Here is a 57671-nt window from a genome sequence, read left to right on the forward strand (position 1 = left end):
CAGAGCGCGTTAAGCGCCAGCGCTGCCCAGGTTGCCCAGTTGGAAAAACAGCTAAACGACACCCGCCCCACCGCCCCATTCGCAGGCGTACTTGACCGGGTACAGGTGGAACTAGGCGACTTGCTGCAGCCTGGCGAAGAGTGGGGTCGCTTAATTGATGACCGCCGTTTAATCGGTACCGCCTGGGTCTCTCAACAGCAAGTAGGCGAGCTAAGTGTTGGCCTACCGGTCTCAGCACGGCTGCTCAACGGTCGTTCGTTAAGCGGTGAAATAACGCATATCAGCAGCCGCGCAGAAGTATCCACTCGAACGTTTTATATCGAAGCCACCCTGGATAATCCTGACAGACAGCGTTTAGCAGGCGGAAGCGCAGAATTCACCATTACCCTGCCACCGCGCCAGGTACACACGCTTTCCCCCGCGCTTTTTAGCCTGAACGAACAGGGCCAGCTCGCCGTTAAGCATGTCGTCGATGACAATCAGGTGGCTCAAACTGCCATTGAACTGGTGAGTGCCGATATTGAGCGCGCGTATGTCACCGGCTTACCCGACCCGCTTACATTAATCACGCTGGGCGCAGGGTTGGTTGCACCAGGCGACGCCGTCACCCCCGTCCGTGCCAGCCGCCAGGAAGGTGGTTATGCGCCAGCTCATTAATGCCGCGCTCACCCACACGCGTACCACGCTGCTACTGCTGGCCGGGTTACTGCTAGCTGGCATCGCCGCCTGGCTAACTATTCCTAAAGAAGCTAACCCCGACGTTACGATCCCGATTATTTACGTTTCGCTTTCACTAGAGGGGGTTAGTCCCGAAGATGGCGAACGGCTTTTAGTTCGCCCCATGGAGCAGGAGCTGAGGGGGATTGAAGGGCTACGCAAATTCACCGCACAGTCCAGCGAAGGCCATGCGGCGGTGACGCTTGAGTTTGATCCTGGCTTTGATCCTGATACGGCCCTTTCTGACGTGCGCGAACGCGTGGACATTGCCCGCAGCAGCCTGCCCACTGAAGCTGAAGAGCCGCGGGTCATGGAAGTGAACGTCTCGGAATTTCCGGTGCTGACTATTGGCCTTTCCGGCCAGCTGGATACCCGGGAACGTATGATGATTGCCCGACGCCTGAAAGAGGAGATTGAGGGCATCGCCAATGTGTTGGAGGTCGATATTGCCGGTGAGCGGGAAGACCTGCTGGAGATCGTCGTCGATCCGTTGGTGCTAGAAAGCTACGGCATTGATTTTGATACGCTGTTTAATCAGGTATCGCGTAACAACCGGTTAGTAGCGGCGGGCAGCCTAGACACCGGCGCCGGACGTTTAGCGCTGAAGGTACCGGGCATTATCGAATCCCTTGAGGATGTGATGCAGATGCCGGTGAAAGTTGAGGGCGACCAAGTGGTCACCTTCGGTGACGTGGCCTGGATTCATCCCACCTATAAAGAGCCCCAAGGCTTTGCCCGTATTGATGGCGAACCTGCCGTGGTGTTGGAAATCTCCAAGCGGGCCGGTGCCAATATTATCGCCACGATCGAGGCTGTGCGAGAGCGCTTTGCCCAGGCAGGCGACTTACTCCCCGAACAGTTAAACGTTACCACCATTTTAGATGAGTCCGTCACGGTGCAGAACATGCTCTCCGAGCTGTTAAATAACGTGCTTACCGCCGTGGTACTGGTGCTGATTGTAGTCGTCGCGGTGATGGGCTGGCGCATGGCGCTGCTGGTGGGCTTGACCATACCCGGCGCCTTTTTAACCGGCATACTGCTGGTATGGGCGTTTGGCTTTACGCTCAATATCGTGGTGCTGTTCGCGTTGATCTTAGTCGCCGGCATGCTGGTGGATGGCGCCATTGTGGTCAGTGAGCTGGCCGACCGTCACTTAAATGACGGCCAATCGCCCCATCAAGCGTGGCTGAATGCAGCGTCACGCATGAGCTGGCCGGTGATTGCCTCCACAGCCACAACGCTGGCAGTGTTTGTGCCGCTGCTGTTTTGGCCAGGAATGGTGGGGCAGTTTATGAAGTACCTGCCCGCTACGGTCATTTTATGCTTGCTGGCCTCCCTGGCCATGGCGCTGATATTTCTCCCCACACTTGGGCGGCTGGTGACCCGCCCTGCCAAATCAGTTTCTGATGAGCCCTCATCTAGCGGAGAAGCCGCCAACAGAGCAAGCTCCACCCCCGAAAGCACCGCCCTTGGGCGCCACTACCGCAGCCTGTTAGCACGGCTGTTGCAACACCCTAGCTGGGTGTTACTGTTCGCCCTATTGCTGATTGCCCTGCTCTACACCGGCTATGCTCGCTTTAATCACGGGGTGGATTTCTTTCCTAACGTTGAGCCCGACAGCGCCCAGGTATTGGTGCGCGCGCGGGGAGACTTTTCAGCCCTGGAAACCGATGCCATCCTCCAGCGCGTTGAACACCGCCTCGGCGACATGAGCGAAGTGGAAGCCCTCTATGCTCGCTCGTTTGCAGTACCTGACCAACAAATGGGCAACGACGTGGTGGGCGTACTGCAGTTTCAGTTTGTGGACTGGTACCAGCGCCGCCCTGCGCAGGCAATTTTAGATGATATGGCCGAACGCACGCGTGATATCCCTGGCATTACCCTGGAGTTCCAGGAGCAGGAGATGGGCCCTGGCGGCGGCAAACCCATTGTGCTGGAAATAAGCGCTACCGACCCAGCCATTGCCGATGCGGGGGTTAATCAAATCGTTAGTCTTATGCGTGAGCTGGGCGGCTTTACTGACATTCAAGACAACCGCAGCCTACCGGGGGTGGAGTGGCAGGTTAATGTGAACCGTGAGGCAGCCGCTCGCATGGGCACCGACATTACCACCATCGGCAGCGCGGTTCAGCTGCTGACCACGGGTCTTCAGGTAGCCAGCTACCGCCCGCCTACGGTGAGCGATGAAGTGGATATTCGCGTGCGCCTGCCCGAATCCTGGCGATCGCTCGACCATCTTGAGCGTTTAACCATCAACACCCAGCGCGGCCAAGTGCCTATTTCCCACTTTGTAACGCTCACCCCCGCACCCAAAGTTGGCACACTGAACCGCATTGACGGCCGGAGAGCCATCACCCTTGAGGCGGATTTAGCCCCAGGCTACCTAGCGGACGAGCGCCTGCGGGCACTGCTGAGCGCAGGCGAAGGCCAACTGCCCGAAGGCTTGATGGTGAACGTGGCAGGCGAGCAAGAAGACCAGCAAGAAGCCATGCAGTTTTTGATTAGCGCCTTTTTAATTGCCATTGGCCTTATGGCGCTGATCTTAGTCACCCAGTTCAATAGCTATTACCAAGCGGCACTGGTGCTCTCAGCGATTGTCTTCTCAACCGCTGGCGTTCTGATGGGTTTACTGATTACCGGTCAAGCCTTTGGCATAGTCATGGTAGGCATGGGCGTTATTGCCCTGGCGGGCATTGTGGTGAACAACAACATCGTATTGATTGATACTTACAATGAGCTGCGCGGTAATGGCATGCCCCCTGCAGAAGCAGCGCTAGAAGCAGGCTGTTTACGCCTGCGACCAGTGTTGCTAACCGCGATTACCACGGTGCTGGGGCTGATGCCCATGGTGCTGGGCATCAACGTGAATCTGTTTGCGCCAGCACTGGGCTTTAACGCCCCTTCCGCCCAGTGGTGGACCCAGATGTCCAGCGCCATCGCCGGCGGTTTGACCTTCGCCACCGGGCTTACGCTGCTACTCACGCCCTGCATGCTGGTGATTGGCGGAAAATTCCGGCGTTAGCCGACAAGCGGCGTACTTGAACTCCGGTATTTTGCCGTAGGGGTCCAGCGCTGGGTTAGTCAGCAGATTGGCGGCGGCCTCCGCGTAGGCAAACGGCACAAACACCATGCCATCGGGGATTTTGTCATCCACCCGCGCCGACAGTGTGATCGTTCCTCTTCGCGTAGTGATGGTGAGCTTCTCGCCCGGCACGACGCCTAAACGGTGCAGCTCCCCCGGCGATAGGCTGGCCACCGCTTCTGGCTCTAGTGCGTCGAGCACCTGGGCGCGCCGCGTCATAGAGCCTGTATGCCAATGCTCTAGCTGGCGGCCAGTGGTCAGCACCGTGGGGTAGTCAGCATCTACCGGCTCATCCGGTGGCAGCGGGCGCGTGGGGGAGAATTTGGCCAACCCACCCGCGCGGGGAAAGGCATGGCTGAATACCACATCCTGGCCTGGGGCATCCTCCGCTGGGCAGGGGTAGGTCACGGAGTTTTCCCGCGCTAAACGCTCCCAACTAATGTGGTTGAGCGAGTGCATGCCCTGCTGCATTTCGGCAAACACTTCTTGGGGGTGCTGATAGCGCCAGCCGAGCCCACAGCGGTTGGCCATTTCTTGAATAATCCACCAGTCAGGCTTGGCCTGCCCAGGCAGCGGTAAGGCAGCACGCCCAAGCTGAACTTGGCGGTTAGTGTTGGTCACGGTGCCGTCTTTCTCGGGCCACGCGGAAGCAGGCAAAATCACATCGGCGAACTGGGCGGTTTCCGTCACAAACAGGTCCTGAACCACTAAGTGCTCAAGCTTGCCCAGCGCGGCACGGGCGTGGGTGAGATCAGGATCAGACATCGCCGGATTTTCACCCAAAATGTACATACCGCGCACGTCGCCTGTGTGGATCGCATTCATCACTTCCACCACCGTCAGCCCTGGCTCATCGCTTAACGGCGTACTCCATAGCTCTTCAAACGCGGCGCGCAGTTGGCTATCGCCTACCGGCTGGTAATCCGGCAGCACCATGGGAATCAGCCCCGCATCCGAGGCTCCCTGCACGTTATTCTGGCCGCGCAGGGGGTGCAGGCCTGTGCCAGGGCGGCCGGTATGGCCACAGGCCAGCGCTAATGAAATCAGGCAGCGGGCGTTATCAGTGCCGTGGGTATGCTGGGAAATACCCATACCCCAGAAAATCATCGCTTTCTCAGCCTTGGCATAGCGCCGCGCCACCTCACGAATGGTATCGGGGGCGACGCCGCAAAGCGGGCTCATGGCTTCTGGCGTGCTGTGAGCCGCGCTCTGTTTGAGCGCTTCAAAGCCTTCGGTGTGGGCATCGATGTAGGCTTGGTTATACAGGTCTTCAGCAATAATCACGTGAAGCAGCGCGTTGAATAGCGAAACGTCTGCTCCCGGTGTAAAGCGCACGCTCATACTGGCGTAAGCATCCAACGCCTGACCGCGCGGGTCGAGAATAATGATCTCGGTGCCCTGCTTGGCTGCCTGCTTGAAGAACGTCGCCGCCACGGGGTGATTCACCGCCGGGTTGCAGCCTGTAAGAATCACCACATCGGCTTCTAGCGCCTGCATAAACGAAGCGGTCACCGCGCCAGAACCCAAACACTCCATTAGCGCCGCGACGGAGCTGGCGTGGCAAAGCCGCGTGCAGTGGTCCACGTTATTGCTGCCAAAGCCGGTGCGCACCAGCTTCTGGAACAGCCACGCCTCTTCGTTCGAGCATTTGGCGCTACCAAAGCCCGCCAGCGCTTTGGGGCCTTGGGCCTGTTTAATCGCCATCAGGCCGCCCGCCGCGATCTCCAGCGCCTCGTCCCAGCTTGCCTCACGGAAATGGCTGAAGGGGTTGGCAGGGTCAAAACGAGCGTCGAGCGTCTTGGGAATACCGGGCAGGCGTACCAGCGGCGTGCTCAGCCGTGCAGGATGGCTGACGTAATCAAATCCAAAGCGCCCTTTAACACACAGGCGGTTCTGGTTTGCCGGGCCGTTTCGCCCTTCCACGTGGGCCAGAGTATCGTTGTTAATGTGGTAAGTGAGCTGGCAGCCCACCCCACAGTAGGGGCATACAGAATCCACCTGCCGCTGGCTTTGAGAATCGCCCTGGCCTTCTGCATTCACCACGGTGGCGGGCATTAACGCCCCCGTAGGGCAGGCCTGGACACACTCGCCGCAGCCGACACAGGTGCTATCCCCCATGGGGTCAGCAAAATCAAATACCACGGTAGCAGCAGCGCCCCGCTGCGCGAGGCCAATCACATCGTTGCTCTGCACCTCGCGGCAGGCGCGCACGCACAGGTTGCAGGTAATGCAGGCATCCAGATTAACGTGCATCGCTGGGTGGCTGGTGTCCGGCTGGCGAATCGTGGGCGCTGCTGCCGCATGGCTAACAGGTACTTCACGCCGTGGCGGTAGCCACGCTTTTACCACCGCTTCATCTACCGCCAACTGCTCGGCGATTGCCCAGAAGTGGCTGGAGCGGTCAGGGCTTTGGCCGCGGCTAGGCTGGTCGGCCATCAGCAGTTCCAGCACGGTTTCACGGGCCTGCACAGCACGGGTTGAGCTTGCGCTGCGCACGACCATGCCGGGCTTGGCCTCACGGATGCAGCTTGCCGCCAGCACACGCTCACCTTCGATTTCCACCATACAGGCGCGGCAGTTGCCATCCGCGCGGTAGCCGGGGGCGTCTTTGAAACAGAGATGGGGAATGGTCTCCCCGGCGCGTTTGGCTACCTGCCAAAGGGTTTCGCCGGGGTAAGCGGTCACCTCTTGGTGATCTAGAGAGAGGGTGAATGAACGCGTCATAACGCTCCCCCTTCAGCGGCATCGCTGACAATAATCTGCTGCTGGGCAAGCGCCGGGCGAAAATCCTTGAGCAGCCCTAGAACCGGGTTGGGTGCCGCCTGCCCCAGCCCGCAAATCGACGCATCCTGCATCACCTGCGCCAGCCGGGTCAGCGCCTGTACATTCCAGGTGGGTTGCTCTATTAGAGTGAGCATTTTCTCAGTGCCCACCCGGCAAGGCGTACACTGCCCGCAGGATTCATCGGCAAAAAAGGCCAGCAAATTGGTGGCCACCGCCTGAAGGCTATCGTGATCAGAGAGCACCACAATCGCCGCTGACCCAATAAAGCAGCCGTGGGCCTGTAGCGTATCAAAGTCCAACGGCACATCCGCTTTACTGGCAGGTAGAATCCCTCCCGACGCGCCGCCGGGAAGATAGGCCGCTAGTGTGTGCCCCGCCGCCATACCACCGCAATACTCATCTATCAGCTCGCGCAGGGTGATACCGGCCGGTGCCACATGCACACCGGGATTTTGTACACGCCCAGATACCGAAAAGCTGCGTAGGCCGTGCCTGCCGTTGCGCCCCTGCTGGGCGAACCATGCGCCGCCTTTTTGCCAAATGGGCACGATCCAGTACACCGTTTCCACGTTATTCACCAGCGTTGGGCGGCCAAACAGCCCTTGCTGAGCCACATAGGGCGGGCGATGACGCGGCTTACCGGGCTTGCCCTCAAGAGACTCAATCAGCGCCGACTCTTCACCACAAATATAGGCCCCCGCCCCTCGGCGCATCACGATAAATCCAGGGGAGACGATTCCCACGGCCTCCAGCTCTGCGATGGCCTCGTGGAGCACCCGGTGCAGGCCCGGGTATTCATCGCGCAGATAGATATAAAGCGCCTTGGCTTCGATGGCCCAGGCACTGACTAGCGCGCCTTCCAGAAACTGGTGCGGGGCACGCTCTAAGTAGTAGCGATCTTTAAAGGTGCCGGGTTCACCTTCGTCAGCGTTGATGACGCAGTAGCGTGGCCCGGCCTCTTGGCGCACCGCTTGCCACTTTTTAAAGGTAGGAAAACCGGCCCCACCCAGCCCCCGAAGCCCTGAGGTTTCGAGTGCCTGCAGCAAGGCTTCTACACTGACCTCACCACCGCGTGCACTGGCCAACAGCCGGTAGCCCCCTGCCTGCTGATACGCGGCCAATCGCTGCCAAATAATCGCTTCAGGATGAAAGTGCCCGGTATCCACCACCGCCTCGACCCCATTGGCCGTGGCGTATAACACATGGTGGTGGCCCACTTCTGCCACGGGCGCCGTGTCGCAACGGCCCATGCAGGGGGCACGCACTACGCGCACACTCTCAGGGTCTACCCTAGCGGCAAGTGCTTCGTGTAACGCCTGGGCGCCTGCCAATTGGCAAGAGAGCGAATCACATACCCGAATAGTGGTATCCGGTGGCGGCACTTGATGATCGTGTACCACATCAAAATGGGCATAGAAGGTGGCGGTTTCATAAACGGCGGCCATGGGCAGGTTCATATACGCCGCCAGCGCACGCAGCTCGACCATCGATAAGTGGCCATGGGCCTCTTGAATAACGTGCAGATGCTCTATGAGGTGATCACGCTGTTTCAATCGTTCATTAAGGCGTTCATCACCTAATAAGCCACGCAGTGCTACCAGCGCGACAGGGGCCACATCGCGCCCTTTCGGGTAACCACGACGGCGGCGATGCGGAGAGTGAGAATGAGAATGAGACGTCATGGCACGCTATCCAAAGGCTATTTAAAAAGACCATCCGCAAAAATTGCTAGCCCATCAAAGGATTACTATCCAAGTCGCATAATGCAGCTAGGTTTTACACGAAAATGTATAAACCGACATTTTTCATCACAGCTGTCTGCAACATGCAGGCACCTGACGGGTCGTAGTAGTACTCAACAGCGTTTTAAAAGCATAGAGCTTAACCCACGTTAGTGAAACCACGGCACTACACTGATGCAATTCGCCGCGCTGCCGAACGGCTCTCTCACGGGAATGTGACTGGCAACGTTCGTAGGTAATCTCTATTATCTGCCATCTTTTTAATAGGATAAGTTAGGAGCGTGACATGGATAAACGAGCACCCTGGATAATCACGCTCTTATTAGTAACCGCACTAAACGCTACACAGGCGTTTGGCGAAAATTCTTTCAAAATCATTACTTCATTTAGTGTAATTGAAGACTTGGTTCAGCGGGTGGCGGGCAGCGATATCACTATTACCAACCTTATTCCGCCGGAGGAAGATGTTCACCGCTGGGAGCTGACGCCCCCCAATGTGCTAGCCATTGAAGAAGCAGACATTATTTTTTACAACGGTTTTGGCTTAGAGCCATGGATGCGCCATGTAGAAGCGATGGCCCACGACAGCCTAACCCTAACCGCCATTGCCGAAAACGCTGACTTCGCCCCGCTGCCTATTTCAGTAGGGCAGTTTAAAGGGAGCACAGACCCCCATATGTGGATGGATCCCAAAGGGGCAGCTGCTTACATCGACGTGATTGCACACACTCTAAGCGAGCACTACCCCGAAAAAACCGATGCATTCAACACCCGGGCCAAAGAAGCGCATGAGGCGCTAGCACAGCTAGACCAGCAGCTGTTAGAGCGCTTGCAAGGCATACCCCAAACCAATCGCCAACTGGTAACCAGTGAGGCGGGCATGCATTATTTTGCGCGTGCTTATGAGTTTGAGTACGACGCTATTTGGGGAGTCAATCATGAAACATTCGGCAGCGCTCAGGCGATGGCGGCCATAAGTCTACGTTTGGCAGAAAAACGCCCTCAGGCGCTGTTTTATGAAAGCACGGTGCCGTGTATCCATATGGACGCCCTTGCCCGAGAGGTGAACGTAAGCCTTGAAGGCCCGCTTTATGTGGACACGCTGGGGGCAAGCGACAGCCCTGCCTACAACTACCCTGCCATGCTGCGCCATAACGTGGAACAGCTCCACGAAGGTTTAGGCGGAGCGCGATCAGAGTAGCCATCACCCCTCTTCATAGTGAACACGTAACAGCGAGCGCGCGGATTATTCGGTTAGCGCCAGCAACGAGCCAATTAATAGATCGGGCTGGCTCCGTTCTATTGGCTCACCATGGTTATAGCCGTATGGCAACGCCACCGTGGTGAAGCCCGCGGCTTTTCCTGCGGCTATGTCGTGGCGGGAGTCTCCCACCATCACGCTGGCTGAAGGCGGAATATCTAACGTTTGAGCAGCGTGTAGTAACGGTAGCGGGCTAGGCTTTTTCTCGGCCAACGAGTCGCCGCCCAAGCAGAGAGTGAACAGTGGTAGCAGTTCAAAGTGACTTAAGATTGGCGTAATAAAACGCTCAGGCTTGTTAGTAATTAACACCAGCTTATAGCCTTGCTGGTGCAAGGCATTTAGCGTTGGCTGCACGCCTGGATACAGCTGCGTAAGCGCATTGGGTGCAGCGCTATAGTGACGCATAAACGCGTCATACGCAGTGGCCTGTAAGACTTGCGCCGGGGCCTGCTCAATCGCCCAGGTTAGCGCTCGCTCTACCAGCATCGGCGCGCCATTACCCACCCAGTCGCGCACGAGTTCTTCACTAGGGGCCGTCAGACCTACCTCGGTCAGCGCGCTTTGTACGGCTACCGTCAAATCCGGCACTGAGTCAATCAACGTGCCATCTAAATCAAAGGCGATTAACCGTTTATCCTGCAAAATGGTGTGCACGCTGCTGCTCTCCTGTTAGGCCTAATGAGGTGCTACTGACTGACCTCTATTCTCATTACTTTTATTATCTTACCCGTTTAGTACGTCGTCAGGCAGGCTAGAAGGTTCTATGCTGTGGCTATAGTTGGCAAGGAGAGCAGAATGGCTATACCACGAATTGTGATCGTTGGTGGTGGTGCAGGCGGGTTAGCCCTCGCCACACGCCTGGGTAAAACACTCGGTAAAAAACAGCGCGCGGAGATTATCCTGCTAGACCGCAACGCGACCCATGTATGGAAACCACTGCTGCATGAGCTGGCAACCGGCGCGCTTAACTCCAGTATGGATGAAGTCGATTACCGCGGGCACTCGAGTGCCCACCACTACCGCTATCAGCGCGGCTCGCTGGAAGGCGTCGATCGCGAGAAAAAAGTCATTCAACTTTCCCCCATTTTGGATGAGGATGGCGATGAAGTACTGCCCGCCCGTGAGCTTACCTACGATTATCTTGTGTTAGCGCTCGGCAGTGTTTCAAACGATTTTGGCACTGAAGGTGTTGCAGAGCACTGCCACTTTATAGATTCGCCTCAGCAAGCTAAGGCGTTTCAGCACCACATGATTAACACCTTTTTACGCTATACCGACCCAACACTGCGCCAGCATACTCAACTCACTATTGGCATTGTGGGAGGCGGCGCTACCGGCGTAGAGCTTTCTGCAGAACTTTTGGATGCCTCACGCCTGCTTAATGCCTATGGCGTTACCGCGCTGGATCACCAGAACATCAGCGTGCACTTGATTGAAGCCGCTCCGCGTTTATTGCCCGCCCTTTCTGAGCGCATTGGTCATACCGTTCAGCAAGAGTTAAAGAGCATGGGTGTACAGGTGCATGTCGACACGGCGATTCAGCAGGCACAGGCATATCAGTTAATCACTGGCGATGGGCATGTCATCGAAACCGATTTAAACGTATGGGCAGCGGGGATTAAAGCACCGCCCTTTTTGGCTGAGCTCGGCCTAACCAGCAACAAGAAAAACCAGATTAACGTACACCAAACGCTGCAGAGCGTTGATGACCCGCATATTTTTGCCATGGGCGATTGCGCCAGCTGCCCTCAAGGGAAGGACAGCACCGTTCCCCCTCGCGCCCAGGCCGCCCACCAGCAAGCCAAGCTGCTGGCTAAAAATTTAGTGAATGCGCTGGAAGGCAAGCCCTTAAAAGACTTCGTATACCGCGACCATGGCTCGCTGGTATCGCTGGCTCGCTACGACGCCGTGGGCAACTTAATGCGCAGTTCTGCCTCGAGGGGGCTGTTTTTAGAGGGCTGGCTGGCACGCCAAGCCTATGCGTCGCTCTACCGCATGCACCAGCTCTCTATTCATGGCGCACCTAAAACGGGGCTGGCCTGGCTAGTGGATAAATTAAACCGCTACCTGAAACCACGCATGAAGCTGCATTAAAGCGCGGCCTTAGCCCGGAACCTTCGCCAGTTCATTACGCAGTTGCTGAATAACGCTGTTGTAACCGTGGGGGTCATTTGCTTGATGAGCACTAAAAATCGCTGAGCCAGCCACAAACGTGTCAGCACCGGCGGCGGCGATGTCGGCAATGTTATCCACTTTTACGCCGCCATCGATTTCTAAACGAATCGGGCGGCCAGACGCATCAATACGCGCCCGCGCTTCACGCAGCTTATCCAGAGTACCAGGAATAAACGACTGCCCTCCGAAGCCTGGGTTGACGCTCATCAGCAGCACCATATCGATTTTGTCCATCACGTAATCAAGATACGAAAGCGGCGTCGCCGGATTAAACACCAGTCCCGCTTTGCAGCCACTATCGCGAATCAGCTGTAGCGAGCGATCCACATGCTCAGAGGCTTCTGGATGGAAAGTTATATAGCTCGCTCCAGCCTCACTGAAATCGCCAATCATACGGTCCACTGGTTTCACCATGAGATGCACATCTATAGGTGCCGTCACACCATGCTGACGAAGCGCTTTGCATACCATCGGCCCAATCGTCAGATTCGGTACATAGTGATTATCCATGACATCGAAATGGACAATATCAGCCCCAGAGGCCAACACGTTATCGACCTCTTCACCGAGTCGCGCGAAATTAGCGGAAAGAATCGAAGGGGCAATTAGGAAGTTCTGCTCTGCGCTCATAGTTAGTGCATTCCTAGGTTAACAGGGTAAACGGAAGGCGCACATCTTATCAGAGCGGCCCACGAAGCCCCATCTTGCTGAGCGTCACGCTAAGCGAATGCACACACTCATATGCTTAAAAAGAATATAAAACACAATTGTAATTCCACAATCACAGGTATAACCTTAGTGCCATCGCGACATGATCGCCACTGAATCTAAGGAGCCTTCTATGCCTTCACCTACTTTTTCACGCCCTCTTTTCCGCCGCAGCCTACTCTCAATTGCACTGGGCGCGACGGTGGCTAGCGCCGCTATATCCGGCACCGCAGCTGCCCAAGAGCGCGAGCTACTGAACTCTTCCTACGATATCGCTCGTGAGCTTTTCAGCGCTGTCAATCCGGAGTTTCAAGCCTGGTGGCAAGAAGAGCACGGCGAAGAGATCGCCATTAGCCAATCCCACGGCGGTTCCTCTGCTCAGGCCCGGGCCATCATGCAGGGGCTACGTGCCGACGTGGTAACGTTTAACCAGGTCACTGATGTTCAGGTACTGGCCGATGCAGGCTTAGTGGCTGAAGACTGGCAGGACGCGTTCGACAACAATGCATCCCCCTACTATTCCACTACTGCATTTTTGGTGCGTAAAGATAATCCCAAAGGTATCGAAAGCTGGGATGATCTCGCCCAGGAAGACGTTCAAATTGTTTTCCCCAACCCTAAAACATCAGGCAACGGGCGCTATACCTACCTAGCCGCCTGGGGCTTTGCCGAGAACGAATTCGACGGTGATGAAGAGCAGATCCAAGACTTCATGCGCACCTTTCTGCGCAACGTCGCCGTATTCGACACGGGCGGTCGCGGTGCCACCACTAGCTTTATCGAGCGTGGCATCGGCGATGTGCTGATCAGCTTTGAGTCGGAAGTGAACAACATCCGCAGCGAATATGGCAGCGATGATTACGAAGTCATCGTGCCGCCCGTGAGCATCCTGGCCGAATTCCCAGTCGCCGTAGTTGGGCCTAACGCAGAGCGCAACGGCAATAGCGACTTGGCTCAAGCGTATCTTGAGTACTTGTACAGTGAAGATGCCCAGCGCCAGTTGGCAGGCTTTAACTACCGGGTTCACAACGAAACAGTCGTTGCCGAATTTGCCGATCAATTCCCCGACACCGAGCTGTTTGAAGTTGAAAATGTGTTTGGCAGCTGGGAAGAAGCAATGGAGACCCATTTCGAAGGCGGTGCTCTGCTTGATCAACTCCAACGTCGTTAACGGTAACCCATGAGCCAGCTAGCAATATGGCGATCCGGCAGCGCACGCGTGCTGCCGGGCTTTGGCCTATCGATGGGAATCAGCGTCTTATTCATTTCGCTGGTACTCCTTCTTCCGATCACCGGGCTGTTTGGACAGCTGGCAGGACTTAGCCTAGCCGAGTACTTCGCGATTATTACCGAGGGCCGTGTGGTGGCCAGCTACATGGTCACCATCGGCGCAGCGGCTGTCGCTGCGTTGGTTAATGCCGCGTTTGGCTTATTGCTTGCTTGGGTACTGGTTCGCTACGAATTTCCCGGCAAGCGTCTTTTAGATGCTTTAATGGACCTACCCTTTGCACTCCCCACGGCGGTGGCAGGTATTACGCTCGCTACGCTGTATGCAGGTAATGGCTGGATGGGCAGCTTACTGGAGCCGCTCGGTTTCCAAGTGGCCTACACCTGGGTTGGCATTGCGCTGGCCATGGCATTTACCAGCATTCCCTTTGTGGTACGCACCGTGCAGCCGGTGCTGGAAGACCTGCCTGCAGAAGTTGATGAAGCCGCGATGTCGCTGGGTGCCACCGACGGCGTTGCGTTTCGCCGGGTGATTATGCCGCATCTGTGGCCGGCACTGGTTACCGGCACTGGGCTAGCCTTTGTGCGCTCACTGGGTGAGTTTGGGGCGATTATTTTTATCGCTGGCAATATGCCCTACGAAACAGAAATTACTGCGCTGATGATCTTCGTCAAACTGCAGGAGTATGACTACGCAGGCGCCTCGGCAATCGCCTCCGTCGTGCTCTTTGTGTCACTGGCCCTTCTGCTGGCCATCAATATTTGGCAAGGCCGCTTTGTGCGCCGCTTGCACGGAGGAACAGGCTAATGCGCAGGATTGGTGATGCACCCGCCGTGCGGCGTACACTGATTGGCGCCGCACTGCTGTTGTCAGCGCTATTTTTGCTGCTGCCACTGGTGGCCATTTTCGCCCAAGCGTTTTCTCAAGGCGTGATGGTCTTTTGGGCCAACGTCAGCAATACCTTCACGCTGCACGCCATCGGCCTTACGCTCGTCATCGCACTGATGACCATTCCAATTTGTCTGGTATTTGGCATCGCGCTAGCGTGGCTAGTGACCCGCTTTAGCTTTCCAGGTCGGCGCATTCTGCAAACGCTAATTGATATTCCGTTTGCCGTTTCCCCTGTTGTAGCCGGGCTTATTTATCTGTTGCTCTATGGCCGCAATGGCTGGATTGGCAGCTGGCTAGACACGCACGATATTCAACTGATGTTCGCTTGGCCCGGCATTTTAATGGTGACTATTTTCGTCACCTGCCCCTTCGTGGCACGCGAGTTGATTCCGCTGATGCAGGCCCAAGGCTCGCGAGAAGAGGAAGCTGCCGTAACGCTGGGTGCTGGCGGTTGGACGACCTTTCGACGTGTCACACTACCGAACATTCGCTGGGCGCTGCTTTACGGGATTATCCTCACCAACGCACGCGCTGTCGGTGAATTTGGCGCCGTTTCGGTGGTCGCAGGCGCTATTCGTGGCAAGACAAATACCTTACCACTGCACCTTGAACAGCTTTACCAGGATTACAACGCGGTAGGCGCATTTTCTAGCGCTGCGCTGCTGGCCCTTATTGCCCTGTTAACCCTTGCGGCCAAGGCAGGCCTGGAATGGCGCGCATCGCGCCAGGAGGCACTTTTATGAGCATTCGCCTACAGAACATCGCCAAGCACTTTGCTAATACCCAGGCGCTTGAACCGATTAACCTGGATATTAACGAAGGAGAGTTAGTCGGTCTACTTGGCCCATCTGGCTCAGGAAAAACCACCCTACTGCGAATTATTGCGGGCCTAGAGAGCGCCGACCGTTCCCCACAGCCGGGTAAAATTCTGTTTGGCGACCGCGATGTCACAAACGTTCACGTGCGTGATCGCCGTATTGGCTTTGTGTTTCAACACTACGCGCTATTTCGTCATATGAGCGTCTACGACAACGTAGCGTTTGGCCTCACCGTGATGCCTAAAAAGCGCCGCCCCTCCAACGGCGAAATTCGCGCACGGGTGTTTAGGCTGCTGGAAATGGTGCAGCTGCAGCATTTAGCGAACCGTTTGCCTGCCCAGCTCTCTGGCGGCCAGCAGCAGCGCGTGTCGCTGGCCCGTGCGCTCGCCGTAGAGCCTGATGTACTGCTGTTAGATGAGCCGTTTGGCGCTTTGGATGCCAAAGTGCGCCAAGACCTGCGCCGCTGGTTACGCCGCCTGCACGAAGAACTTAACTTTACCAGCGTGTTTGTTACCCACGATCAAGAAGAAGCGTTAGAGCTCTCTGACCGTGTCGTTGTGATGAGTAACGGGCGTATCGAACAAATAGACACGCCTGAAACGCTCTATCGTTCACCCAAGAATCGCTTTGTATTTGAATTTCTTGGCGACGTTAATCACTTAGAGGGGAAGGTACGCCAAGGGGTGCTCACCTGCGGCGATGCTCATCTCAATGTTGACTTGCCTGACGGTGATGAAGAACTCTTGCTACGCCCGCATGAAGTACGCCTTGCCCTGCAGCCAAGTGCTGAAAGCCATCTGCCGGTGACTATTACGGCTATCTCACCGGTAGGTGCCGAAGTCCGTGTCGAATTAGAAGCCGACTGGCTGGCTAAACCATGGCTTGCAACGGTTCGCCATGCGGATTTTGAGCAGCTTCAGATGCGCCGAGGGCAACGTCTGTTTGCTCACCCCCGCCAGTGGCACCGATTTAAAGAGGATACGCCCGCCCCTGAGAAGCACACGCGGGCGGCGTAAGCCGCAGCGCTTGGGCTAAGCTTTGCTTTTAAAAATACGTCAACGTATTATCGGCTCAGCTTTTTTGCATGCTGTTACGTTACGCTCTAGAGAGCGATAATCTTTCACCACGGTGACTGCGGAGAAACCTATGCGTCGGCGCCATTTTTTATGCTTATCTGGGGCACTGCTGGCCAGTGTTTTATTAGCAGGCTGTGCAAGCCCTCAATACCTCCAGCTGAGCCCCGAACGCAGTGCGAGCGTGCCGCAAACGGGCTCCGGTCAGCAGGTCACCGTCATTGCATCAGACGCGCGAAGCAGTGAAGTCATCGGGACGCGCTCTGGCGGTACGATGTCCACCGCGCAAATTACCGTCAATAGCCACGAGCTAATTCCACGCTTGCAGGCAGAAGCCGAGCGCGCTGTGCGTGATATGGGGTTCAACCCTACCCGCGAAGCTGCACAGGGGCGACCAACGTTGAAGCTTGAACTTGCCAGCCTTCATTATGGACGTGGCGATAGCGGCCAACCACTGGTGGACGAAGCACGCATCGAAGGGGTGTTTCGGGCAATTGCTGAAAACAAAGGCACAACTTATACAGGCACCTACACCTCACGGCGCACCCAGGGCTATGCCATTAAGCCCGGCGAAGACACGAATACACGTATGTTGAATGACCTGTTAAGCGACGGTTTGAACCGCGCGTTCAGCGACCCAGAGCTGGGCCGCCTGCTTGCTCGTTAACGTTACGGTTCGCTCGCATAGCGTAAGCGCAGGGTATAGCTAGTTAAAACGCTAAACGGCGCGGACACATTAAACGTGTGGGCCGCGCCTTTTTAATGCCCATACGCTTTCACTGCGTCCTCGATCGTCGGCTTCCCCATGTGCTAATAGTTCGACCTGAAAATTAGGTATGAACAAACGCTCAATTTCACTCCCCGGCACGCTAAACGGCGGCCCAGCCTCATGATCCCCGTGTGACAAGCTGACAAGCAACCCTTGGGCACCCGGCGGCACTAACTGGGCTAAATGAAACGCGTAGCGCTCGCGAGTAGCGGGGGGCAGTGCAATCAATGAAGCGCGGTCGTAAAACGCGCCCACTTCGGCAGCCTGCTGAATGTGCAGATGAAAAAAGTCGCCGCACCATAACTCAACGCTGCCCTGGCGAGACACATCAAAGCCTGCCTGGGTATAGCGGGAGACACCGGCACTTCGCTGGGCAAAAAACTGTTCAATAGCTTCCGGCGCCAGCTCAATGCCCAGCACCGGATGCCCTTGATCTGCCAACCAGCGCATATCCAGGCTTTTGCCGCAAAGCGGCACCAGCACCTTAGTGCCCTGCGTTACGCCTAGCGTCGTCCAATAGCGCACTAACGCCGGATGCGTCTCGGATAGGTGGAAGCCGATACGCCCCTCTTGCCAGCGCTGACGCCATGGGTTCTCCATCTCGATTACCTCGCTTAAAACCAGCGGTCGCGCTTTTTACGACGACGTGGCAGGTGAGGAACAATCAACCCCACAAGCAGTCCAGCGCCCGCCACACCACCACCATACATGAAGTAGCGCATTAGCAAGTCTTCTTCCTGGGTGTCCAAGCGCGCCTGAAGCGCCCGGACCCGCTGACGAGACTGATCGGCTTCACTATCCAATTCGTGGTTGCGAGCTTCTAACTCGGCAATACGCTGCTCGCGCACTTCCAGGGTTTCCCGCATGGAGCTAACGCGCTGCTCCCACGTTGCATTGATCCCATCCAACTCTTGCGTCAGTTCACTTACTTGGCCTTCAAGCACCGGTAACTGTTCACGGGCACTGGGGGTTTGCTGTAATTCGCTGCTTAACACCCACACCGTATCACCGCTGTTACTGCGTACGCGGGTGTAGTCACCGCTGGTTTCGAGCATGTCGACTTGCTCACCCGCGTTCAGTGTCCCCACGATGCGGTAACCATCGGTAGGCCCGCTGCGCACATAGGTGCTTAACTCATCGCTCACCCAGGCTTGGCTCTCTGATTGTGCGAGCGCCGCAGTTCCGCTAACGCTTAACAACATACCTACGGCAGCGGCGTAACAACTCAAACGAAATTTGTCTACTGGCATGACGTCATGTCCTGATCATAAAAACGAGCGTTGGCCGACAAAGCCACCCGCACGTATCGCTAAGCTTTGCGCTTGTCTTAGGCGCTTACCCTTCTCCGCGGGGAGGCAGCGGAAAGGGACGAGGAAACTCCGCAACACGGGCATCGCTTTTAACTGCCTTTAAGGGCCCCTCTCGCTCCACTTCATCAATGCGCACAATGGCATTGAGGGGCAGATAACTACGCTTTACGCCTTCAAAGGTGCGCTGTAGCTTTTCCGCTCCTGGATCAACGACTACCCGCGATGCATCGTCAAAGACAAACTCCTCGACTTCAATAAAGCCCCAGAGTTCGCTTTGAAAGATTTCTCTTACGTATAAATCCCAAATTTCACCCTGCTGGTGAACCACTACACGATAAATCGGCTTGGCCGCCATCTTGGCCTATTCCTCTTGCCACTTGAAGGTAACGTTACCGTGCCTAGCCTACCATACTCCAGGGTTGCCCCTTTAGCAGACATCATCGAAAACGACGCTTTCCTTATTTGAAAGCTGCACAGGCCACTAATTAGCCGGTGGCAGCGCCTATCGTGTATGGTGAGTTGGTGGTAAGGCAGTTTTTCCACCCACCCCAGGAGTTACCATCTATGCAAAAGAATCCCAATAAGGGTTACATCGCTCTATTAGGTTGGAGCCTCAATGCGATCGAAGCCGCAGAGACGTTTGACCGACGCTACATAGTGGTGGCACCCGATTGGGCAGAAGAGTATTGCCAAAAACATGATATTCCCTACGTGCCGTGGAATTTTGAGCGCCTCAACGACCGTTCAATGGAAATTGCCGAAACGCTGCAAGAGAAAGGCGTCGATGTGGCTATCCCACTTTACGAAGAAACGGTTGAGTGGGCCGGAGCGATTAACTCCCTGCTACTAGACAATCCGCGCATTTACGGTCAGTCGCTGTTACTGCGTGATAAAGCATTGATGAAGCGTCGCGCCCAACTAGGCGGTATTCGCGTGGGTATTTTTGAAGAAGCCCATGATAAAGAGGACGTTGTTCGCTTTCTTAAACGGGTGAACCAGACCCTGCTTAAGCTAGACGGGGATCCCAACGATCCCATCCATCTCAAAGCATTTGATAAAGCAGGCTGTCTCGGTCACCGCGTTATCCGCACACCGGATGAAGTCGACTCTATTCCCGATGAAGAGTTTCCAGTATTAATGGAATCCCACCTGGACGGCTGGGAGTTTGCCGTCGAAGCCTGGATTCACGATGGCAAAATCGTCTTCCTGAATATTTCCGAGTACGTCAAGCTGGGCTATTCGGTGTTTGTGCCTGCTTCACCAGAGCTGGAAAAATATCGAGAGAAAATTGTCGCTCAAATTGAAAAGCTGATTAAAGCATTTGATATCGAATTTGGTCTTATTCATCCCGAATACTTCGTTACCAGCGACGGTGAGATGTACTTTGGTGAGGTTGCCTACCGTCCCCCAGGCTTTAAGGTCTTTGAACTACTGGAGCGTGTTTACGGCTTTAATGCCTATCAAGCCTCCATGCTGGTGTTTGACCCGAAAACCATCCGTGAAGAAGTTGCTGCGTTCTTCCCAAAAGAGGTCGAAGATGCAAACGGCTTCGCGGGCTGCTTCGGCGTTTATCCCCGCCGTCGTGTTGTCAGCCGCTTAGAGATTCCCGCAGAGACCGAGGATCATCCCTATTTTGAGTCTCATGAGCTGAGCACCCCAGTGGAAGAGACCGTCACTAAACGCACCGCGTTTGGTACCCACTGGGGCTTGATCTACTTTAAAGGTGAGGACGCGCATACTATCCGCGATCTTTTAAAACGCCAAGAGGATCTCGACTTCTATGTATAATCCCCGCTACGGCAAGGGTAAGGAGTCTATGTGACGAACCACCAAGAGGTCTCTTCACCTGAAGATGCCAAGCTCAACGAACTATTGAGCAACTTTGATGATGCGGTGCGCCTGCTTTCGCAGGCGCCTGAGTTCTCCAAAGTAGCAAAACTACCTCGCGTGTTGGATACCGCGCGGCGAGTCTTAATGCTAGATGGCGGCTGTGCCGCCCTTGAGGCACGCGCGGCGGATTTTGAATCCGCCGGCGTATTTGAAGGCTCTGATTGGGCAACCCCCCAATATTTAATCCCTACGCTAACCACCTTTGCACTGAAGAGTGCCGATGCGAATGTCGTCGTCATTGAAACATTAAGCGAACTGCGGCTACTGGCTGTTGCGAAGGGTGGTTATCTGCATTCGCTGGTCTCCCAGGAGCATGCTCATCACTATTTAACCCAAGTGATGGCTATTAACCTGTGGCTGCTGTTTAACGCGCCAAGCGAAGCCGAACGTGAAACCCAAGGCCGGTTAGCCAATATTCCGCGTCAGCTCTTTCAGCACCTGGCTAATCGCATTGGCTATGAACATGTCATTGATCAACTGATTGACGAAATCTGGCGAATCCTCAAGCAGCGTCCGATCCAGGTCGATGCCATTAAGCAAATGATTACCCAGATCGCCCTGTGCCAAGTGAATCCAGACATTGATTTAGGGTCGAGCGGCCAAGGGGCTGACAGGCTGGTTAGCTCACTTTACGGGCCGACCCAGGCCTGTCGTGAAGACCCAGGCGTTGCGCTTTATCGTGAACGCCTGGAGCGGATGGACAGCGCTGCATTGCAAGCGGAATCCACCGGTTTTGCCCGCGCCATGCACGATACGGGGTTAGTATCGCCCTACCATGCCGTATTGATGCGCTACCTGCTGGAAGAGGGCGATCACCTACTCTCTGAGGCACTAGGGCTATCTGCTACCGGCCGCGACTGCCTGTTGTGCTACCGTGAGCTGGTGCACGCACTCATTCGTAGCGGCGTTTACCCGGCTACCGCCCAGGCCGTTTATGGCTTAGCACTGCTGCTGGAGCGTGGAATTCTTTATCAACCTCCCGTGGCTCCGGCCATGTGGCGCCAGCTCAACCTACAGCTTTCTGAGTGGGCTGAGTCACGGCTCACCATTGCTTATGGTGATTATGCTTCACCACGGGCGCGCTTGATTGAAGGCGTGCTCTGTATGTTGGGGTTACCGCTCGGCGTTGGCCAGGGTAACAACCCCACTTGCCAGTCGGCTCGGGCACTCTCCATGTGGGCCTATAACGACCCCGACTACCTGCTGCAAATGGTGACCTGGGCGGCGCGTGACGATGAAATTATTATGCATTTCGAAGGACAACCTATCTCATCCATGGAAAGCGCGCTGGGCGTTGCCTCTGAGCTACCCATGGACCTGGATCCGGTCTCACTGATTGTCGTCCCCCATCTAGACCGTATTTATGCCGAAATGGGCAGGCGCTGTATTGGCCGTGAAGGCGACCCCCACCGCTGGGTAAACCCTGAATTTCACGGCTGGTGGTCAGGCCGCGGATTTAGCATCAATGTCGACGTTGCCACCGGCCAGCTCTGCAGCGTGGATGATTTCGTGCGCCACTTCTACGCCAGCTATCACCCGTACTACAACGGTAATCAACCGCTTATACACCCGCAGCCGGCCGGTATCGCAGTGACCGACAGCGCCGCCCGCTTCATTGGTTGGCACGCCATCACGATTTTGCGTGCGTCACTCGACCCAAATGACGTAATGCGCATCTACTTCTATAACCCTAATAACGATAGCGGGCAAAACTGGGGTGATGAGGTCAAAGTCAGCACTGCTGGTAACGGTGAACGGTTTGGCGAAGCCTCACTGCCGTTCGACCAGTTCACTTCTCGACTGTATATTTACCACTATGACCCACTAGAGCGGGGCGAACCTGCCAAAGTTACGGAGGAGGAGCTTGAAAGCGTTAAAGGCTATCTTCACCGTAGCTGGGGAGCTACCCGATTGCCGCCTACCGAGCTTCAGGCAGACCAAGGCCCCAACACACCGCCAGAAGGGCCTTAATAGCTGCTGTTAACAATCTCATAGACACCATGATTCGACTCGATCAACTTTTGGTCAGCCAAGGGCTGGCTAATTCACGCACCCGCGCCCAGCGTCTGATACGCAACGGCCGCGTTCGGCTTGCCGATGGCCGCACGCTTAATAAGCCTTCAGAAAAGTGGCCAATCGACACGCCACTCAACGTGGAAGATGATCCGGAGGAGCGCTATGCCTCCCGCGCCGGACTGAAGTTAGAGGGCGTTTTGCAAGCGCTCAACATGCGCCTAGAAGGGCGAGGCGTATTAGATATTGGCCAATCGACCGGCGGGTTCACCGACTGCGCCCTGCAGTTTGGCGCGCGCCACGTCGTTGGCGTCGAAGTAGGTCACGACCAGCTCGCTAACCATTTACGAAACGACCCGCGAGTGGCTTGCCTGGAAGGACTCAACGCCCGCGAAATGAGCCGCGCTTCGGCGCTATTGAGCGCGCTTGCTGAATGGCCGATTGATCTGGCGGTGATGGATGTCTCGTTTATCTCCCAGACACTCATTCTGCCCGAGATTGCAGCGCTGCTACCCACCGATGGGCAGCTACTTTCGCTGGTCAAACCGCAGTTTGAACTGGAGCCAAACGCCCTCGACAAACGCGGCGTGGTGCGCGACCCTCGCCGCTTCGCTGAGGTAGAACAGAAAATCCGCACCGCCTGCCAGCAGTACGGGCTCGTTATTAGCCACTGGCAGGAGAGCCCGATTACCGGCGGTGACGGCAATCGGGAGTTTCTGCTGTTCGCCAGTAAGCGCTAGGCCTGCGCATTCGGCGTTGCGTTAGGGATCAGCTGAGGTTAGCGGGCGGCAAACGTTTGGCCGACTGCACTTTGACGGACTCGCCTTCGTCAGGGTGCAGCCATACATCCATTTGCTCGAATGCGACGCGCACTCCGGCTTCACGGAACAGTTCATCCACGCGGCAGTTCACTTCGTCGGCGGCAAACAGCCGGTCCACCAAGTCATTAACAAAGATACGCAGCTCAAAGTTCAGGCTGTGCTGCCCATAGCTTAGACAAAACACTTGAGGCTCCGGGTCGCTTAACACCCGTTCGTTCTCGTCCGCTGCTTGGCGCAGCAACTGATGCACCAACGGCAAGTCAGAACCGTGGGAGACACCATAAGTGAGCACCACTCGGGTCACGTTATCCGAAAGCGACCAGTTAATCAGCTGGTCGGTGACAAAGGTTTTATTAGGAATAATAATCTCTTTGCGATCAAAGTCAGTGACCGTAGTAGCTCGGATGCGTATCCGGCTAACAGTGCCATGCAGGTTGCCTATCGTAATCGTGTCGCCAATCCGAATGGGCCGCTCAAACAGAATAATCAGGCCAGAAATAAAGTTGGCAAAGATCTCCTGCAGACCAAAGCCCAGACCCACACTCAGCGCCGCCACCAACCACTGTAGCTTATCCCAAGACACCCCCAGCGCGGCTAACGCCATCACAACGCCCGTCCCGACGATGGTGTAAGAGAGCAATGAGCTAATCGCATAGGCGCTCCCCTGCTTAAGCGCTAACCGCGAAAGCACCATCACTTCTAACAAGCCCGGTAAATTACTGGCCATAATAAAGGTGAGCGCAACAATCAGCAGTGCGGTGAAAAAATCCGAGATGGAGAGGGTGTCGCCAACGAGATCTCCCTCTTCGGCATTCCACAGCGCTACATGGTCCAAGTACCCCAATACCGTCAGCAGATCCGCCCACACCAAATAGAGCAGCGCACTGAAGCCAATTAACAAGATAAGTTTCGAGAGGCGCAGCGATTGGGTATTGATCTTCTCCATATCCAGCGGCGGCTCTTCAACGACCTCTAACCCACCTTCAGCGCCTTCTTGCACCATGGCGCGGCGCCGGGCCAATGCGCGGCGATAAGCCAGCCTGCGCGCCGCCACTGCGAGGCTACGCACCACGGTAGCTTCAACCACTACCCATAGCCCTAAAAGGTAGAGCGTAATCGCAAAGCGCCCTACCAAGCGCAGCGCGGTGTACTCATACCCCCAGGCCACTAAGCCCAGCAACACGAGTGGCACCGAAGCCATCGCTAGCCCCAGTATCAACCGGAAGAGCCTTACGCCAAAAAAGGGCACATGGGAGAAGATGAGCTGTCCTAGCCACCAGCTCATGGCAAGCAGCCCCATAGAGAATAACCCCATGGCCACCGGGCGCAGCGCCAGGGGGGTCTCCATCTGTCCCGACATGGCGGCAATCGCCACTACAGGGGTCAGCGCGACGCCTAACCCGCCAAGTAATTGACGTAGCCGTGCGTTATAGCCAGGCGACCAAGTAAAGTGGCGCTCGGCCACACCGTCAGCCACCAGCAAGCGGCGTCCCAGCGCTATCACCCCCCAGCTCAAACTCAGCTGTAAAAGCGCAGGTGCTAAGCTGTAAGCCAACGCGCCCTCTGCGGACTTAAGCCCAACGCCCATGCCCGCCAATGCCAGTGGCCCAGGGCTAGCTAGCAGCACATTGAGCAACACAGCTTTCGGCGTATGCAGCTGGGTGTCGCTTTTTAAGCGTCCAATCTGCGAGTGGATCAATGCCAAGCGAGTTTTAATGCGTCGCCGCAGACCAACCAATAAAAGGCTTACCAAAAGCAGCGGAGCGCCGCTTAGCAGGTGCCACGAAAGCCCCTGCCAGCGATTCGGCAAAATAGCGCGCCACTCACCCTCTCTCCATTCGGTGCCCAGATTGCTCGGCAATTGGCGTAGCCAGTTAACGTCTAACGGGCGGCTATTTGCCACCCAGAACAGCTGCTCGTCAATGGTGGCGCGTAAGCTACGCGTGGTCATAAATAGCTGCTGCTGGTTGAGCTGCAACTCAATGGCGGAACTGAGCAAGCTGCCGTAAGCCTGCTCAAGTTGTTCAACCAGCTCACGGCGAGATTGATAAAGCCGCGTAAGCGAGTCAACCAAGCTCGGCGTGACGTCGACTCCCGCCTCTTGCAGCCGTTGGCTGGCTAGGCGCTCGCCTTGGCGCAGCTGATCACGCTGGCGAATCAAATCAAACTGCTTTAAGCGCAGATCTGCAATTTCGTCCTGTAAATCGCGCCGAGGGGCGATAGCCGGCAACGACTGGCGCTGCTCGCGTAGAATGCGTGACAGCAGTTGACTACCGCGAATCGCGTCTAGCTGCTCATTAAGGCTACGCTGCAGCTGACGCACTTGATCAAGCTGACGCTGAGTCTCAATGTTTTCCCGCACAATGCCGTTCGCACGATCGGTGGCGCGCAGTAGCTCAAGACTCAGCGTTTGGTTGATCTGCTGAGCATTGAGCACGACGGGATGACCTTCCGCGATGAGCGGATCATCTCGGGCGGCATCGGCAATCGCCTGCTCAGACTGCAAACGGCGCTGGCGATCGATGACGCCTTGTAGCAAGTTCAGCTGTTGCTCTTGGTGCTCTATTTGTAGCGACAATAAGTCACGGCGCTGCTGGGCCAACTCGCGTAACCGGCTATTAGCGCTTAACTCCCGCTGATTTAAGTTAACCTCTCGCTCTGCCTGGGCCCGTTCAAGGCGTAGCTGAATCAGCTTTGCATCGTTTTGAGCGGAGAGCTGCCGTCCTTCAAGCAACGCTTCGCGTTCGTCGTACTCTCGTCGCAGGGTCTCGGCACGCTGCAGCGCATCGGAAATCGACTGTTGGGCACGCTCTGGCAGCGTTTGTGCGGCCAGCAGCTGGGAATTGACCTCGGCTAGCTGGCTCTCCAACTGCTGCAGTTCCACTACAGCTTCTGCTTGCTGAGTCTCCAACGCCTCCAGCGGCATATCGCTGAGGTTATCTACCGAGAGCTGAAGGCTCTCCTCTTCTGCTTCGTTTAACTCGCGCTCTAAACGAAGTAGCAGTTCAGGCGCTTGTGCAATACGCTGGTCGAGTGCATTCAGCCGCTCGTCGACAGCCATCAAACGGTCGTAGGCCTGGAGTGCGGCCTCCAGAGACTCTTTTTCGCGCAGCTGCTCTGGAGTTAGCTCACTTTCTTGATTGACGAGTTCTGCCAATCGCTCAGAAAGTTGCGACTGGGACGGTACCCCACTGGGGATATTCGCGTGTACGGCGGCAGCCCCGATACACATCGTAAAGACGACTGCCCAAACAATTTTTACGATCACCTCTACAGCGAATTTCACCACGCTTATCAGCCTCACCGACACTAAAAACCCGTGACTACGGGAAACAGCGCCATTGTCAGGCGTTCTTATCCCTAGCGCAATCTAGAGTAGTTGACTTACACCCGCAGCCTGTATAGAAACAAGCCTGATAACCGTTCCTTTTCTATTTGCGAGCCACGTTGATGGTCATCCGAAAACTGTTATGTACCGGCTTTATGGCACTCTTAGGCGCACAAGCATTCACCAATAGTGCGCTGGCGGAAACCCGTGAGGATGTTGAAGCGCGTATTCGCGCGTTAAATACTGAGCTTTATCAGCTCCGCCAACAGCTGCAGCAACTTGATGCTCCCGAAGAGGCGGACATGGGGCTACCGGTGGAACGGCTACCTGAAGAGGTAGCACTTGAGGATCTTAGCACTCGCCGTCAATTGGAGCAGGAATCCTCCCGCAACCCTTTCTCCATTACGACTCACCGAACAAATTACTTATTCCCGGTAAGCTACAACACGAATCAAAATGCCGAAAATTTTCGCAATGTCACCGAAGATAGCTCCCCAGATAGCGCAGAGGTAAAGTTTCAGTTCAGCGCTAAATTTAACTTAGTTCAGGATCTTTTCGGCGATGTTGGCGATATTTATTTTGGCTACACTCAGCGTAGCTGGTGGCAAGCGTACAATACCGATGCCTCCTCCCCTTTCCGGGAGACCAACTATGAACCTGAACTCTTTATTGATTTTGACAATGCCTGGAGCGCCTTAGGCTGGGTAAATACGCGCAACCGGCTTGCTTTTAATCACCAATCGAACGGCCGCTCAGCTCCACTCTCCCGCAGCTGGAACAGGGTTTATATGGAAAACACCTTTCAGCGCGGTGACTGGGCACTAACATTAGCACCGTATTGGCGCGTTCCTGAATCCGACAGCAGCGACGACAATCCTGATATTCAGCGGTTTCTAGGCTATGGCGATATCCGATTGGCGAAACGGCTGAATAATAACCATGAAATAGAAGGCTTGGTGCGGGGCAACCCAAGTGCTGGCAACTACGGCACGCAGGTTGATTACAGCTGGCCCGCGTTTAACGGCGTACGTGCCCATGTGCAGTACTACTACGGCTACGGAGAAAGCATGATTGACTACAACCATCGTGTACATCGCCTAAGCCTCGGTTTCAGTCTTAACCCTCTGTTCAGCGCCACCGGGCTAAACCGTTAAGCCAACAAGTTTGTCTATACGGCGACGACTGCTATGCTGAAGTCGTCACTCATTTACTCGTCAAAGGAAGACATCATGGCAAAACGTAATACAGATACCTCCGCACGCGCTGACCAGCTGAAAGAAGATCTGCGCCATCTCAGCGAAACCGTCGAAGAGCTGATGAATGCAACCTCCAAAGACGCCAGCGGAGAAATGCGTGACTTGCGTGAGCGCGCCGAACGACGTTTGAAGGATACCCGAGCTCGCCTGGAAGCACGCGGCGAACGCCTTTACGAAGATACCCGTGAAACGCTTTCCGAGCAGGTTGACTGCTGCGACCGTTACGTTCGTGAAAACCCCTGGACAAGCATTGGCATCGGCGCCGCCGCTGGCCTTGTTGTTGGTATGCTGCTCGGACGTCGCTAATGGCTTTGGGTCCCACCCAACGCGTCTTTTCTGCCGCCAAACGCCTGCTGAAAACACTGGTTGCGAACAGTGAAACTCGCCTGCGTTTGGCGGTTCTAGAGTTAGAAGAGGAGCGCGCTCGTTTACTGGTTTTATTGCTACTGGCGGGTGCTAGCCTGCTGCTGCTGCTGCTAGGGGTTGCCACGCTGACAGCGCTGGTAGTTGTGCTTTTTTGGGATACGTACCGGCTTACCGCGATTAGCGTAAGCGCCGGGGTATTAATTGCGCTAAGCCTTCTGCTGGCCGCCATTGCGCTACGCCAAGCTAAACGTCACACGCTGCTTAAAGAGACGTTAAAGCAGCTCGCCGCCGACCGCGCCTTGCTGGAGGTGAATGAGGATGACGCGTCACAACAGCGCCGTTAAGCCACCTAGCCGAGCAGCGCGTAAAGCTGCATTGCTGGCTGAACTAGAGCAACAGCGCATCGATATTTTAGTGGATAGCGACACGCTGAAACGGGCTTCATCACCGCTAGACAGCAACTGGCGAAGCCTCAAACTGCCGCTCTATGCCATTGGCGGTATTGTTGCGCTACGCATAGCACGCCATCCTGGCGGTGCCATGGCCGTTGGCCGAAAAGCGCTTGCAGGCTACATGCTGTTTCGGAAATTGAAGCTTCTGGCGAAAGTAGCGTCTTAATCGCCTGATGTAAGGTGTTATCTATAGTGCCCATTAAAACGCCGTTGCGGCTAATCGCAACGGCGTTTTTAATGCGCGTTAATAACGGTTAGCACGCCTGGCCACAGGCCACGCCGCTGGCCCACGCCCACTGAAAGTTATAGCCACCGAGCTGCCCCGTGACATCCAGCACTTCTCCAATGAAGCGCAGCTGTGGCAAGTCTTTTACCTCGAAGGTCTTCGATGAAATAGCGTCAGTACTCACTCCCCCCATGGTCACTTCTGCTGTACGCCAACCTTCCGTGCCCGCCGGTTTTAGCTGCCACTGGTTGAGCCGCTGGGCCCAGGAATCGAGCGCATCGTTGCTGAACTGCGCCAACGGGCTAGTCACGTGCGCATCGGGGTACCATTCCAGCAGCGCCTGGGCAAAGCGCTTGGGGAAACGCTCGCCCAGCCAGGTCGAGAGCAGCCGCTTGGGAGTTTCCTGGCGCGCATGACGCAACGCGCCAGCTGCGTCTTCGCCCGGCAAGAGATCGATGGAGATGGCGCTGCCCGGCTCCCAAACGCTGGAAATCTGCAGCATGGAAGGCCCCGATAGCCCCCGATGGGTAAACAGCATTGGCTCGACAAAGCGCTTCTCTTTGCAGCTCACCGCTGTAGGCACGCTCACCCCAGAAAGCCCGGCGGCCCGCTCTTTCCAGCTATCGCTCAGAGTAAACGGCACCAAGCCTGGGCGGGTAGGCAGCACCTCTAAGCCAAACTGGCGGGCAATATCGTAACCAAACCCTGTGGCCCCCATGGTGGGAATGGAAAGCCCTCCGGTCGCCACGACCACCACACCTGCATCAATTGTGCCCAGGGACGTGGTTAACCGCATCCCCTCACCCTGCCGCTCCAGCCGCGAAATGGATGTGCTCAGCGCCACTTCTGCCCCCGCCCATTCACACTCGGTGAGTAGAACGCGTACGATCTCTTTGGCGGAATCTGCGCAAAAGAGCTGTCCAGGGGCTTTCTCCACATACTCAACGCCGTGGGTCTCCACCAGCGATACAAAATGTTCTGGGCGGTAACGTTTTAATGCAGAAATGCAAAAATAAGGATTTTCAGAGTAAAAGTGTCCAGGCGCTGTATCAAGATTGGTAAAGTTACAGCGGCCTCCCCCAGACATTAGGATTTTCTTACCTGCTTTGTTTGCATGGTCGACCACTAGGACGCGTCGCCCGGCATAGCCAGCCTGTGCCGCGCACATTAAACCAGCGGCACCCGCGCCAATGACCACGACGTCGTAGACCATAACTGAGGCTCCCAAGATGAAAAGTTGGGCATTTTAACAGGTAAGCAGCGCCAAACTACTGTACATTTTAAAAACTCATGTACAAGAGATGCATAAGATAATCACCCACTTACTCAACACCGCTGTGTACGAAACACGGCGACGCCTATTTAATAACACAGAGATACCTATGATTGCTGTAAAACGCCCTGTTTGGTGCTTCTTGTTACTGCTTGGATGGGCCGCGGCAGCCAGTGCCCAATCCCAGCCGCCGGTGATCGGTTATGAGGTCACGTCGCAGACCTGGTCCGACCCACTAGAAGCACTAGGTACGCTAAGCGCCGATGAGAGCGTGACGCTCTCCGCCACGGTGACCGACACCATCGCCGAGATCAACTTCGAGGATGGTGAACAGGTCGAGCGTGGCCGTTTACTGATCCGCCTTGAAGATGCCGAAGAGCAGGCGCTGCTGAGAGCCGCCCAGGCGATTACCGATGAGCGCCGCAATGCCTCGGGCCGCGCCTCGCAATTACAGCAGCGCAACCTAGCGGCAAGAGCCGACGTTGAAGATACGCAATCCCGGCTGCGTCAAGCACAGGCGGATGCCCAAGCGCTGGAAGCGCGGCTTGAAAATTACCGTTTACATGCCCCGTTTAGCGGCCGGGTGGGCTTTCGTAACGTGAGTATAGGTACGCTTGTCACCCCAGGCATGGAGCTAGTCACACTCGACAAGCTCGATATCATGAAGCTCGACTTCACCGTGCCCGACGTGTTTTTAGGCCGCCTGTCTGCCGGACTCAGCCTAAGCGCCACCACGGCGGCGTACCCGGAGGAGATATTTCGCGGCGAGATTTCCAGCATTGGCACTCGCATCGACCCCGTTTCCCGCAGCGTGAGCGTGCGCGCCGAACTGGCGAACCCAGACGTAAAGCTGCGGCCCGGCATGCTAATGGAAGTGATCGTGCAGCAGCGCGTGCGCGAGACGCTCGTACTTCCCGAAGCCGCGATTCAACCCAGCGGCAACCGCCACTTTGTGATGCTCATTCAACAGCAGGAGGACACCCCGCGCTTGGAGCGCCAAGAGGTCACCATTGGCGAGCGACGCCGTGGCGAGGTGGAAGTGCTTGAGGGTATCCATGAAGGCGACGTGGTGGTGATCCATGGCCTCCAGCTGGCCCGTGAGGGTCAGGCAGTACGCCTACTAGGCATTGCGGATGACAGCACGGACATTCGCTCGCTGCTGGAGGCTGACCGCTAATGCGCTTATCCGATATTTCCGTTCAGCGGCCCGTGCTCGCCATGGTCATCGCGGCGCTGATCATCGCCTTTGGCCTGCTGGCCCTTAACCGCTTGCCGCTGCAAGAGTACCCCACGGTCGACCCGCCCATCGTCAGTATTGATACCCGCTACCCCGGCGCCTCCGCCAGCGTAGTAGAAACACGCATTACCCAAGTGTTGGAAGACCGCATTGCAGGGGTGGAAGGCATTGAGCTGATCACCTCGCAAAGCGAAGATGGCCGCTCGCAGATTGAGATCGAGTTTGCCATCACTATGGATATCGACGCTGCTGCCAACGATATCCGCGACCGCATTTCAGGCGCGCTGCGCAACTTGCCAGACGACGCAGACAACCCCGAAGTCACCAAAGCCGATAGCAGTGAAGAGATCGTCATGTGGTTAAGCTTATCGGGGGCAGACTACTCGATTGCTGAGCTCACCGATTACGCTAACCGCTTTCTCGTCGATAGCCTCTCTGTTCAGCCAGGTGTTGCCCGGGTTCGCGTGGGCGGCGGCCAGGATTACGCCATGCGCATCTGGCTGGACCGTAACGCCTTGGCCGCCCGCGGTCTCACCGTGGGCGATGTCGAAGACGCCCTGCGCACCGAAAACGTTGAGCTGCCGGCAGGCTCGATTGAGTCCGACGACCGCCAGTTCATTGTCCGCCTACCGCGCAGCTTCACCACCGCCGATGACTTTCAGCGCTTAGCCCTGTCCCAAAGCAGCAACGGTTACCTAGTCCGCCTCTCTGACGTGGCGCGCGTGGAAGTAGGCTCGGTGGAGAACCGCTCGGAGTTCCGTGCCAACGGTGTACCCATGGTGGGGCTTGGCATGATCATGCAGTCCACCGCCAACGTGATCGAGCTTTCTGATGCGGTGAAGCAAGAGCTTGAGCGACTTCAAGGCACCCTGCCGGACGGCATGTCGCTTGCCCTGAATTATGATGCCTCGGTGTTCGTATCGGGTGCCATTGAACAGGTCGTGATGACGCTGTTTATCGCCATGGGGCTCGTGGTCGTGGTCATTTTCCTGTTCCTGGGCAACCTTCGCACCACCCTTGTGCCTGCGGTGACGGTACCCATTGCCGTGATTGGCGCCTTTACGGCGTTAGCGGTGATGAATTTCTCCATCAACCTGCTCACGCTGCTCGCACTGGTGCTGGCCATCGGGCTGATCGTGGACGACGCCATTGTGGTGCTCGAAAACATCAACCGCCGCATGCACGACTATGGCGAGACGCCGCTCGTAGCAGCCTTTCGCGGCACGCGGCAGATTGCCTTTGCGGTGATTGCCACCACCCTCGTTTTGGTTGCGGTATTTCTGCCGCTGAGCATGCTACAGGGCGATATTGGCCGGCTATTCTCTGAATTCGCCCTCACCATGGCGGCGGCAGTGATTGTCTCTACCCTGCTCGCACTAACCCTAACGCCGATGATGGCGTCTAAAATTCTCAAGCCCGGCATGCACGACAGCCGTATTGGCCAAAGTGTGCAGTGGCTGTTGGACGGCACCAAACGCCGCTACCAGCGAGCACTTGAAGTCGTGCTGGCGGCCAAGTGGCTGGTGGTGGCGCTGTTTGCTTTACTGATTGCCGGGACGGCGTGGCTCGCCTCGGCACTACCCAACGAATACACCCCGCAGGAAGATCGCGGCAACTTCATCGTGCTGGTCAACGGGCCTGAGGGCGCTACCTTTGACTACATGATGGACTACATGGATGAGATCGAAGCGCGGCTCACGCCCTTTGTAGAGAGCGGTGAGCTTGAGCGCGTCGTGGTGCGCGCCCCGCGCGGCTTTGGCAATATCGAAAACTTCAACAGTGGGTTCATCATCGTCAATATGGCGGACTGGGGCAGCCGCCGCAGCGCTTGGGAGATCATGGCCGATGTGCGCCAGCAGCTCCGCTCGCTGCCTGGCGTTCAGGCCTTTCCGGTGATGCGCCAGGGGTTCGGGCAGCGTACCCAAAAACCGGTGCAATTTGTGTTGGGAGGCGGTACTTATGAAGATCTCGCCCGCTGGCGCGACCAGCTCATCAACCATGTGCGGGAAAACAACCCACGCCTAACGGCCATCGAAAGCAATTACGACGAAACCCAGCCCCAGCTGCGCGTCGATATCGATTATGAGCGCGCCGCCTCCTTAGGGGTTACCGTGACGGAGATAGGTCGCACGCTGGAAGTGCTGCTGGGAGGCCGTAACGTCACCCGCTATGTGGATAACGGTGAAGAGTACGATGTTATTGTAGAGGGTGACCGCAGCCGCCAAAACAGCCCGCGCGCGCTGGATAATATCCAGGTACGCTCGGCGCGCACCGGCGAACTCATCCCGCTGGCAAGCCTGGTGACGCTGTCTGATTTTGCCGGTGCCAGCACGCTGAACCGTTTTGACCGCATACGCGCGATTACCATTGAAGCTAACCTCGCCGATGGCTACCCGCTAGGCGAAGCGCTGGCCTACCTTCAAGACACCGCTGATACTATTCTACCGGAAGAGGTACAAACCAACGTGGCGGGGCCATCCCGAGATTTCCAGGAGGCAAGCGGCGCTACCATGTTCCTGCTGATTCTTGGCGCGGTGGTCGTCTTCTTGGTACTCGCGGCGCAGTTTGAAAGCCTGATTCACCCGTTTGTGATTATGCTCACGGTGCCACTGGCGATGAGCGGTGCGCTGCTCGCGCTGCTGCTCAGCGGCCAGTCGCTGAATATCTACAGCCAGGTAGGTTTAGTACTACTGATTGGTTTAGCGGCGAAAAACGGTATTTTAATCGTCGAGTTCGCCAACCAACTGCGCGATGAAGGCCAAGCGTTTCGTTCGGCGCTGATCGAGGCATCAGTCACCCGTCTGCGGCCTATTTTGATGACCGCCGTAACTACTATGGCCGGTGCCATTCCACTGATCATCTCCAGCGGGCCAGGGGCGGAATCGCGGTTGGTGATTGGCACGGTCATTATAGCCGGGGTGGGTGCAGCAACGCTGTTTACACTGTTTGTGGTACCGGTCGCCTACGACCTGCTGGCCCGCTATTCCGGTTCACCTGGGGCGGTGAAGCGCCAGCTCGAAGAGGAGATCGCCAACGCGCCTACGGCTCAACACACGCCGCTGGAGTCGCCAGAGCGATAAGTTAGCCATCAGAGAACGCCAAGGGCGCCCAAGAGGCGCCCTTATTATTTCAACATCCAACAGGCTATACTTATTCGCAGTCGCCGATACGCTCGCCTTCAATCGCGGTATTCATGGTCAGCTCACCCATGGGCGACTGGGTAAAAATATCCACGGTGCCTTCGATCTGCTCACCCATAAAGCGCATTTCGCCGTCGATGGTGGCTTCGCCGCCTTCAGCGCGGCATACCATGCTGTAGGAGAGGCCATCAGCACTCATATCCTGGTCAAGCAGTTCGCAGCCCTCTTCCTCTTCAATAAAGCCAAACTCAGCGCCATCCAACTCTTCCTGGGTAATGCACTGGCGCTCGGTTTCCGTTTGATCGGGAATCTGCATATCGCCGCTGACGCTGGTTACGCTGACGAATTCCCACTCGCCGGGCGTTACGTTGGGTGTATCTGCCTGGGCGACCATCGGGAAGGCCGCTAGGGCCGCAACTGCCATGTATCGTTTCATCATCGCTGTTATCTCGCTAGGTGATTCGGGAAAACCCGCCAATATCCTACCTGATTCGCTTATCAGGTGCCTGCTTACAAATAGCACTGCTACACTAGCAAACCATCATGCTTATCATGACACCAAGTGTCACGCTTAAAAGAGCAAACATCATGCAAGACGACGCCTTAGTTAATCACGACTTTCACTGTCCTTACTGTGACACGCCGCTCACCTTTGTGATCGACACCTCCCAAGGCAGCCACGACACTTGGGAAGATTGCCACCAGTGCTGCGCGCCCATTCAGCTTCAGGTCATTGTGTCGCCGATAACCGGTGAGCTAGACGCCGTCACCACCGGGCGTGATGACGACGTACTCTAAGCAAAAGCACTATCAGCATAAGCCCTATGAGCACAAGCTCAACGCTTAAGCACCCTCGCCTTGCTGCATCGCCGCCTGGCGCTTCGCCTCGCTACGGCGCATGAAGTACCACGCCAGCAACGTGGCTAACGACACCGTCAAAATGATCAGCGTCGCCAGCGCGTTGATCTTAGGCGATACCCCCATACGTACCGATGAGAACACCACCATTGGCAGCGTGTTGGCGCCTGGTCCAGAGACAAAGCTGGCGATCACCAAGTCATCCAGCGATAGCGTAAACGCCAGCAGCCAACCGGCAGCCAACGCAGGCGCGATCACTGGCAGCGTCACAAAGAAGAAGGTCTTGACCGGCGGTGAGCCTAAATCCATCGCCGCTTCCTCAATGGAGCGATCCACTTCACGCAAACGCGCGGCGACTACCACCGCCACGTAGGCGCTACAGAACGTGGTGTGGGCAATCCAAATGGTGGCCATGCCGCGGTCGGCGGGCCAGCCAATCAGCTGCGCCATTTGCACGAACAGCAGCAGCAGCGAAAGGCCGGTGATCACTTCCGGCATAACCAGCGGTGCCGTCACCATGCTCGAGAGCGCCGTTTTGCCGCGAAAATGACCGTAGCGCGTCATAACAAAGGCAGCGACCGTCCCCAGGCATACCGCCATACTCGCGGCAAAGAAAGCAATCTCCAGGCTGGTCCATACCGCCGACAGAATCTGCTGGTCACGGAACAGCTCGCCGTACCATTGGGTGGAGAACCCGGCCCATACCGTTACCAGTCGAGATTCGTTGAACGAATACACCACCAGCACCACCATGGGCAGGTACAGAAACAGAAGCCCCAACACCAGCATCACGGTGGTAAAACTTGGGCGTCGACGCGATCTCATCATTCTTCAAGCTCCCGTGACTGGTAGCGGTGGAACCACACAATGGGGACAAGCAACAGCAGCAACATCACCATGGCAAGCGCCGAAGCCACGGGCCAATCGCGGTTGAGGAAAAACTCTTCCCACAGCACTTTACCAATCATCAAGGTATCGGGGCCGCCCAGCAGCTCAGGAATCACGAACTCCCCGACCGCCGGAATAAACACCAGCATCGAACCTGCGATGATGCCCCCCATGGAGAGCGGCAGCGTGACTTTCAAGAATGTATTGAGCTTGCGTGACCCGAGATCCGATGCCGCCTCTAAAAGCGAATTATCCAACCGCGTCAGATGGGCATACAGCGGCAGCACCATAAACGGCAGGTAGGCGTAGACGATCCCCACAATGACCGAGAACTGGGTATTCATCATCCGCAGCGGTGAGTCGATAACGCCCAGCCCCATCAGCAGGTTATTGATCAGACCGCTATTGCTGAGAATCCCCATCCAGGCGTATACCCGAATCAGAAACGACGTCCACGAAGGCAGCATAACTAACAGCAGTAAAATCAGCTGCCAGCGCCCCGGTGCACGGGCCATGGCATACGCCATCGGATAGCCAATCAGCAAACACACTGCCGTTGCGACAAACGCCGTTTTAATCGACCCCCAGTACGCCGCGACATAGAGTGAATCGGACAACAGAAACAAATAGTTGCCCAGATTCAAAAAGATGTTCAACGTTTGGTCGGCGTACTCGACCAGTGGCCCATAGGGCGGTATGGCGATCACTGACTCCGACAGGCTGATTTTTAGCACCAGCGCAAATGGGAGCAGGAAAAACAGCGTGAGCCATACCAGCGGAAACGCAATCACGGCGCGTCGGCCTAGCTGCATCCGCTTGATCACGCCTGCAATGCGAGATGGCATCATAATAGGCAATCTCCTTTCAGCCCCCCGGGCATTAGCGGTTCAGCACGATAGCGCTATGGTCTTCCCAATAAACGTACACGCTATCCTCCCAGGTGGGGCGGTCGCCGCGACGCTCGGTGTTGGCCATGCTCACCTTGATCATTTTTCCTGAGGCAGTGCGCACGTAGTAAAGCGAATAGCCGCCCAAGTAGGCGATATCATCGACCTTACCCGCTTCCCAGTTATATTCAGACGTCGGCTGTTCGCGGGTAAGCCAGATCTTTTCAGGGCGCAGTGCCGCCCACACGCGGCGGTCGACCGCTTGGGTGGTGATACCGTGGTCGATGTAGATCGGCCGCGACAGCGCCGGTGATTCAATACGGCAGTGGTCGGCGGCATCTTCGATGATTTCGCCTTCAAACAGGTTCACCGTGCCCACAAATTCGGCCACCATGCGGCTGGCAGGGCTTTCGTAGATATCGACTGGCGAGCCCACCTGCTCAATCCAGCCATCGGCCATGATCGCCACGCGATCCGCCATGGTCATGGCCTCTTCCTGATCGTGAGTCACCATGATGCAGGTTACGCCTACCTGCTCGATGATCTCGACCACTTCCAGCTGCATTTCGGTGCGCAGCTTTTTATCCAGCGCGCCCATGGGCTCATCCAGCAATAACAGCTTGGGCCGCTTAGCGAGCGAGCGCGCCAAGGCCACACGCTGGCGCTGACCGCCGGAGAGCTGGTGGGGTTTACGTTTGGCGAAGCGCTCCATGTGCACTAGCTTGAGCATCTGGGCAACCCGCGCGTCGATTTCAGCTTTCGGCAGCTTGTCCTGCTTCAAGCCGAAGGCAATGTTCTGGGCCACGGTCATATGCGGAAAAAGCGCATATGACTGGAACATCATGTTGATGGGGCGTTTATGCGGCGGCATTTCGGTGATGTTTTCGCCACTTAGCAATATGCGCCCTTCGCTGGGCGTCTCGAACCCGGCCAGCATGCGCAGCAGCGTCGATTTGCCCGAGCCAGAGCCGCCGAGCAAGGCAAAAATCTCCCCGCGCTTTACCTGTAAATTCACGTCATCCACGGCAAGCGCATCATCAAAACGCTTGCTTAAACGCTTAACCTCTAAAACGATATCCTCAGCAAATCGAGGCGCCTTCCCCTGGGCACGTGCCGGCGGGATAGCTGCAGACGAAGAGGAGGAAGCATCGTTCGACAGGGGCGTAGTGACCATTCGCCACTCCCATCAAAAGGCCCGATTATTCGGGCGATAAAAGACAAACAGCGAGCCGGGCATCAGCCCGGCTCGCCGTCAGACGATGATTGGTATTAACGTCCAGATTTGACGCGGTTCCAGGTACGCGTACGGGCACGCAGAATATCCTGGGGCTTTTCCACTTGGACATACAGGTTCTGCATCACCTCGGTCTCTGGGTAGATCGCCGGGTCATTGAGCAGCTCATCGGAAAGGTATTCGTTTGCCGCCAGGTTCGGATTAGCGTAACGCACGTATTCGCTGATTTCAGCGGCAATTTCAGGGTCGAGGATGAAGTTGATGAACGCGTGAGCGTTTTCGGGGTTCGGGGCATCCGCCGGCACCGCCATCATATCAAACCAAAGTGCTGCGCCCTCTTTTGGGATGCTGTACCCAATGGTGAAGTCGCGGCCCGCTTCCTCGGCACGCGCAGCGGCCTGGAAGATATCGCCTGAGTAACCTGCGGCGACACAAATATCACCATTGGCGAGATCAGAAACATAGCGCGAAGAGTGGAAGTAGGTAATGTTATCGCGCACGCTGGCAATCAGTTCACCGGCGGCTTCGATATCTTCAACGCTCTCATCAAGAGGGTTCAAACCGAGATACACCATGGCGGGCGACAGCATTTCGTCGCCAGAATCGAGCATCGCCAGGCCGCAGCCCGCTTCACTCAGCTGGGTGGTAATCTCTGGGTCAAACAGCAGCGCCCAGCTATTTAACGGTGCGTCGTCACCAAGAATTTCGGTCACGCGCTCAACGTTATAGCCAATGCCGTTGGTGCCCCACATATAGGGAACCGAGTACTCGCTACCCTGATCGATGGTTTCAAGATTAGCCATCAGCTCCGGGTTAAGGTTATCCAGATTAGGCAGCAGCTCATGATCCAGCGCCTGAAACACGCCTGCCCTTAATTGGCGGGTAAAGTAATAGGTAGAGGGCACCACTACGTCGTAGCCAGAACGGCCGGACAGCAGCGCTGCGTCAAGAATTTCGTTGCTATCATAAACATCATAGGTCACTTCTATACCGGTGCGCTCGGTAAACTTCTCCAGCGTTTCCGGAGCAATATAGTCTGACCAGTTATATACCCGCACTTCATCAGCGTGGGCAGCAGCGGCCGCTACGGCAAAAGAGATGGCCGTAACGGCCCCTGAAAGTTTTTGGATGTTCCCCATTTACCTGCTCCTTAAATGTAAAGTCCACATCACCCACAGCCCACGTTCACTATACGGCTGCCTGCTAACGGATGACTCAGTGTGCCAATCCCGTCCAGCTGAAAACAGCGTAGGCGATTATCGCAGCCGTGCGAATTTTGCGGTGCAGTGACGTCTACCGCAAGAGTAACTTAAAAATTCTTGTATTAGGCATAGAGTGCCCCCACTTCAGGTTTCGCGACAGATGGCAAAACCCGGCGATAGTAATGCCCTATTGGAAAGATTCATTTTTTCAATTTTAGCTATTAGTCGTACCTTGATACCATCTGTTGTAAATCTTTCCACTGCCATTCACCTTTTATGGAGATGTTATAAATGTCTTTGATCAACACTGAAGTAAAACCGTTTAAAGCGACTGCTTACTTGAACGGCGAATTTATCGACGTTACTGAAGCAGATATGAAAGGTCAGTGGTCTATTTTCTTCTTCTACCCGGCTGACTTTACCTTTGTCTGCCCGACCGAACTTGGCGACCTGGCCGACAACTACGCTGAATTTAAAAAGCTGGGTGTTGAAATCTACAGCGTATCTACCGACACCCACTTCACGCACAAAGCGTGGCACGACAGCTCTGAAACCATCGGTAAACTGCAGTACCCGATGATTGCTGACCCGACTCTGCAAATTTCTCGCAACTTCGAAGTTCTGATCGAAGAAGCCGGTTTGGCTGAGCGCGGCACGTTCGTTGTTGATCCGGATGGCAAAATCCAGATCGTTGAAATCAACGCAGGCAACATCGGCCGTAATGCTGAAGAACTGCTGCGTAAAGTAAAGGCTGCTCAGTACGTTCGTGAAAATCCGAACGAAGTGTGCCCGGCTAAGTGGAAAGAAGGCGAAGAGACCCTTGCCCCGTCTCTGGATCTCGTAGGCAAAATTTAAACCGCCTACCGCTGTCGCGCTTGAGTTAAATCGCTGTTGATTTAACCCATTAGACAGCCTGACACCCGGGCTTTTGCCCGGGTGTTTCGTTTAAACACCGATGTCATTGTTACCGTTTTCCCTAGCGCCTAGCTGTTTATCTATCGATTGACGGCAGCATTTTAGGTTGAGAACTATCTACTGCTGACTGCGAGGAAGCCACTGTCATGCTGGACGCCAATTTAAAAAATCAGTTGAAAGCTTACCTGGAAAAAGTGACTCAACCGTTCGAGATCGTTGCGTCCCTCGATGACGGTGCCAAGTCACGGGAATTGCTGGGCCTGCTGGAAGATATCAGCAGCCTCACCGATAAAATTACTCTGCATAGCGACGGGCAAGACAGCCGCACCCCGTCGTTTGCGATTAACCGCCCCGGCGAAGAGACCGGCGTGGTGTTTGCAGGCATCCCCATGGGCCACGAGTTCACCTCGCTGGTACTGGCGCTGCTGCAAGTGGGTGGCCATCCGCCCAAGACCTCTCAAGAGCTGCTGGATCAAATTAAAGACCTCGACGGCGAGATGCAGTTTGAGACCTACTACTCGCTCTCCTGCCAGAACTGCCCAGATGTCGTGCAGGCGCTAAACCTGATGGCGATCTTCAACCCCAACGTGCGCCACGTGGCCATCGACGGCGCGCTGTTCCAGGATGAAGTTGAATCGCGCGAAATTATGTCGGTGCCCAGCATCTACCTTAACGGCAAGCCGTTTGATCAAGGCCGTATGACCCTTGAGCAGATTCTGGCCAAAGTGGATACAGGCGCTGCCGAGCGCGAAGCGAAGAAGCTGAGCGAAAAAGCCGCCTTCGATACGCTGGTGATTGGCGGCGGCCCGGCAGGCGCTTCAGCCGCTATCTACTCTGCCCGTAAAGGCATCAACACCGGCGTTGCCGCCGAGCGCTTTGGCGGCCAGGTAGCCGACACCATGGGCATCGAGAACTTTATCTCCGTGTCTCATACCGAAGGCCCCAAGCTTGTCAGCGCCCTTGAAGAGCACGTCAAAGAGTACGAAGTCGACGTGATGAACCTGCAGCGCGCCACAACGTTCAAGGCAGCGGAAGCCGAAGGCGGCCTGCATGAAGTCACGTTTGAGTCTGGCGCGAAGCTGAAGAGCAAAACCCTGGTACTGGCCACCGGTGCCCGCTGGCGTGAGATGAACGTGCCCGGCGAGCAGCAGTACCGCAACAAGGGCGTTGCCTACTGCCCCCACTGCGATGGCCCGCTGTTTAAAGGCAAGCGCGTTGCGGTGATTGGTGGCGGCAACTCCGGCGTTGAAGCGGCTATCGACCTGGCGGGCATTGTCGGCCACGTCACGCTGGTTGAGTTCATGGGTGAAATGCGCGCCGACGCGGTGCTGCAGAAGAAGCTGAAAAGCCTGCCCAACGTCGACATTGTGCTGAATGCCCAAACCACGGAAGTGACCGGCGACGGCAGCCGCGTTAACGGCCTGACCTACAAAGACCGCAACACCGATGAGATTAAAAACATCGCGTTGGAAGGCATCTTTGTGCAGATTGGCCTGGTGCCCAACACCGAGTGGCTGAAAGGCTCGCCGATTGAAATGTCGCCCCGTGGCGAGATCATTGTCGATGCCCACGGCATGACCTCAGTGCCCGGCGTGTTTGCCGCAGGCGATGTCACCACCGTACCCTACAAACAGATCATTATTGCCATGGGTGAAGGTGCTAAAGCCTCGCTAGGCGCTTTCGACTATCTGATTCGTAATTAACTAGCCGGAGGGGCGGCCTATGCCCCTCTGGATCGTTCCTTTTGACGTACAAGACCGTGACGTCACGCCCGCTAACGTGCTTAGCGGGCGTTTTTTTAGCTGTGGGTTTTATACGAAGGCGTCATGAACGAGCGCAACACACCGGGCAAGCAGGATCTCTGGGCACTTGAAAATGGCGCCACTGGCCGCTCAAGCCATCGAACGTGGATAAGCCTTGATGCGGTGTCCCCGCGCCGCTGAGCAGCTTGAACGCCTCAACCGCCTGGAAGCAGCCGATTAGCCCTACCAAGGGCGCCATGACACCACTTTCAGCACAGCTAAGGGCTTCGTCATCGCTATCATCTGGGGGGTAAAGGCAAGCATAACAAGGGCTCTCTGCGTCGCGGGGGTCAAATACCGCCAGCTGGCCCGAAAAGCGAATCGCCGCACCAGAAATCAGCGGTACGCCTGCTTGCTGTGCGGCAGCATTAATCGCGTAGCGGCTCGAAAAACGATCAGTGCAGTCCAGCACGGCGTCTGCCGACGCTACAAGGGCCTGTAACGGCTCGCCTACGGCATGCTGTTCCACCGCCACTACCTGGCAGTCAGGGTTCAACGCTTCCATACTGGCTTTTGCTGAACACGCTTTGTTTACGCCGATGCTTGCCTGCTGGTGAGCGATTTGCCGCTGCAGGTTAGAAAGCTCCACCTCATCTGCATCCGCAATGGTAATACGCCCAATGCCCGCTGCCGCTAAATAGAGTGCTGCAGGCGACCCCAGGCCACCCGCGCCGATAATCAGCACATGGGCGCTTCGCAGGCGCTCCTGTCCGTCAATATCCACTTCAGGCAACATAATTTGGCGGCTATAGCGCAGCAGCGCCTGATCATCCATCATCGGCTTACTTATCCTCAAATTCCTCGAAGTCGGGAACGTGCAGGCTGAAGCTCTCTTTCACTTCTTCCATCACCACGTAGCTTTTTGACTCTTTCACGCCGGGTAGGGTCAGCACCACATCGCCCAGCAGCTGACGGTAAGCCGCCATTTCAGGAATGCGACACTTCAAAATGTAATCAAATTGCCCAGAGACCAAATGGCACTCCTGAATCTGTGGGAGCGTCTCTACCGCACGGCGGAACTCGTCAAAAACGGCAGGCGACTGCGTTTCCAGACTAATTTCGACAAATACCAATAGGTTAGCCTTCAACGCACGCGGATCGAGAATCGCTTGATAACCGCGAATAATCCCCGCTCGCTCCAGACGTTTAACGCGCTCTAAGCAAGGGGTTGTGGATAAGCCAACTTCAGATGCTAAATCGACGTAGGAAATGCGCGCATTTTCCTGCAGACAGCGCAAAATTTTAAGATCGATACGGTCCAGCGTTCTATTTTTAGGTTTCATAGCAGGATCCAATACTTATAAATCAGGCAGTTATTTGAAATGCCCCAGGGTAACCCGTTCATGGCCGCCGATGTCTTGCACGCTTTCAACGCTTTGATAGCCCGCTTGCTTGAGTGCTTGACGCACGCTGGGAGCCTGTTGATAACCGTGTTCTAGCGCCAGCCAGCCGCCGGGTGTGAGATAGGCTTTTGCTGTTGTAATCACGTGCAGCAGATCTGCCATGCCGTCAGCCGCCGCTACCAGCGCCGAACGTGGCTCAAAGCGGACATCACCCTGGGCTAAGTGCGGGTCATCAGCTGCAATATAAGGCGGGTTACTCACAATGATGTCAAACGTCGCAGCAGATGCAGGGAGCGCCAAAGCGCTAAACCAGTCGCTCACCAGAAAAGTGGCGTTTGTAATGTTGAGTGAACCTGCATTTTGGGTCGCCAGCGCCACCGCTTCCGGTCGTATATCCGCCCCGACCACCTTCCAGCCAGGCTTTTCACTGGCAAATGCCAGCGCGATGGCACCTGTTCCCGTGCCTAAGTCGAGCAGCCTGCCCGTTGATGTTTGCGCCCGCGCCAAGGCGGCTTCTACTAACGTTTCAGTATCGGGCCGAGGAATCAGCGTGGTGGGGGACGTGGCCAGCGGCAGTCCCCAAAACTCCCTTACACCGGTTAAGTAGGCCACCGGCTGGCCCTGGGCGCGAGCGGCAATGAGTGCCTCAAAACGTGCATGCTCCCAAGTAGGGCACTCCCTGTCGCCCCAGGTATAAAGCCATGTGCGGCTGTGACCAGTGGCGAATTCCATCAGCACTTCAGCATCTAATCGAGGCGATGGTGAACCGGCCAGCTGCAGCCGCTGAGCGGCGTTATTCAACAAGGCGTCGAACGTCATTAAGCGTCCTGCAGTGCCGAGAGCTGTTCCGCCTGATACTCGTGGATCAGCGGCTCAATCACCTCATCAAGCTGTTCGCCGCTCACCACTTCGGTCAGCTTGTAAAGCGTCAGGTTGATGCGGTGATCGGTAATGCGCCCCTGAGGAAAGTTATAAGTACGAATACGCTCGCTACGATCCCCAGAGCCTACCAAGGAGCGGCGGGCATCGGCCTGCTCCTGGCGCTGGGAGTCCACCGCATTGCGCTTGAGCTTGGCGGCCAGCAGCGACATCGCTTTAGCGCGGTTTTTGTGCTGGCTGCGCTCCTCCTGGCATTCTACTACCACGCCGGAAGGTAGGTGGGTAATGCGAATCGCGGAGTCGGTGGTGTTAACGTGCTGGCCACCTGCCCCGCTTGAACGGTAGGTATCCACGCGCAAATCGGACGGATTAATGTCAATGTCACCCACGTCATCCACTTCCGGCATCACTGCGACGGTACAGGCCGAGGTGTGAATGCGCCCCTGGGACTCAGTGGCCGGTACCCGCTGCACCCGATGCGCGCCCGATTCAAATTTCAGCCGTGCGTAGACGCCATCGCCTTTGACTCGGGAGATGACTTCTTTATACCCCCCATGCTCACCGTGGTTGGCACTCACCACCTCAACTCGCCAGCCGCGCTTTTCCGCATAGCGGGAGTACATGCGGAAAAGATCGCCCGCAAAGATAGCCGCTTCATCGCCACCGGTACCTGCCCGCACTTCTAAAAACACGCCGCGACCGTCGTCTGGGTCTTTCGGAATCAGTAGACGCTTGAGCTCACTATCAAGCGCCTCCAACTGCTCGCGCCCCTCGGTGATTTCCAGCTCCGCCAGCTCACGCATTTCCGGATCGCTATCGCGGCTGAGCTGTTCCGCCTCGTCAATACTGACTTCAACCTCACGATAACGCTGCCAAGTCGCCACCAGCTCTTCCAGCTCAGCATATTCACGGGAGTAGTCACGAAAACGTTGCTGGTTGTTAATCACCTCAGGATCAGACAACAGCATTGCCAGCTCTTCAAAGCGGTCGGTAAAACTATCTAAGCGTTGGCGCAAAGTCTCTTTCATGCGGGTGTATCATCCTTCTGGCGTTTTACCGGGCGAGCAGGCTGCTCAAAGACAGGCTTAGTAGGTAGCAACAAGTGCGGCACGGCGTTCAGCAATTCGTGGTTTTCCTGGGAGGCTGCTTCGCGTAGCGCTAGCGTTGGGTGATGCATCAAGCGATTCGCTAATTGATGTGCCATGCGCTCAATAACTTTCGCGGGGTCTTCTCCGCGCGCCAAGCGCTCAAGCGCTTGTTCCCGCGAGTGATCGCGTATTGCCTCACCGTGACGGCGGTAGTCGCGAATCAGCTCACCGCCTTTGCGAATACGGCGCTCGTGTAGCCAATGACCAACCCCATGTTCAATCAGTGATTCAGCTTGGTCGGCGGCTACTTGTCGATGGCGTCGGTTCTCTTCGATCACCTCTTCCAAGTCATCAACGGTATAGAGAAACACATCCGCTAGCTCACCCACTTCCGGTTCGATATCGCGCGGCACGGCGATATCCACCATGAAAACCGGGCGATGGCGGCGCTTTTTCAGCGCTCGCTCGACCATTCCTTTGCCCAAAATAGGCAGCGGTGATGCAGTAGAGGAGATGACAATATCGGCAAACTCAAGGGCATCGGGAATTTCAGACAGCGTAATCGCCGTGCCACCTAGCGGCGAAGAGACCTGCTCAGCGCGTTCACGGGTACGGTTTGCCACCGTTAACTGGCGCACGCCCGCTTCATGAAGATGGCGCGCCACCAGCTCGATGGTCTCTCCGGCGCCAATGAGCAGCGCACGGGCACGGCTAAAGTCATCAAAAATTCGGCTAGCCATACTGACGGCGGCATAAGCCACCGATACCGGATTTTTACCAATACCCGTTTCTGTACGCACCTGCTTAGCGACGGCAAACGTGTGCTGAAAAAGGCGCTCCAACTCGCCGCCCAAGCCTTTGGCTTGACGCGCTTGCTGATAGGCCTCTTTTAACTGCCCGAGAATTTGCGGCTCACCCAGCACCATAGAATCCAGACCAACAGCGACACGCATTAAATGGCGGGCAGCATCGTTGTCTAGATAGTGGTAGGCACATCGGGAAAGATCTTCGACACGCAAGTTATGGAAACGCCCAAGCCAATCCAGCACAACCTGCTCACCAGCGGCATCCGTCACGCAGTAAAGCTCGGTACGGTTGCACGTCGATAGCACGGCTGCTTCGTTGATTTGTGGCAAGCTACGCAGTTCCGCCAACGCGCTTTCCAGCTGCGTCGGCGTAAAAGCCACCTGCTCGCGCACGGCCACACTGGCCGTACGATGATTTATTCCCAGGGCAAGAAGCGTCATTCGATAGGCGTCTTTGCTAGTAGATGGGTCGTCACGTCACTCGTCTATGTGTCTCGGGCTTGCTAAGTAAGCCAATTAGGCGCCGCAGTTAAGAAATTGCGCTAACGCCACTCTTTTTCAAGGTAGAATATTCTATCACAGCACTGCATGTTCTGGCCCACACCACTTTGCCGCAGGCAACCAAGCCGCTATGCTGAGCACTCGGCCACTTGATCGAGAGACGCATGCCCCTTCGCGCCACATTACTGGGTTTAACCCCACTGCCATTGGTTACCACGCTACTCTTACTAAGTGGCTGCCAAACCTCAGCTTCTTATACAGAGGACGGGGTACCTACCTATTCAAGCGACCCCATGCAGTCGGCGCCACCTATTACCCGTGGACTTGATGCAGCCGGGCTGCGCGCACTGCTGACCGCAGAATTTGCGGGCCAACGAGGTGATTACCGTACCGCTAGTCAAGGCTACCTAGAAGCAGCCCAACGCTACAGTGCACCGGCGCTTGCTGAACGCGCCACCTTTGCCGCCCGATTTGGCAACGACATTGCGTTAATAGAAGCCTCTGCACTGCGCTGGCGTGAGCTCTCTCCAACGGCTGAAGCGCCTAACCGCCTGCTGGCAACCCTTTCGTTACAGCGCGGCGACTGGTACGACAGCCTAGAGCAGCGTCTGACTATCACCCAAGCAGGTGGCAATGGCGAAATCGCGGCCTTTGCTGAAATCGCCGTTGCTGAAGAAGCCCCCCTAAACCTACTTATCCAGCCACTGCGGTCACACCTCGCGCAACCCAACGCCGATCAGCTTGAGTTTCATAGCGACGTGCTGCTTGGCACGGCGCTTATTGAAGCAGCTCTTGGCGACGTAGACCAAGCCCAGCAACGCCTTGAGCAGGTTGCCCAGCGAGAACCCGCCTCCGCCCCGCTATGGCTTGCCAAGGCGCGCCTTGCCTTAGAAACCGGCAATCACCAAACAGCGCAGCGAGCAGCCCAAGCGGGGCTTGAACTCGCACCTGATGATGTCCGCTTTGTGCTGATGCTGGCTCAAGCAGAAATTCGCCTAAACAACATTACCGCTGCCGAAGAGCAAACGAACACGCTACTGGAAAACCACGGCGGCAATCAGGATCTGCGCATTGCGCTCGCCCAACTATATTTGGAGGAGGGCCACAGCGAGCCAGCCTACCGGCTACTCCAGCCACTCATTGGCCAAGACACCGTTCCCAACATTGCTTACTACTTACTTGGTGCCATTGCTCAGTCTCAGGGTGAAATTGACGATGCCCTGCTCTACTACCGGCAGGTGCGCAGTGGCGATGAGTTTCTGCCCGCGCGCGCAACGGCAGCGCGCATGTTGATAGAAGACAATCGATTGCTGGATGCACGCGCACTACTGCGCATTGAACGGATGCGCCACGATGACTATTTCGGTGACCTTGTGCTGCTCGAAGTGCAGCTTCTTGATGAACTTGGGCTTGAGGACGAGGCCACCGAGCTGCTTAACCGAGAGGTAACCCGCACCCCAGACGACACAACGCTACTCTATTTACGCGCAATGCGCTTTTGGGAAGCGGGCGACGTTGCCGCCATGGAGCAGGATTTACGCCAGATTTTGCGCACCGACCCAAACGACGCAATGGCACTTAATGCGCTGGGCTATACCCTCGCGGACCTTAACGTGCCAGGGCGCTTAGAAGAAGCGCGCGAACTCATAGAGCGCGCCTACGAAGCCGACCCGGAAAATCCCGCAATACTGGATAGCATGGGGTGGGTCTACTTTCGGCTTGGCCAGCCTGAAGAAGCGCTTGCCTGGCTGGAAAGTGCCTACGCGCAAATGCCTGACCAGGAGATCGCCGCCCACCTCGCGGAGGTTTTGCACGCACTCGGACGCAGTGATGAAGCACGCCGCCTAATTCAGCAAATACGCCAACGCACCGGTCAACACCCACAAATTGATGAGCTACTTGAGCGCCATCCTGAACTAACGCCCATAGAAGCGCCCTAACGCTTGCCTTATTCGTCGTGCTGCACGCACCTTTATCACACAACACTGACACGGAGTTTGTTTATGTTGACCACACATCTTGGCGCTTTACGCTCACGCACTTCCTGTTTTTTCAAAGCCAAGCGTACCGCTCGCCTTTGGTTAACCAGCATGGCACTACTGACGCTTGCAGGTTGTGCCAGCCAAGCGCCGGTCGATGAAAGCGGCCGTCAAGCCGGCCAATGGGAGCGCCAGCAAGCCGATGTTGAAGCGTTTGACACCTGGACAATGGTCGGCAAAGCAGGACTGAGGACGCCCGAGGAAAACACCAGCGCCAACCTAGATTGGAACCAGCACCCACACTATTTCCGCATGCTGATTAGCGGGCCCTTTGGCGGAGGACGTAGCGTGCTCGAAGGCCGCGAAGGTCGCTTCTCGCTTTCCACTAGCGACGGCCGCTTTGAGGCAGAAACTCCTGAAGCCTTAATGGAAGAACAGTTAGGGTGGTCACTGCCGGTAAGCGCCATGCCCGACTGGGTGCGCGGCCTACCCGACGACCACGAAAGCTACCAGCTTGAAACCGACGAACTTGGCTTCCCCAACTTCCTGCAGCAAGACGGCTGGGAAATCAATTATCGCGACTGGGAACAGGTAGAAGGCATGTGGCTACCGCGTCGTTTAGTCATGAACTACGGTGATGTGCGTATCACTCTGGTTGTTAACCAGTGGCAAGCCACCTAACAGAAAGCGAAAGGCTGGCGGCACACGCCAGCCCTCTTTCTTACATTTACATATGTTTAGCCAGTAGAGAGATGGCATGCCCGCAGCACCCCGCACACTCACCCTGCCCGCCCCGGCCAAGCTAAATCGTATGCTGCATATTGTGGGTCGTCGACAAGACGGTTACCACGAGCTGCAAACCCTGTTTCAAATTATCGACCTCTGCGACTACCTGAGCATCACCCTTCGCCAAGATGGCGTTATCGAACTCATCACACCCATGGATGGCGTCGCCCACGCTGACAACCTGATCGTAAGAGCAGCTACGTTATTGCAGCAGGCCAGCGGCACTCCTCTAGGAGCGTCCATCATGATTGAAAAGCACCTGCCCATGGGCGGCGGTCTGGGAGGCGGCAGCTCCAACGCCGCCACTGTTCTCAAAGGGCTCAACCGGCTCTGGCAGCTGGGGCTTAGCGACACCACCCTGGCTGAGCTAGGAATAACGCTAGGTGCTGATGTCCCCGTGTTTATTCACGGCCGCAGCGCGTGGGCGGAGGGCGTGGGCGAACAGCTAACCCCCATTACCTTAGACACCCCGTGGTTTGTGGTCATTCACCCCCATGTTAGCGTGTCTACCAGGAAGGTCTTTCAAGACCCAGAATTGACACGCGACAGCCACCCCATTACTATGGCGCGCGCATTGCAGGGGGGAGCGCCGGAGTGGCGCAACGACTGTGAAGCCATCGTCAAAAAACGCTACCCGCCCATTGCGGAAGCGCTTGACTGGCTTGCGCAGTATGCACCTAGCCAGCTGACCGGTACCGGCGCCTGTTTGTTTGCGGCTTTTGATTCACAGCAAGCCGCTCAAGCTGTCGCCGCTGAACTGACCGGCCAACACTGGCACGCATGGGTAGCACGCGGGCTCAACACCTCTCCCCTACAAGATGCTCTGGGCTGCTGAAAGCGCCCGGTCATCGCATTAGGTTATTGCTGGGGTATCGCCAAGTGGTAAGGCACCGGTTTTTGGTATCGGCATTCCCAGGTTCGAATCCTGGTACCCCAGCCAACCCTGATGTTGATCTGCGTTTTCTCCCCTGATCCCCAACACTGCAAAGGTGGCTGCGCGTGTCAAAATTGATGGTCTTCACCGGGAATGCCAATCCCGAACTCGCTCAAAAGATTGCCGAGAGCTTGGACAGCCGTATGGGTAACGCGACGGTTGGTCAGTTCAGCGACGGCGAAATCGCGGTCGAGATCAATGAGAACGTGCGCGGTAAGGATGTTTTCATCCTTCAATCCACCTGCGCACCGACGAATGACAACCTAATGGAACTGATTCTGATGGTGGACGCCCTGCGTCGCGCCTCAGCCGCCCGTATTACCGCGGTAGTTCCCTATTTTGGCTATGCTCGCCAGGATCGTCGTGTTCGCTCCGCCCGCGTTCCCATCTCAGCAAAAGTGGTTGCTGATATGATGGTAAAAGCCGGCGTTGACCGCGTTATGACCATGGACCTGCATGCTGACCAAATCCAAGGTTTCTTCGACGTACCGGTTGATAACGTCTACGGCTCCCCCATTTTGCTTGACGACATCGAGCGCCAAAACTACAGCGACCTGGTTGTTGTTTCCCCCGATGTGGGCGGCGTTGTACGTGCTCGCGCGATTGCAAAACAGCTTAACGCTGACTTGGCCATTATTGACAAACGTCGCCCTCAGGCTAACCAAGCCCAGGTCATGCATATCATCGGCGAAATTGAAGGCCGCACCTGTGTGGTTGTCGATGACATGATCGATACGGCTGGCACGCTATGCAAAGCCGGTGAAGCGTTAAAAGACCATGGCGCGGCTCGCGTTGTGGCCTATGCGACCCACCCGATTTTGTCTGGCCCTGCGGTTGACAATATTACCAACTCTGTTCTGGACGAAGTTGTCGTGACCGACACAATTCCACTCTCTGACTATGCACGTCGGAGTGGAAAAATTCGTCAACTGAGCGTTGCAGGCCTAATTGCGGAAGCGATCCGCCGGGTAAGCAACGAAGAATCTGTCAGCGCGATGTTCCATTAAGCGACTGACGACATAGCCCTTACCTAAGGGCCCTGGGAGCGTCGCTGCCTGGTCGCGGTCAGCGGCGCTTCCTTACTTAAACTAAGAGGCAATTCCATGTCTGATTTTATCCTGAAAGCCAGCGTTCGTAACGACCTGGGGAAAGGTGCGAGCCGCCGCCTGCGTCGTGCGAACCAACAAGTTCCGGCCGTTGTTTACGGCGGCGAGAAAGGCGCTCAATCAATCTCTGTAGAAAAAACCGCTTTCTACAAGGCGATCGAAGATGAGTCCTTCTTCTCTTCCGTTATCAAGCTGGTTATCGACGGAACTGAAGAGCAAGTGGTTGTTCGTGACCTGCAGCGTCACCCGTTCAAGCCGCTGCTAACCCACGCCGACTTCCTGCGTGTTGACGCCACTCACGAAATCACCATGAACGTGCCGCTGCACGTGGTGAACGAAGAGAAATGCGTGGGCATCAAAGACCAAGGCGGTGAACTGCACGTTCTGGCCAACGAAGTGGCGATCAGCTGCTTGCCGAAAGACCTTCCTGACTTCCTGGAAGTGGACATCAGCAACGTTGAGCTGGGCACCACCCTACACCTGTCTGACCTTACCCTACCGGCTGGCGTCACCTCTGTTGACCTGTCGCACGGTGAAGATCACGACAACGCCGTTCTGAGCATCACCAAAGTGAAAGTACGCGGCGGCGATGACGAAGAAGGCGAAGAAGGTGAAGAAGAGTCCAGCGCTGAGTAAGCGCCGGTAAGCTAACGCTGCGTTGATGGGGCTCCGCTCGAAGCCCCGTCAGCAGCGTTTAGCTTAAGCTGCCCTGGCAGCTTAAGGATGTTAAAATCAAGCGCTTCGGCGCTTGATTTTTTTTGCAGCTTACCAACTAGCGCAGCTGCGCTGCGCACTATCGCCGACACGAGTCAATATTTCTCCCAGACGTTTTTGGAGGTGGGACAATGAGCCAGGTAACGGCCATTATCGGGCTGGGCAATCCCGGTGCAGAGTATGACGCCACGCGCCACAACGCTGGTTTTTGGCTAGTAGACGCTATCGCACGCAGCGCCCATACTGAGCTTCGCCCTGAGAAGAAGTTTTTAGGGCTCTATGCCAAAGCGCGTATTGGCAACCAGGATGTTCACCTTCTCAATCCCACCACCTTTATGAATCGCAGCGGTGCTGCCGTGGCGGCCCTTGCTCAGTTCTTCAAACTGACGCCTGAGAATTTACTGGTCGCTCATGACGAGCTAGACCTCCCGCCAGGACAGGCACGCTATAAAACCGGCGGCGGGCATGGTGGGCACAATGGCCTGCGCGACATTATTAGCGCGTTAGGCAATCAAAATCAGTTTCACCGAGTCCGCATTGGCATTGGACACCCCGGCGAAGCGCGTCAGGTTACTAACTATGTGCTGGGACGCCCAGGCAAAGCGGAGCTGAACGCCATTGAGCACGCTCTGGATGAGTGCCAAGCCACCCTACCCTTTGCATTAACAGGCGAATGGGCCAAAGCCATGAACCGCCTACATAGCGTAAAATAGTAGCACCCTCTTTTTTCAATTTCGGCAGCGCCCTTTTTAATGGCGCTGCCCTAGCGGCCAGGAAATTATTTATGGGCTTTAACTGCGGCATCGTCGGCCTACCCAACGTAGGTAAATCCACGCTTTTCAATGCGCTGACAAAATCAGGTATTGATGCGGAAAATTTCCCGTTCTGCACCATTGAACCTAACGTGGGTATCGTCCCGATGCCCGACCCGCGTCTGGACGCGCTGGCGGCGATCGTCAAGCCGCAGAAAATACTGCCCACTACGATGGAGTTTGTGGATATCGCCGGCCTCGTCGCGGGCGCATCAAAAGGGGAAGGCTTAGGTAACAAATTCCTGGCTAACATCCGCGAAACACAGGCGATCGCCCACGTGGTGCGCTGCTTTGATAACGATAACGTTATCCATGTTGCCAACCAGGTCGACCCCCGTGCCGACATTGAAACGATCAATATTGAGCTAGCGCTGGCCGACCTAGATACCGTCGAAAAAGCCAGCCAGCGCCTGCAGCGCGCTGTAAAAGGTGGAGATAAAGACGCCACGGCCACCAAAGCCGTGCTCGATAAAATTCAGCCCCACCTCGCCGAAGGCCAGCCGCTGCGTAGCTTCGAGCTCACCGACGATGAAAAGCAGCAAGTGAAGAGCTTTGGCTTCTTGACACTCAAACCCACCATGTACATTGCCAACGTCAATGAAGATGGCTTTGAGGACAATCCTTACCTGGATATCGTCAACGAAATTGCCGCTGAAGAAGGCGCCGTCGTGGTGCCGGTATGCAACCAGCTTGAGGCCGAAATTGCCGAGCTGGATGACGAAGAGCGCAGCATGTTCCTAGCTGAAATGGGCATGGAAGAGCCGGGGCTTGATCGCGTGATTCGTGCAGGCTATGCATTGCTCGGCCTACAAACGTATTTCACCGCAGGTGTAAAAGAAGTACGCGCCTGGACAGTGAAACAAGGCGCCAGCGCACCTGAAGCGGCAGGGGTTATTCACACCGACTTCCAGAAAGGCTTTATTCGCGCCGAAGTCATCGCCTATGACGATTACGTCACGCTTGGCGGTGAGCAAGGTGCCAAGGATGCAGGCAAGTGGCGCTTAGAAGGCAAAGAGTACATCGTGAAAGATGGCGATGTTATCCACTTCCGGTTTAACGTCTAGGCTTGAGCTGCAAAATTTCTTGACGGGCACCAGGGCAGCGAGTATCATTCGCCCCCGTTGAATGGCTACGTAGCTCAGCTGGTTAGAGCACATCACTCATAATGATGGGGTCCCCTGTTCAAATCAGGGCGTAGCCACCAATACCGAATTAAGCCAGTAAAAGCCCGCTGACATCGTCAGCGGGCTTTTTCGTTTAGCAACAGTTGTTACCTACCAAGCCTTCAGCATAACTGGGGACGATTTAGAAACGCCGTTAATGCCAGGGTAAGATAATCAACATCTTTTGTACCGGCCGTCTCGCGAATGGAGTGCATTGCCCACTGAGGCAGTCCAACATCAATGGTAGGCACACCCACTTCGGTGGCGGTAATCGGCCCAATAGTGCTGCCACAGCCCATATCCGCGCGAGTCACAAATGACTGCACTGGCACCTCTGCTTGACGACAAACATCGCGGAACAATGCTCCTGTAACGCTGTTCGTTGCATAGCGCTGGCTAGCATTTACTTTGATCACCGGGCCGCCGTTAATTGCAGGCCCATGACGCTCATCGTGTTTATCTTTGAAGTTAGGGTGTAGCGCGTGAGCGTTGTCGCAAGAAATCATCAATGACGCCTGAATCAGCTGTATAAGCGACTCTTCTGAGCCACCGCCCATCTGCGCGTTCAGACGCTTCAACACATCCCCCAAAAATGGCCCCTGGGCACCACAAGCGCTCGCACTACCCACTTCTTCGTGATCATTCGCAACCAGTAAAGCACCCTGCTGCGCATCGCAATCGAGCAGCGCCTCCAGGCCCACGAAACACGACAGCAGGTTATCCAGCCTCGCACTGGCCACCAGCTCTTGGCGCAGACCAACCAACGAGGGGGGCTGAACATCATAAAAACTCAGCTCAAAATCCACCACCTCCACCGCACGCAGCCCGTGCTGCTCTTCTAGCCACTGCGCTAGCAGATCATTCAGCTTGGAAGTATCGCTCTGCATTAGCACCGGCGACATCTGCGTTTGCGGGTTAATAACACGCCCTGCATTCACCTCGCGATCCAAGTGTATCGCCAAGCTTGGAATCATCGCGATCGGGCGGTCAACGTTGAGCAGCACGCTCTCTAGGCGACCATCGGCGTGGCGCACGTGTACCCGCCCTGCCAAGCCTAAATCGCGGTCAAACCAAGGGGCTAACAGCACCCCGCCATACACTTGCACCCCAAGCTGCAGCCAGCCAGCGGCATACTGCGTTGCATTAGGTTTTAAATGCAGCCCCGGGCTATCGGTGTGGGCACCCAACATGCGCAGGCTGGTTAGCGCTCCAGCAGGTAGCTGAAAAGCAATAATTGAGGAGTCGTTGCGCGTCACGTAGTAACGCTTTCCTGGCACCAGCTGCCAGTTCGATGACTCCTCCAGGCGCTGAAAGCCCGCTTGCTCCAAACGCTGCGCCATACTGCGAGTCGCGTGCCATGGCGTGGGCGACTGCTGCAAAAAATCGCACAGCCGCGTTAAACGTTCCGCGTTGAAAGCCTCGGACATGGAATTCCTCATAACAGTAATGATTGAGTCTCACAGGGGAAATGACCTGCTACAATGCTCCCTCGGCCTACGCAACTCATAGGCTATCTGCGGGTCTAGGGAAGAACGAGTTTACACAAATCCGGGAGAGCTTGACTGATGAGCTTGTTTGCAACGCTTTCACGCTCGGTTGCCCTTGCCATGATGCTGGTTATCACCAGCCCGGCAGCGCTGGCGCAACTCGCGCCGACCGACGAACAACGCCAAGCGGCAGTAGAGATTGCGGACTCGCTCCGCTACGGCCACTATGCCAATATCACCTTCGACGAACAGTGGTCTCAGGAAGCTTTCCAGCGCTACCTTGATATTTTAGATGGTCAGCGTTCATACCTTCTGAACCGCGACATAGAGTCCTATCGCCATCTGGAAAGCAGCATGACGGAGCTGTTGTTCGATGGCGAATTAGACGATGTCTTTGCGCTTTACAACCGCCTAAGCGACCGTCAAACAGCTCGCCTTGAATGGCTTTTAGCGCGCCTTGATAATGGTCTTTCTTTCGAATTCGACAGCGACGAACGCCTGGAAGTAGATCGAGAAGATGCCCCCTGGGCAACCCGTGAGAGCGAGCTGGATGAACTATGGCGCAAGCGGCTTAAAAACGATGCGCTTACGTTGGCCTTAACGGACCAGGATGATGAGCAAATTGAGGCCAATCTTCGCCAGCGCTACGAGGGACAGCTAACGCGACTTCGTCAAACAGAAGCTGAAGACGTATTCGGCCTGCTTATGGCTGCGGTTTCCAGCACGATCGACCCGCATACGGGTTATCTTTCGCCGCGCCAGGGAGAATCGTTTGACATTCAAATGAGTCTCTCCCTTGAAGGCATTGGTGCACTGCTACAAGCCGATGGCGAGTACGTCAAAGTATCCAGCCTTGTTCCCGGCGGCCCCGCCGACCGCGCAGGCGTGCTTGAACCTGCCGACCGCATTATTGCCGTGGGCCAGGAAAAGGGCGAAATGGTTAACGTGGTGGGCATGCGCCTGGATAATGTTGTCGACCTAATTCGCGGCCCTAAGGGCTCCGTGGTGCGCTTAGACGTTGTACCCGCACAAGCCGTCGATATGACGCGCTCTCAAATTGTCGAAATTACCCGTGACACGGTAAGCCTAGAAGATCAGGCCGCTAACAGTGAAATTGTCGAGGTCACGCGGGATGGCAAACCCCATCGTGTCGGCATTATTAACATCCCCACCTTCTATGTGGATTTTGATGCATGGCAGGCCGGAGAAGAGGAGTATCGCAGCACGACGCGAGACGTTGCCCGCGAAGTGGAAAGCCTCAAGCAGGAGGGTGTGGAAGGCATTGTGCTCGACCTGCGTAACAATGGGGGCGGCGCTCTTCAGGAAGCCAACTCACTCATCGGCCTATTTATAGATCGTGGCCCAACGGTACAAGTGCGTGATGCCCAGGGGCGCATTCAGCTCTATGGCGACACCGAAGCCGGTACGCTCTACGACGGCCCGCTGACCGTATTGGTCAACCGCCTTTCAGCCTCTGCCTCGGAAATTTTTGCTGGTGCTATTCAAGACTACGGCCGAGGCATTGTGGTGGGCACCTCTACCTTTGGCAAAGGCACCGTGCAAACCCTAAATGACTTGAGCCACGGCCAGATCAAGCTAACTCGCGCTAAGTTTTACCGTATTTCCGGCGACAGCACTCAAAACCGCGGCGTCGTACCGGACATTACCTTCCCCAGCCTGATCGATCCCGAGCGCATCGGCGAAAGCAGCTTGGATAACGCCCTGGC

The 57671-nt window shown here is 56.1% G+C and carries 48 protein-coding genes, 2 tRNA genes and 1 pseudogene (2 of these 51 only partly in view); 31 read left to right on the top strand and 20 right to left on the bottom strand.

Features of this window, described 5'->3' with window-relative positions; translation table 11 throughout:
* Positions 1-657, top strand: the 3' portion of a protein-coding gene (locus tag LOS15_RS09080) for an efflux RND transporter periplasmic adaptor subunit (RefSeq protein WP_263065391.1). 441 nt of this gene lie to the left of the window's left edge; 657 of the gene's 1098 nt are visible here — the last part of the coding sequence; the start codon falls outside the window, past its left edge; its stop codon occupies positions 655-657.
* Entirely contained in the window at positions 641-3739 is a 3099-nt protein-coding gene (locus LOS15_RS09085) for an efflux RND transporter permease subunit (RefSeq protein WP_263065393.1), read from the top strand. Before LOS15_RS09080 ends, LOS15_RS09085 begins: the two co-directional genes overlap by 17 nt.
* Here the strand turns inward: LOS15_RS09085 and fdhF are convergent.
* Together fdhF and LOS15_RS09095 are read right to left on the bottom strand one after the other, a co-directional pair.
* A complete protein-coding gene (gene fdhF, locus LOS15_RS09090; RefSeq protein WP_263065395.1) occupies positions 3692-6523 on the bottom strand; it encodes a formate dehydrogenase subunit alpha in 2832 nt (943 codons plus the stop codon). The two genes, LOS15_RS09085 and fdhF, sit on opposite strands and share 48 nt — an antisense overlap.
* The gene (locus LOS15_RS09095; RefSeq protein ID WP_263065397.1) at positions 6520-8265 is read right to left on the bottom strand and encodes an NAD(P)H-dependent oxidoreductase subunit E; all 1746 of its coding nucleotides are present in this window, start codon (positions 8263-8265) and stop codon (positions 6520-6522) included. The genes fdhF and LOS15_RS09095 overlap by 4 nt, the downstream gene beginning before the upstream one ends.
* 346 nt (positions 8266-8611) lie before the next feature.
* Between LOS15_RS09095 and LOS15_RS09100 the strand changes: the two genes are divergently transcribed.
* Entirely contained in the window at positions 8612-9526 is a 915-nt protein-coding gene (locus LOS15_RS09100; RefSeq protein WP_263065398.1) for a metal ABC transporter solute-binding protein, Zn/Mn family, read from the top strand.
* A 45-nt stretch (positions 9527-9571) separates the two neighbouring features.
* Here LOS15_RS09100 and LOS15_RS09105 read toward each other — a convergent pair whose 3' ends face one another.
* Positions 9572-10240, bottom strand: a complete 669-nt coding sequence (locus tag LOS15_RS09105) for a phosphoglycolate phosphatase (protein WP_263065399.1) — start codon at positions 10238-10240, stop codon at positions 9572-9574.
* A gap of 141 nt (positions 10241-10381) precedes the next feature.
* Here LOS15_RS09105 and LOS15_RS09110 point away from each other — a divergent pair, with 141 nt between their 5' ends.
* Complete coding sequence (locus tag LOS15_RS09110) at positions 10382-11680, top strand: NAD(P)/FAD-dependent oxidoreductase (protein ID WP_263065400.1); 1299 nt, start codon at positions 10382-10384, stop codon at positions 11678-11680.
* 9 nt (positions 11681-11689) lie between these two features.
* Here the strand turns inward: LOS15_RS09110 and rpe are convergent, their stop codons facing one another.
* Positions 11690-12391 (bottom strand): ribulose-phosphate 3-epimerase, encoded by a 702-nt coding sequence (gene rpe, locus LOS15_RS09115; protein WP_263065401.1) that lies wholly within the window; start codon positions 12389-12391, stop codon positions 11690-11692.
* A 211-nt stretch (positions 12392-12602) separates the two neighbouring features.
* Between rpe and cysP the strand changes: the two genes are divergently transcribed.
* The 5 genes from cysP to LOS15_RS09140 all read left to right on the top strand — a co-directional run bounded on the left by cysP (position 12603) and on the right by LOS15_RS09140 (position 17146).
* Positions 12603-13640, top strand: coding sequence for a thiosulfate ABC transporter substrate-binding protein CysP (gene cysP / locus LOS15_RS09120; protein WP_263065403.1), 1038 nt, complete (start codon positions 12603-12605; stop codon positions 13638-13640).
* A 9-nt stretch (positions 13641-13649) separates the two neighbouring features.
* Positions 13650-14504 carry a sulfate ABC transporter permease subunit CysT gene (cysT, locus tag LOS15_RS09125; protein WP_263065404.1) on the top strand — a complete coding sequence of 285 codons (855 nt, stop codon included), beginning with the start codon at positions 13650-13652 and terminating at the stop codon, positions 14502-14504.
* Complete coding sequence (cysW, locus tag LOS15_RS09130; protein WP_263065405.1) at positions 14504-15331, top strand: sulfate ABC transporter permease subunit CysW; 828 nt, start codon at positions 14504-14506, stop codon at positions 15329-15331. The genes cysT and cysW overlap by 1 nt, the downstream gene beginning before the upstream one ends.
* Positions 15328-16422: a sulfate/molybdate ABC transporter ATP-binding protein gene (locus LOS15_RS09135; RefSeq protein WP_263065407.1), complete on the top strand. Its 1095-nt coding sequence runs from the start codon at positions 15328-15330 to the stop codon at positions 16420-16422. Before cysW ends, LOS15_RS09135 begins: the two co-directional genes overlap by 4 nt.
* A gap of 130 nt (positions 16423-16552) precedes the next feature.
* The gene (locus LOS15_RS09140) at positions 16553-17146 is read left to right on the top strand and encodes a YajG family lipoprotein (RefSeq protein WP_263065409.1); all 594 of its coding nucleotides are present in this window, start codon (positions 16553-16555) and stop codon (positions 17144-17146) included.
* A gap of 69 nt (positions 17147-17215) precedes the next feature.
* Here LOS15_RS09140 and LOS15_RS09145 read toward each other — a convergent pair whose 3' ends face one another.
* The 3 genes from LOS15_RS09145 to LOS15_RS09155 form a co-directional block, all read right to left on the bottom strand.
* Positions 17216-17848 carry a thiopurine S-methyltransferase gene (locus tag LOS15_RS09145; protein WP_263065411.1) on the bottom strand — a complete coding sequence of 211 codons (633 nt, stop codon included), beginning with the start codon at positions 17846-17848 and terminating at the stop codon, positions 17216-17218.
* A gap of 14 nt (positions 17849-17862) precedes the next feature.
* Positions 17863-18498, bottom strand: coding sequence for a TIGR04211 family SH3 domain-containing protein (locus LOS15_RS09150; protein ID WP_263065413.1), 636 nt, complete (start codon positions 18496-18498; stop codon positions 17863-17865).
* Positions 18499-18583: 85 nt separating this feature from the next.
* Complete coding sequence (locus LOS15_RS09155) at positions 18584-18913, bottom strand: DUF1820 family protein (protein WP_009100748.1); 330 nt, start codon at positions 18911-18913, stop codon at positions 18584-18586.
* A 209-nt stretch (positions 18914-19122) separates the two neighbouring features.
* Here LOS15_RS09155 and LOS15_RS09160 point away from each other — a divergent pair, with 209 nt between their 5' ends.
* The 3 genes from LOS15_RS09160 to LOS15_RS09170 are packed head-to-tail and all read left to right on the top strand — an operon-like array spanning position 19123 to position 23201.
* Positions 19123-20346 (top strand): acetyl-CoA carboxylase biotin carboxylase subunit family protein, encoded by a 1224-nt coding sequence (locus tag LOS15_RS09160; RefSeq protein ID WP_263065420.1) that lies wholly within the window; start codon positions 19123-19125, stop codon positions 20344-20346.
* A gap of 30 nt (positions 20347-20376) precedes the next feature.
* Entirely contained in the window at positions 20377-22419 is a 2043-nt protein-coding gene (locus LOS15_RS09165; RefSeq protein WP_263065421.1) for a hypothetical protein, read from the top strand.
* Positions 22420-22448: 29 nt separating this feature from the next.
* Entirely contained in the window at positions 22449-23201 is a 753-nt protein-coding gene (locus tag LOS15_RS09170) for a TlyA family RNA methyltransferase (protein WP_263065423.1), read from the top strand.
* A 28-nt stretch (positions 23202-23229) separates the two neighbouring features.
* On the opposite strand, the gene mscK is transcribed toward LOS15_RS09170, so the two are convergent.
* Positions 23230-26514, bottom strand: a complete 3285-nt coding sequence (gene mscK / locus LOS15_RS09175; RefSeq protein ID WP_263069674.1) for a mechanosensitive channel MscK — start codon at positions 26512-26514, stop codon at positions 23230-23232.
* A gap of 218 nt (positions 26515-26732) precedes the next feature.
* Between mscK and LOS15_RS09180 the strand changes: the two genes are divergently transcribed.
* The 4 genes from LOS15_RS09180 (at position 26733) to LOS15_RS09195 (ending at position 28850) form a co-directional block, all read left to right on the top strand.
* A complete protein-coding gene (locus LOS15_RS09180) occupies positions 26733-27764 on the top strand; it encodes a phospholipase A (RefSeq protein ID WP_263065425.1) in 1032 nt (343 codons plus the stop codon).
* 75 nt (positions 27765-27839) lie between these two features.
* A complete protein-coding gene (locus LOS15_RS09185; protein WP_263065426.1) occupies positions 27840-28172 on the top strand; it encodes a YqjD family protein in 333 nt (110 codons plus the stop codon).
* Positions 28172-28576, top strand: a complete 405-nt coding sequence (locus LOS15_RS09190) for a phage holin family protein (RefSeq protein ID WP_263065428.1) — start codon at positions 28172-28174, stop codon at positions 28574-28576. The genes LOS15_RS09185 and LOS15_RS09190 overlap by 1 nt, the downstream gene beginning before the upstream one ends.
* Positions 28551-28850 (top strand): YqjK-like family protein, encoded by a 300-nt coding sequence (locus tag LOS15_RS09195; protein ID WP_263065429.1) that lies wholly within the window; start codon positions 28551-28553, stop codon positions 28848-28850. Before LOS15_RS09190 ends, LOS15_RS09195 begins: the two co-directional genes overlap by 26 nt.
* Before the next feature lie 88 nt (positions 28851-28938).
* On the opposite strand, the gene LOS15_RS09200 is transcribed toward LOS15_RS09195, so the two are convergent.
* Positions 28939-30123, bottom strand: a complete 1185-nt coding sequence (locus LOS15_RS09200) for an NAD(P)/FAD-dependent oxidoreductase (protein ID WP_263065431.1) — start codon at positions 30121-30123, stop codon at positions 28939-28941.
* Between the two features lie 169 nt (positions 30124-30292).
* On the opposite strand from LOS15_RS09200, the gene LOS15_RS09205 reads away from it, so the two are divergent.
* The gene (locus LOS15_RS09205; protein WP_263065433.1) at positions 30293-31360 is read left to right on the top strand and encodes an efflux RND transporter periplasmic adaptor subunit; all 1068 of its coding nucleotides are present in this window, start codon (positions 30293-30295) and stop codon (positions 31358-31360) included.
* Entirely contained in the window at positions 31360-34500 is a 3141-nt protein-coding gene (locus LOS15_RS09210) for an efflux RND transporter permease subunit (RefSeq protein WP_263065434.1), read from the top strand. Before LOS15_RS09205 ends, LOS15_RS09210 begins: the two co-directional genes overlap by 1 nt.
* Positions 34501-34570: 70 nt before the next feature.
* Here the strand turns inward: LOS15_RS09210 and LOS15_RS09215 are convergent, their stop codons facing one another.
* On the bottom strand, positions 34571-34984 hold the full coding sequence (locus LOS15_RS09215) for a DUF3617 domain-containing protein (RefSeq protein ID WP_263065435.1): 414 nt from the start codon (positions 34982-34984) through the stop codon (positions 34571-34573).
* A gap of 164 nt (positions 34985-35148) precedes the next feature.
* On the opposite strand from LOS15_RS09215, the gene LOS15_RS09220 reads away from it, so the two are divergent.
* Positions 35149-35358 carry a CPXCG motif-containing cysteine-rich protein gene (locus LOS15_RS09220; protein ID WP_263065437.1) on the top strand — a complete coding sequence of 70 codons (210 nt, stop codon included), beginning with the start codon at positions 35149-35151 and terminating at the stop codon, positions 35356-35358.
* A gap of 45 nt (positions 35359-35403) precedes the next feature.
* Here the strand turns inward: LOS15_RS09220 and LOS15_RS09225 are convergent, their stop codons facing one another.
* The 4 genes from LOS15_RS09225 to LOS15_RS09240 form a co-directional block, all read right to left on the bottom strand.
* The gene (locus tag LOS15_RS09225; protein WP_263065439.1) at positions 35404-36246 is read right to left on the bottom strand and encodes an ABC transporter permease subunit; all 843 of its coding nucleotides are present in this window, start codon (positions 36244-36246) and stop codon (positions 35404-35406) included.
* The gene (locus LOS15_RS09230; protein WP_263065441.1) at positions 36243-37154 is read right to left on the bottom strand and encodes an ABC transporter permease subunit; all 912 of its coding nucleotides are present in this window, start codon (positions 37152-37154) and stop codon (positions 36243-36245) included. Before LOS15_RS09230 ends, LOS15_RS09225 begins: the two co-directional genes overlap by 4 nt.
* A gap of 31 nt (positions 37155-37185) precedes the next feature.
* A complete protein-coding gene (locus LOS15_RS09235; RefSeq protein ID WP_263065443.1) occupies positions 37186-38367 on the bottom strand; it encodes an ABC transporter ATP-binding protein in 1182 nt (393 codons plus the stop codon).
* 95 nt (positions 38368-38462) lie between these two features.
* Positions 38463-39566, bottom strand: a complete 1104-nt coding sequence (locus LOS15_RS09240; protein ID WP_263065444.1) for a polyamine ABC transporter substrate-binding protein — start codon at positions 39564-39566, stop codon at positions 38463-38465.
* A 354-nt stretch (positions 39567-39920) separates the two neighbouring features.
* Here LOS15_RS09240 and ahpC point away from each other — a divergent pair, with 354 nt between their 5' ends.
* Together ahpC and ahpF are read left to right on the top strand one after the other, a co-directional pair.
* A complete protein-coding gene (gene ahpC, locus LOS15_RS09245) occupies positions 39921-40484 on the top strand; it encodes an alkyl hydroperoxide reductase subunit C (protein ID WP_263065446.1) in 564 nt (187 codons plus the stop codon).
* Between the two features lie 206 nt (positions 40485-40690).
* A complete protein-coding gene (gene ahpF / locus LOS15_RS09250; protein WP_263065447.1) occupies positions 40691-42247 on the top strand; it encodes an alkyl hydroperoxide reductase subunit F in 1557 nt (518 codons plus the stop codon).
* 121 nt (positions 42248-42368) lie between these two features.
* Here ahpF and LOS15_RS09255 read toward each other — a convergent pair whose 3' ends face one another.
* The 5 genes from LOS15_RS09255 to hemA are packed head-to-tail and all read right to left on the bottom strand — an operon-like array spanning position 42369 to position 46903.
* Positions 42369-43124: a HesA/MoeB/ThiF family protein gene (locus tag LOS15_RS09255; protein WP_263065448.1), complete on the bottom strand. Its 756-nt coding sequence runs from the start codon at positions 43122-43124 to the stop codon at positions 42369-42371.
* Positions 43125-43128: 4 nt separating this feature from the next.
* Entirely contained in the window at positions 43129-43629 is a 501-nt protein-coding gene (locus LOS15_RS09260; RefSeq protein ID WP_263065449.1) for an Lrp/AsnC ligand binding domain-containing protein, read from the bottom strand.
* A gap of 30 nt (positions 43630-43659) precedes the next feature.
* Positions 43660-44508 (bottom strand): peptide chain release factor N(5)-glutamine methyltransferase, encoded by an 849-nt coding sequence (gene prmC, locus LOS15_RS09265; RefSeq protein ID WP_263065450.1) that lies wholly within the window; start codon positions 44506-44508, stop codon positions 43660-43662.
* Positions 44508-45596, bottom strand: a complete 1089-nt coding sequence (gene prfA, locus LOS15_RS09270) for a peptide chain release factor 1 (protein WP_263065452.1) — start codon at positions 45594-45596, stop codon at positions 44508-44510. The genes prmC and prfA overlap by 1 nt, the downstream gene beginning before the upstream one ends.
* Positions 45593-46903 carry a glutamyl-tRNA reductase gene (gene hemA, locus LOS15_RS09275; protein WP_263065454.1) on the bottom strand — a complete coding sequence of 437 codons (1311 nt, stop codon included), beginning with the start codon at positions 46901-46903 and terminating at the stop codon, positions 45593-45595. The genes prfA and hemA overlap by 4 nt, the downstream gene beginning before the upstream one ends.
* A gap of 224 nt (positions 46904-47127) precedes the next feature.
* On the opposite strand from hemA, the gene LOS15_RS09280 reads away from it, so the two are divergent.
* The 9 genes from LOS15_RS09280 to LOS15_RS09320 all read left to right on the top strand — a co-directional run bounded on the left by LOS15_RS09280 (position 47128) and on the right by LOS15_RS09320 (position 54498).
* A complete protein-coding gene (locus LOS15_RS09280; protein WP_263065456.1) occupies positions 47128-48903 on the top strand; it encodes a tetratricopeptide repeat protein in 1776 nt (591 codons plus the stop codon).
* 63 nt (positions 48904-48966) lie between these two features.
* Positions 48967-49623 (top strand): lipoprotein insertase outer membrane protein LolB, encoded by a 657-nt coding sequence (gene lolB / locus LOS15_RS09285; RefSeq protein WP_263065457.1) that lies wholly within the window; start codon positions 48967-48969, stop codon positions 49621-49623.
* 76 nt (positions 49624-49699) lie between these two features.
* Entirely contained in the window at positions 49700-50563 is an 864-nt protein-coding gene (gene ispE / locus LOS15_RS09290; RefSeq protein WP_263065459.1) for a 4-(cytidine 5'-diphospho)-2-C-methyl-D-erythritol kinase, read from the top strand.
* 30 nt (positions 50564-50593) lie between these two features.
* A tRNA-Gln gene (locus tag LOS15_RS09295) sits at positions 50594-50668 on the top strand.
* Between the two features lie 59 nt (positions 50669-50727).
* A complete protein-coding gene (locus LOS15_RS09300; protein ID WP_263065460.1) occupies positions 50728-51669 on the top strand; it encodes a ribose-phosphate pyrophosphokinase in 942 nt (313 codons plus the stop codon).
* 96 nt (positions 51670-51765) lie between these two features.
* Positions 51766-52404, top strand: coding sequence for a 50S ribosomal protein L25/general stress protein Ctc (locus LOS15_RS09305; RefSeq protein WP_263065462.1), 639 nt, complete (start codon positions 51766-51768; stop codon positions 52402-52404).
* Between the two features lie 209 nt (positions 52405-52613).
* A complete protein-coding gene (pth, locus tag LOS15_RS09310; protein ID WP_263065464.1) occupies positions 52614-53195 on the top strand; it encodes an aminoacyl-tRNA hydrolase in 582 nt (193 codons plus the stop codon).
* A 71-nt stretch (positions 53196-53266) separates the two neighbouring features.
* Entirely contained in the window at positions 53267-54358 is a 1092-nt protein-coding gene (gene ychF / locus LOS15_RS09315) for a redox-regulated ATPase YchF (protein ID WP_263065465.1), read from the top strand.
* 63 nt (positions 54359-54421) lie between these two features.
* Positions 54422-54498: transfer RNA gene (locus tag LOS15_RS09320), tRNA-Met, on the top strand.
* Between the two features lie 81 nt (positions 54499-54579).
* Here the strand turns inward: LOS15_RS09320 and LOS15_RS09325 are convergent.
* The gene (locus LOS15_RS09325; protein ID WP_263065467.1) at positions 54580-55884 is read right to left on the bottom strand and encodes a M18 family aminopeptidase; all 1305 of its coding nucleotides are present in this window, start codon (positions 55882-55884) and stop codon (positions 54580-54582) included.
* Positions 55885-56022: 138 nt separating this feature from the next.
* On the opposite strand from LOS15_RS09325, the pseudogene LOS15_RS09330 reads away from it, so the two are divergent.
* Positions 56023-57671, top strand: a pseudogene (locus LOS15_RS09330) (carboxy terminal-processing peptidase) (it continues 438 nt past the right edge of the window).

The sequence above is a fragment of the Halomonas sp. 7T genome, from assembly GCF_025643255.1.
Classification (GTDB): Bacteria; Pseudomonadota; Gammaproteobacteria; order Pseudomonadales; family Halomonadaceae; genus Vreelandella.

What these genes read in the sequence shown, in the direction of transcription:
- LOS15_RS09185 (WP_263065426.1), top strand. Translation starts at nt 27,840, where the DNA reads ATGGCAAAACGTAATACAGATACCTCCGCACGCGCTGACCAGCTGAAA.
- cysP (WP_263065403.1), top strand. Translation starts at nt 12,603, where the DNA reads ATGCCTTCACCTACTTTTTCACGCCCTCTTTTCCGCCGCAGCCTACTC.
- LOS15_RS09280 (WP_263065456.1), top strand. Translation starts at nt 47,128, where the DNA reads ATGCCCCTTCGCGCCACATTACTGGGTTTAACCCCACTGCCATTGGTT.
- prfA (WP_263065452.1), bottom strand. Translation starts at nt 45,596, where the DNA reads ATGAAAGAGACTTTGCGCCAACGCTTAGATAGTTTTACCGACCGCTTT.
- LOS15_RS09180 (WP_263065425.1), top strand. Translation starts at nt 26,733, where the DNA reads ATGGTCATCCGAAAACTGTTATGTACCGGCTTTATGGCACTCTTAGGC.
- hemA (WP_263065454.1), bottom strand. Translation starts at nt 46,903, where the DNA reads ATGACGCTTCTTGCCCTGGGAATAAATCATCGTACGGCCAGTGTGGCC.
- LOS15_RS09205 (WP_263065433.1), top strand. Translation starts at nt 30,293, where the DNA reads ATGATTGCTGTAAAACGCCCTGTTTGGTGCTTCTTGTTACTGCTTGGA.
- LOS15_RS09225 (WP_263065439.1), bottom strand. Translation starts at nt 36,246, where the DNA reads ATGATGAGATCGCGTCGACGCCCAAGTTTTACCACCGTGATGCTGGTG.
- LOS15_RS09220 (WP_263065437.1), top strand. Translation starts at nt 35,149, where the DNA reads ATGCAAGACGACGCCTTAGTTAATCACGACTTTCACTGTCCTTACTGT.
- LOS15_RS09095 (WP_263065397.1), bottom strand. Translation starts at nt 8,265, where the DNA reads ATGACGTCTCATTCTCATTCTCACTCTCCGCATCGCCGCCGTCGTGGT.
- ahpC (WP_263065446.1), top strand. Translation starts at nt 39,921, where the DNA reads ATGTCTTTGATCAACACTGAAGTAAAACCGTTTAAAGCGACTGCTTAC.
- fdhF (WP_263065395.1), bottom strand. Translation starts at nt 6,523, where the DNA reads ATGACGCGTTCATTCACCCTCTCTCTAGATCACCAAGAGGTGACCGCT.
- pth (WP_263065464.1), top strand. Translation starts at nt 52,614, where the DNA reads ATGAGCCAGGTAACGGCCATTATCGGGCTGGGCAATCCCGGTGCAGAG.
- LOS15_RS09195 (WP_263065429.1), top strand. Translation starts at nt 28,551, where the DNA reads ATGACGCGTCACAACAGCGCCGTTAAGCCACCTAGCCGAGCAGCGCGT.
- LOS15_RS09255 (WP_263065448.1), bottom strand. Translation starts at nt 43,124, where the DNA reads ATGATGGATGATCAGGCGCTGCTGCGCTATAGCCGCCAAATTATGTTG.
- prmC (WP_263065450.1), bottom strand. Translation starts at nt 44,508, where the DNA reads ATGACGTTCGACGCCTTGTTGAATAACGCCGCTCAGCGGCTGCAGCTG.
- LOS15_RS09170 (WP_263065423.1), top strand. Translation starts at nt 22,449, where the DNA reads ATGATTCGACTCGATCAACTTTTGGTCAGCCAAGGGCTGGCTAATTCA.
- rpe (WP_263065401.1), bottom strand. Translation starts at nt 12,391, where the DNA reads ATGAGCGCAGAGCAGAACTTCCTAATTGCCCCTTCGATTCTTTCCGCT.
- LOS15_RS09190 (WP_263065428.1), top strand. Translation starts at nt 28,172, where the DNA reads ATGGCTTTGGGTCCCACCCAACGCGTCTTTTCTGCCGCCAAACGCCTG.
- LOS15_RS09150 (WP_263065413.1), bottom strand. Translation starts at nt 18,498, where the DNA reads ATGCCAGTAGACAAATTTCGTTTGAGTTGTTACGCCGCTGCCGTAGGT.
- LOS15_RS09240 (WP_263065444.1), bottom strand. Translation starts at nt 39,566, where the DNA reads ATGGGGAACATCCAAAAACTTTCAGGGGCCGTTACGGCCATCTCTTTT.
- LOS15_RS09210 (WP_263065434.1), top strand. Translation starts at nt 31,360, where the DNA reads ATGCGCTTATCCGATATTTCCGTTCAGCGGCCCGTGCTCGCCATGGTC.
- LOS15_RS09085 (WP_263065393.1), top strand. Translation starts at nt 641, where the DNA reads ATGCGCCAGCTCATTAATGCCGCGCTCACCCACACGCGTACCACGCTG.
- LOS15_RS09110 (WP_263065400.1), top strand. Translation starts at nt 10,382, where the DNA reads ATGGCTATACCACGAATTGTGATCGTTGGTGGTGGTGCAGGCGGGTTA.
- LOS15_RS09160 (WP_263065420.1), top strand. Translation starts at nt 19,123, where the DNA reads ATGCAAAAGAATCCCAATAAGGGTTACATCGCTCTATTAGGTTGGAGC.
- LOS15_RS09215 (WP_263065435.1), bottom strand. Translation starts at nt 34,984, where the DNA reads ATGGCAGTTGCGGCCCTAGCGGCCTTCCCGATGGTCGCCCAGGCAGAT.
- LOS15_RS09235 (WP_263065443.1), bottom strand. Translation starts at nt 38,367, where the DNA reads ATGGTCACTACGCCCCTGTCGAACGATGCTTCCTCCTCTTCGTCTGCA.
- LOS15_RS09100 (WP_263065398.1), top strand. Translation starts at nt 8,612, where the DNA reads ATGGATAAACGAGCACCCTGGATAATCACGCTCTTATTAGTAACCGCA.
- mscK (WP_263069674.1), bottom strand. Translation starts at nt 26,514, where the DNA reads ATGTGTATCGGGGCTGCCGCCGTACACGCGAATATCCCCAGTGGGGTA.
- ahpF (WP_263065447.1), top strand. Translation starts at nt 40,691, where the DNA reads ATGCTGGACGCCAATTTAAAAAATCAGTTGAAAGCTTACCTGGAAAAA.
- cysT (WP_263065404.1), top strand. Translation starts at nt 13,650, where the DNA reads ATGAGCCAGCTAGCAATATGGCGATCCGGCAGCGCACGCGTGCTGCCG.
- LOS15_RS09155 (WP_009100748.1), bottom strand. Translation starts at nt 18,913, where the DNA reads ATGGCGGCCAAGCCGATTTATCGTGTAGTGGTTCACCAGCAGGGTGAA.
- LOS15_RS09230 (WP_263065441.1), bottom strand. Translation starts at nt 37,154, where the DNA reads ATGATGCCATCTCGCATTGCAGGCGTGATCAAGCGGATGCAGCTAGGC.
- ispE (WP_263065459.1), top strand. Translation starts at nt 49,700, where the DNA reads ATGCCCGCAGCACCCCGCACACTCACCCTGCCCGCCCCGGCCAAGCTA.
- LOS15_RS09305 (WP_263065462.1), top strand. Translation starts at nt 51,766, where the DNA reads ATGTCTGATTTTATCCTGAAAGCCAGCGTTCGTAACGACCTGGGGAAA.
- LOS15_RS09200 (WP_263065431.1), bottom strand. Translation starts at nt 30,123, where the DNA reads ATGGTCTACGACGTCGTGGTCATTGGCGCGGGTGCCGCTGGTTTAATG.
- lolB (WP_263065457.1), top strand. Translation starts at nt 48,967, where the DNA reads ATGTTGACCACACATCTTGGCGCTTTACGCTCACGCACTTCCTGTTTT.
- LOS15_RS09135 (WP_263065407.1), top strand. Translation starts at nt 15,328, where the DNA reads ATGAGCATTCGCCTACAGAACATCGCCAAGCACTTTGCTAATACCCAG.
- LOS15_RS09145 (WP_263065411.1), bottom strand. Translation starts at nt 17,848, where the DNA reads ATGGAGAACCCATGGCGTCAGCGCTGGCAAGAGGGGCGTATCGGCTTC.
- ychF (WP_263065465.1), top strand. Translation starts at nt 53,267, where the DNA reads ATGGGCTTTAACTGCGGCATCGTCGGCCTACCCAACGTAGGTAAATCC.
- LOS15_RS09140 (WP_263065409.1), top strand. Translation starts at nt 16,553, where the DNA reads ATGCGTCGGCGCCATTTTTTATGCTTATCTGGGGCACTGCTGGCCAGT.
- cysW (WP_263065405.1), top strand. Translation starts at nt 14,504, where the DNA reads ATGCGCAGGATTGGTGATGCACCCGCCGTGCGGCGTACACTGATTGGC.
- LOS15_RS09325 (WP_263065467.1), bottom strand. Translation starts at nt 55,884, where the DNA reads ATGTCCGAGGCTTTCAACGCGGAACGTTTAACGCGGCTGTGCGATTTT.
- LOS15_RS09260 (WP_263065449.1), bottom strand. Translation starts at nt 43,629, where the DNA reads ATGAAACCTAAAAATAGAACGCTGGACCGTATCGATCTTAAAATTTTG.